Genomic DNA, 57,671 nt, shown 5'->3' on the forward strand with positions numbered 1-57,671 from the left:
TTGCCGCTTTACCTTTACCACCTCGACGTTGCGCTTGGTAATCGGATAATATTTGATATTTTACGTAGCCTTCACTTGAAAGCGTAACGACCACATCTTCTTCACAAATTAAGTCTTCTAAAGATAAATCATGTGACGCATTGGTAATTTCGGTACGGCGTTCATCGCCAAACTCATCTCGAATTAATTCTAATTCTTCGCGGATAACTTCCATTAAACGCTCTGGGCTAGCAAGAATATGCATTAATTCACCAATAAGGTCTAATAACGCTTTGTACTCACTTAGAATTTTTTCGTGTTCCATGCCTGACAATTTATACAATTGTAAATCAACAATTGCTTTTGCTTGTTCAGCCGTTAAATAATACAAACCTTCACGAATGCCATATTGTGGCTCTAACCACTCAGGACGTGCAGCGTCAGTACCGGCACTTTCAAGCATGCCACTAACATTTCCAAGTTCCCAACCTTGAGCAATTAATTTTTCTTCGGCTTCTTTACGGTTACTTGATTCTTTAATCAACTTAATTATAGGGTCGATGTTCGCTAACGCTATCGACAAACCTTCTAAGATATGCGCGCGGTCACGTGCTTTACGTAATTCGAAAATCGTACGACGAGTGACGACTTCACGACGATGAAGCACAAAGGCTTCAAGCATTTCTTTTAAGTTAAATAATTTAGGTTGGCCATTAGTTAACGCCACCATATTTAAGCCAAAAGACACTTGCATTTGAGTCAGTTTGTATAAGTTATTTAAAACCACTTCACCGACATCACCACGTTTTACTTCAATGACCATACGCATGCCGTCTTTATCAGACTCATCACGTAACGCAGAAATACCTTCTAAACGTTTTTCTTTAACAAGCTCAGCCATTTTTTCAATTAAACGAGCTTTGTTCACCTGATAAGGAAGTTCATGTACTACGATGGTTTCTTTGCCTGAGTTTTCATTGACTTCAATTTCAGCACGGGCACGAATTTTTATTTTACCGCGACCGGTTTTATAAGCTTCTTCTATGCCAGCTCGGCCACTGATAATACCCGATGTAGGGAAATCAGGACCTGGAATATGGGTTAACAACTCATCAATAGTAATATCGCTATTTTCAATTAACGCTAAACAGCCATTAATCACTTCGGTTAAATTGTGTGGCGGAATATTAGTCGCCATACCAACCGCGATACCAGAAGAACCATTCACCAATAAAGCAGGAATGCGTGTAGGCATCACCGCAGGAATATGTTCAGTACCATCATAGTTAGGTACAAAGTCTACCGTTTCTTTATCAAGATCAGCCAAAATTGAATGAGATATTTTGTTCATTCTAATTTCGGTGTAACGCATTGCGGCTGCAGAATCACCGTCAACAGAGCCAAAGTTACCTTGACCGTCAACTAACATGTAACGCATGGAGAAATCTTGTGCCATGCGAACAATAGTATCGTATACAGCAGTATCACCATGTGGGTGATATTTACCGATTACATCACCAACCACACGGGCTGATTTTTTGTAAGGTTTGTTATAGTCATTACCTAAAACATTCATCGCAAAAAGAACTCGGCGATGCACTGGTTTTAAACCATCTCGAACGTCAGGTAACGCTCGTCCTACAATTACGCTCATTGCATAATCTAAATAGGAGCTTTTAAGCTCATCTTCAATATTGACTGGTGCAATATTTTTTGCCAGATCGGTCATATAACGACGGTATCCCTAAATGTGAATTTGGAAATTATTATTGTTAAAATCGCAGCGATATTATCATAAAAAACAATGAGACTATACTGCTTTATAACATCACATTCTGCTTTGGTTAGCGATGTAATTCAAGTGATAATTTTAAACAAAGTGATTTAAGATAAAAACCCTGGGATAAACCGAATACTTACCAATTTAGTTCAATTTATTCATAGAGTTAAATAAATGGTCGATAATTAAACAATCCGGATACAATTACGATTTAAGATTTATTAAACTAACTTTTTCATTTACTAGTCGAATTAATCTCTTTGGTTTAGAATGCATTTCATCTTTATTTGAATGTCTCTGCATATGTCTAATCAACAAAACGTAAATCAAGAAGAAATTGCTAAGTTTGAAAAAGTAGCCAGCCAATGGTGGGAATTAGATGGCGATTTTAAACCCTTACATCAAATCAATCCTTTAAGACGACAATTTATCATTCAGCATGCCCAAAACATTTATGGTAAAACGATAATAGATGTTGGTTGTGGTGGCGGTATTCTGGCCGAGAGTTTAGCGAAATTAGGTGCTCAGGTAACTGGTATAGATATGGGAGAAGAGCCTTTAAATGTAGCAAAACTTCACGCCCTTGAAGCCAATGTAAAAGTAAACTATGAAAAAATTACCGCTGAAGAGAAAGCAGAACATCATCCAGAATTTTTCGATGTGGTTACCTGTATGGAAATGCTCGAACATGTTCCTGATCCTGCCTCTATTATTCAAGCTTGCAGTAAGATGGTGAAACCAGGCGGTTACGTATTCTTCTCTACATTAAATAAAACCATCAAGTCTTATTTATTAGCGATAGTTGCTGCAGAAAAAGTGTTTAAATTGGTGCCTGATGGTACGCATGACCATGCACATTTTATTCGCCCCTCACAATTAATAAGTTGGGCCGAAGCAAATGATTTAAAATGTATTGATGCTGCAGGTATCCATTACAATCCGTTAACCGAAAATCATAAATTAATTGAATCATTAGACGTCAACTATATTTTATGTTGTCAAAAGGTTTAACCATGACGATAAAAACACCAAGCGATGTCCTCAACAATACCCAAGCGGTACTCTTTGATCTTGACGGTACTTTATTAGATACCGCCAATGATTTAGGTGAAGCATTAAATTTTGTATTGCGTAAATATCATTTACCCGAGGTCCCACAAGCGATTTATCGACCCGTCGCTTCAGATGGTGCATTAGGCTTATTAACATTAGGCTTTAATTCACAATTGAAAAACTATGATTATGATGTATTAAGAACACAGTTTTTGAATTTTTATCAAGAAAATATTGCTCGACAGACTTGTTTATATCCTGGTGTGACCGAGTTATTAACCCGTTTAAATACCGACAATATCCCTTGGGGAATAGTAACCAATAAGCCCGAGGGTTTAACAAAACAATTACTGCCCTCTTTCATTGAACTTGAGCAATGTGCAGTTATGGTAGGGGGCGATACTTTACCGCAAAGAAAACCAGATCCTGAACCTTTATTTTATGCATGCGAAACCATAAAAGTTGATCCAAAGCACTGTCTTTATGTTGGCGATGCCATAAGAGATATAGAAGCAGGTAATCGAGCAGGTATGAAAACATTCGTTGCACAATGGGGATATATTAAATCCACAGATAATATTCATGAGTGGCAAGCAGATTACATTCTAAAATCCCCACAAGATTTATTATTGATTAGATAATCGACAACTGACTACTTATAAAGCAATTACTGTAAATGATTGAATTAAAAAGATAATTTAAATCATATTACCAAACGTAATATAGATAGTAAAATTATCACTAAAATAAATATACTGATGTTTTCGTGATAAAAAAAAATGTAAAAAGATATTGCGTTTCGCAAAAATCAAATTGAAAAGACCATACTAAGTTAGTTGTCACTAACATAGATTTAAACGGGTTTATCTAGAGCAAAATATCGCCTTTTTTAGTGCTTGCAATAAAGCTTAAACCTCATTATCTTGTGATCAGTTTTATGTTTACACCCAAGATGTAGTGCATTGCTGAATTTTGCCCATCTTCCGTAAATATCCACCTAAATAATTAAAACAATAAAATTAATAAACAGGTTTTTCATGACTAACAATCTTTTTGTAACCAAGCGTAACGGCGAAAAAGAACCCATCGATTTAGAGAAAATTCACCAAGTGATCGCTTGGGCTGCTGAAGACTTAGATAATGTATCTGTCTCGCAGGTAGAACTGAAATCTCATATTCAATTTTATGACGGTATTAAAACCGAAGATATTCATGAAACCATCATCAAAGCAGCAGCTGATTTAATTTCAGAGGAGACCCCTGATTATCAGTTTTTGTCTGCACGTTTAGCGATATTCCATTTACGGAAAAAAGCTTACGGACAATTTGAGCCACCTAAATTATATCCACATGTGGTGAATCTTGTTGAATTAGGAAAATATGATCAACATTTGCTTGCCGATTATACGCAAGAAGAATTCGAACAAATGGAAAGCTTTTTAGATCACCGCCGAGATTTAAATTTTAGCTACGCGGCCGTTAAGCAGCTAGAAGGTAAATATTTAGTTCAAAACCGCGTTACTGGTGAAATTTACGAAAGCGCTCAATTTTTGTATATATTGGTCGCTGCTTGTTTATTTGCAAAATACCCTCAAGAGACGCGTTTAAGCTATATCGAAGGTTTTTATAACGCAATCTCTACATTTAAAATTTCATTACCAACGCCAATAATGGCTGGGGTACGAACACCTACCCGCCAGTTTTCTTCATGTGTTTTAATTGAATGTGGTGATAGTTTAGATTCGATTAATGCCGCCTCAAGCTCAATTGTTAAATATGTATCTCAACGTGCTGGTATTGGTATTAATGCGGGAAGAATTCGCGCATTAGGTAGCTCTATTCGAAATGGTGAAGCGTTTCACACAGGTTGTATCCCTTTTTATAAACACTTTCAAACAGCGGTTAAAAGCTGTTCTCAAGGCGGTGTACGTGGTGGTGCTGCTACCCTATTTTACCCACTTTGGCATTTAGAAGTTGAAAGTTTACTGGTACTAAAAAATAACCGTGGTGTTGAAGAAAACCGTGTTCGTCACTTAGATTACGGTGTTCAGTTTAATAAAGTCATGTATCAACGATTAATCAAAGGTGAATCCATTACGTTATTTAGTCCAAGTGATGTACCTGGTTTATATGATGCCTTTTTCGAAGATCAAGATGAATTTGAACGTTTATATTTACAATATGAAGCTGATGACTCTATTCGTAAAAAGTGCATTAAAGCAATTGAATTATTTACGTTATTTGCTCAAGAGCGTGCAAGTACAGGTCGTATTTATTTACAAAACGTTGATCACTGTAATACTCATAGCCCATTTAATCCAGAAGTTGCGCCAATTAGACAAAGTAACCTTTGTTTAGAGATTGCCTTACCAACGAAACCATTAAATGACATTAATGATCCCGAAGGTGAAATAGCCCTTTGTACGTTATCAGCGTTCAATTTAGGTGCGATTGAAAGCTTAGATGAATTAGAAGGTTTAGCCGATTTAGCTGTGCGAGCATTAGATAATTTATTAGATTATCAAGATTACCCAATGCCAGCCGCTGAAAATGCAACTTTTGGCCGAAGAACCTTAGGTATAGGCGTTATAAATTACGCTTATTACTTAGCAAAAAATGGTGTTTTTTACTCAAACGGGAGTGCGAATAACTTAACGCACAGAACGTTTGAAGCCATTCAGTTCTATTTATTACAAGCATCAAATAAGTTAGCCATTGAACAAGGCGCTTGTCCTAAGTTCAATGAAACTCGTCTATCGCAAGGTATTTTACCTATCGATACTTATAAAAAAGAAATCGATAATATCACTGGCGAGCCTTTACATTTAGATTGGGAAGGATTACGAGAAAGCATTAAAAAACATGGTGTAAGAAATTCAACAGTTTCCGCTTTGATGCCATCAGAAACATCATCGCAAATATCAAATGCCACCAACGGTATCGAGCCTCCTCGTGGTTTGATCAGCGTAAAAGCAAGTAAAGATGGTATTTTAAAACAAGTTGTACCTGAGTATGAAAAACTAAAAGATAACTATGAGTTATTATGGAATATTCCAAATAATGAAGGTTACTTACAACTTGTTGGTATTATGCAAAAATTTGTTGATCAAACGATTTCTGCCAACACCAATTATGATCCTTCTAAATTTGAAGGGGGTAAAGTACCGGTCAAACAAATTCTAAAAGACCTACTTACCGCTTATAAACTTGGTGTGAAAACGATGTATTATCACAATACCCGAGATGGTGCTGATGATCAGGTTGAAGTTGAAAGTGACGACTGTGCCGGCGGCGCTTGTAAAATATAAATGCTATTTAAACGCTTAATTATCAATAATTAAGCGTTATTCTTTCAATGAATAAAACACTAAAATAATAACAATTTATCCTTTAGATATGTTGAAACAATGCAAAAGATTATTGTTTCTAGGAGCACTACATGACCTACAGTACATTTAACCAAACTCCCAACAATGCTTTATTAGAGCCGATGTTTTTGGGAAATAGTGTAAATGTCTCGCGCTACGATCAGCAACGTTATGTTGCTTTTGAAAAGCTGATTGAAAAGCAATTATCATTTTTTTGGCGCCCTGAAGAAATTGATGTATCAAAAGACAGAGCAGATTGGCAAGGATTAACCAGTTCTGAAAAACATATCTTTATTTCAAATTTAAAGTACCAAACCTTATTAGATAGTATGGCAGCACGCTCTGTTAACGCCGTTCTATTGCCGTTAGTATCCTTACCTGAAGTTGAAACTTGGGTAGAAACATGGGCGTTTAGTGAGACCATTCATTCACGTTCTTATACGCACATATTACGTAATTTATTTACCGACCCAAGTGAAGTATTTGACGATATCGTTGTCAATCCAGCTATTTTAAAACGCGCGAGCAGTATCGCTAAATACTTTGATGATGTGATCATCACAACACAACTTCTGCAATCACAAGGCGAAGGGGTTTATGACGTAAACGGGGAAAGTATTGAAGTAACCCAACGTAAATTAAAAGAACGCTTGTTTCTGGCGATTTGCTCAGTAAATGCTTTAGAAGCAATCCGCTTTTATGTTAGCTTTGCCTGTTCTTTTGCTTTTGCTGAACGTGAATTACTCGAAGGTAACGCGAAAATAATTAAACTGATTGCCCGTGATGAAGCCTTGCACTTAACAGGTACTCAACATATTTTAAATAACTGGATTTCGGGCAAAGACGATCCCGAAATGAAAGAAATTGCTGAAACTCTAAAAGATGAAGGCTTACAAATTTTTATCGATGTGGTTGATCAAGAAAAAGAATGGGCACAATATCTTTTCAAAGATGGCTCTATGATTGGCTTAAACGCTGAAATTTTAAATCAGTATATCGAATATATCAGTAATCAACGATTAGCCGCCATCGGCTTTGACGCTCCTTTTGCGATTAAGAGTAATCCATTACCTTGGATGAACGCCTATTTGGTCAGTGATAATGTTCAAGTAGCTCCACAAGAAACTGAAATTTCAAGCTATCTTGTTGGGCAAGTTGACTCTTCAGTATCTAGTAACGATTTTGATGATTTTGACCTTTAAAAATGTCCCCTGCTATTTACTTTAGCATTTTGAATTATGTTACCTCTTTCATGACAAATTACCCTATGTCGAGAAAGCTTAATGACTAATGCTAAAGTACCTAGCGACGATGCGATGAACAATACGTTTATCATCACGGTGGAAGAACAAAACATTAATTTTGATCCTAACGATAAGACATTATTAAATAATTTAGAAAAAAATAATGTCGAAGTTCACTATCACTGCCGTGATGGATTTTGTGGTGCATGTCGTGTGACCTTAGCCGAGGGAAAAATCCACTATCCTAATGGGGAGCCGCTGGCTTTTGTCGGCGAAAATGAAATATTACCTTGCTGTTGCATCCCCGCTTCAAATATTCGTTTGATCATCGAATAAGTATTAACACCGACGTTTAGTTAACATTGGGCGTCTTATACTTTTTCAGATAAATGAACTTTTATACCCGATGTCACTTTGATTAGTTCGTCTTTTAATGGCGCAAAAAGTGCTTGGTATTGTTCAGTTTTATCCTCATTAACAGCAATATCAAACGCTTTACACATATCGAATAAATTCATGGCTCCTATTGAACATGACACACCTTTAATTGTGTGGACCAAATGTTTTAATTTGCGTTGGTCATGCTCTTCAATGGCTTTTTGTATATGAGTATGATCATCGCCATGATCTTGGTAAAACATGACTAAAATATCTTCAAATAAGCCTTCATCACCTAAAACATTATTAAGGCCAATGTGATAATTAATTCCTGCATATTTTTCGTCCATATTACGCATATCTTGTTTCTCTCCTCCAAATTCCGCTTCATCCATACCAAAACTCCCTTCTATCACGGTTTGGTTCCTGCCATTTTTTTTCGCTTTATATAATCCATGATCGGCTAATCGCATTAATTCTTCATAGTCAAAATATAGTACATGAGCCTCTAAAGATTTTCGACAACGTTCACACGCATTGTATACTTCCTCAATATGCGTATTAGGTAAACATACGGCAAATTCTTCGCCACCAACTCGACCAATTATGTCGTAATCACGAAAAGTATCTTTTAATATTCGAGCAAAACTGATCAGTGCTTTATCACCAATTTCATGTCCATAATTATCATTCACTTGCTTAAAGTAATCTAAATCAAACATTGCCATTGAGACTATATATTTATCACGCTTAGCTTGACTGATAATTTTCTGAACTAAACTTTGAAAGTTGCCTCGATTATTAACTTTCGTTAAAAAATCCGTTAAAGCTAAAGATTCAAGTTGACGAGTTTTTTCCATTAAGCGTAAAGAATTTCTCATTCTAGCTAACAAAACATTAGGAATATAAGGTTTAGTTACATAATCATCTGCACCAAACTCTAACGAAGCAACGATTTGTTCCTCATCGCCAGAAGCTGAAAGCATGATCACCGGAATTCTCGCTAAATCTAACTGCGCTTTCATGGCTTGCAGGGTAACTAAACCTGAGATCCCCGGCATATGCATATCCAGTAAAACTAAACTAATGTGATTTTCTTGTAAGATTGACAGTGCTTCATCACCAGATTCACAAGTGATCACTTGATATCCAGCTTCTTGTAAATCATGCTCAAGTAACAGTAGACTATCTTTGGCATCATCAACGGCTAATATGGTATATTTTTTAACTTTTTTCATTGAAGTCTCTTAAATTACAATTATCTTTTTCATATCATTTATAGCTATTTAACGTCATTAATTACCATTAAAGCGTTGTAGTGCTTTCATTAACAAATCAAACTCTTTCGATAATGTCTTTATTTGTAAACTTACCTCTTCTTTATCTTCACATCGAGGATTATTTTCAATTTTTTGACAAATTTGGCCTAATTTAAAAGCACCTAAATTTCTAGCGCTACCTTTAAGTTTATGGGCATATGATACGATTTCATCAACTTTACTATCGGCTAGGGAAACTTTTAATTGATTTAATAACGCTGGGGCATCATCAATAAATAATAAAACAAGCTTTTTGGCCAACTGAATATCGTTGCGAGCTGCCAACATAAACTCAGCTTGGCACCAAAGTTCAGAAGGAGTTTTATTTTCTTGAGTGTCTGTCGAATTAACAATCGTATTGTTCAATGAAGTTACAGTCCTTTTAACTTGTGAGAGAGTCAGTTCGTCCACCTCTAGCCATCGGTATATAATTTTTTCTAATCGTTTAATTTTGATAGGTTTACTAACGAAATCGTTCATGCCAAAGGCTAAGCATTTTTCTTTATCGCTTTGCATTACATTAGCAGTTATCGCGATAATAGGAATTGCTTGATAATGCTGTCCCACTTCTCCTTGACGAATCAATTTCGTAGTTTGAAAACCATCTAATTTAGGTAAGAAGCAATCCATCAAGATAAGTTGATAGCGTGCTTGGCTTTCCTTTAAACGTTGGAGTGCAGCTAAGCCATCTTCTACTATATCCGCAGTTAAATAAAGACTGCCTAGAACACCTAATATAATCGATTGATTTATTCGATTATCTTCAACAAGCAATATTCTTCTATTGAGTAAGGTATTTTTTTCAAGCGCCACTTTATCGCCCGACGATTCATCTATTGATGCACTTTGTTCGGTTTTTACTTTTTCTTTAGCTGTCAGCCTTCCTTTCGAAGATAGCTTTCTAATCGATGTCATGGTTTCATCAATATAAATAAATGACTTGTTGCTTAAATTAACTATGCCTTTTCTTTTTCTTATAAGCAATCTCAGTAGATTAAATATTAGTTATATTTATTTAAAACAAACATCAATGGTTTTACACAATAATGAATGGTGAATTGACCTCTCGCTTTGATGTGTTAACCGGGTTTACACATGCCAAAGGTAAGTGACTTCCGCAAATGTACCATTTTCTTGATATATAAGGCTTTCAGATAATTGCTCAACCAGTTGAATACCTCGACCACTAAGTTGATTGTTTATATCTTTTGACGTCAGAAATTGTGCTCTGACTTTATCAACATCAAAACCATTACCGCTGTCTTTGATGACAATATTTAATCGACCGCCACTTTGTAAAGGGAAATAAGAAAGCAACAAAGATAAATATCCTTCATTTAACGTTTTCAATCGGTGATCTCTTTCTACAAAATACTGGGAAAAACCATCTGGAGAATTTTTTAGTTGTGAGTTTAATTTCAACACACCATGATCTAAAGCATTAATATAAAGCTCGGTTAAAATAGTAAAAACATTTTGCCAATGTTGTGCATGCCCTTCCATTGCTTGAATTTGATTCATCGCCATTGGAATAGGGTTAACTTGTGACAATCGTTCTCCGGTTAATGTTAATTCCCATTGCCAAGCTGCGGTGACTTTAGAGGGAGGTGACACAGACGTTGAAAAAATGTCTACTTTACTTTCTTGCTCATTCAAAGCAAACGTCTGTTGCCCGAAATCGCAAGGAATTTCAATTAACGAGATATCATCTTCTTGGGGCATTTCTTGACAAAAGTCATTGATAGTGACTAACACTTCATCACAAATATTTGACTGGATAATTCCTTGTTTAGCCGCGTTTTCAAAACGACAAGTACCAAACATTTCACCTGTTACATTTCTCGCTTCTATAATGCCATCACTGATAAGTACCAGAGTATCGGTTAAAGAAAGTCTAACAATGGTTGATACATGATCATCTAATAACCGAGGTAAAACCCCCATAGGTGGATGACTAGATGGAATTTGATGCTTAATAACGCCTTGCTCATCAAATAAATAGGTATCCGGTAAGCCGGCATTAAAAATACAGGCTGTTTGGTCATGGTTAGAAATAGAAACAAAACTTGCCGCTAAAAATAAATCACGAGGTAATAAATGATATAGTTGCTGATTAATCTGACTAATAATCTCTGCTAACGAAAAGCCCTTTTTAGTCATAGAACTAAATGTCTCTGCTAATGGAATAGCACCAATTGAGGCGCGTAAACCATGGCCGGTAAAATCGCCTAACATTACATGCACATCCCCATTAGGGCTTAATGATGATAAATGAATATCGCCACTGAACAGGTCCGCAGGTTTTTTAATCATGCCTATTTTATCTAAACCGAAATTACGTGACTCTAATACGTCAGCCATCAGTTGTTCTGCCAGTTCAGCGTCCTTTTGTTGAATTAACTGTAGCTGTTTAATCTGACCATATAAGTCATTAATCCGTTGAATTGATTTAATTTTCGCCTTAAATACATCAGGAGAAAATGGCCGTACAAGAATACCGTCACCACCGGCATCAATACTGTCGATAAAAGCTTGTTCAGTATCTAAACTGGTAATAAAAATTAGGGGACATAAACTATTTTTCTGAGAAAGACTTTTGATCTTTCGGGCGGCCTCATAACCATTCATAATAGGCATATTAATGTCCATCAACACGAGATCGGGTTGATAATTAATATACGCAGAAACGCCTCGTGCACCATCGTTCGCAGTGAAGACTTTATACCCTTCTTCTTGTAATAACTTGCTAAGAATTTCACATTGTACAGGAGAGTCATCAACGACCAAGGCGAGTTTTACTTTAGGCTCAGCCATCAAGAGTAACCTTTATGGCTCAATATTCATTAAACGATGAAATTGGGCAATTTCTAATATTTTTAAAACCGTTGCATTAGGTTTAAAAATAATAAGCTTCCCTGTTAACGCTTCAACATGATCTTTTAGCAATAAAAGCATCCCTAACGCTGAGCTATCCATATAAGTGGTTTTAGATAGATCGACAACAACCTTGCTGCCGACAATATTATATTCACTATACGCATTTCTAAACTGTTGATGCGAAGAAAAGTCGAAACTATCCTCAATAGTTATAATTAATTGGCGATTATCATTTGAAATTACTTTTTTTATCGACATTCTTTATCCCTGAATAACAATGTTAAATGCAAAAAACAATCATTGGATTAATATATCATTTATGACGTTAGCTGAATAATAACTTACCTCATTAGGTTTCTTATTAAATAATACCCTAACAATATTGTCTATTATTTATCCTATTAAGCTAATGAATAAAGCTAATTAATGTTTATTCGAAATTTAACGTTTTACTCATCTTAACTATTTATGAATAAATGGCATTTAATGCTCAATTATTTTGGTATATTGTATAAAATACTTTAATTTGATTGTGATAACATGGCATAATCGCCTCCATAAAAATTCTCTAAGTAAAAGGGGTTAAAATGACAATTGGCGTAGGCGGTTCAACCGCAGAGATAGAGTTAGCAAAACTGACAGATATGACAGCAAATGTTACAGCAATTACTGAGTCAGAATATCAACAAAGAATACAAAAAGCTCAGCAGATAATGAAAGCGCATAATATTGCGGCAACTTATGTGAATGCGGGTACCAATCTATATTATTTTACCGGCACAAAATGGTATGCAAGCGAAAGAATGGTGGGCGCTATTATACCTTCAGAAGGTGAAATTCACTATATTGCTCCGTATTTTGAAGTGAATACATTACGCCAATACATGACAATTGCAGGTACGATTCATGGTTGGCAAGAACATGAGTCACCTTATCAATTATTTAATGATGTTTTAGCAAAACTAGACATTAGCGAAGGTCATATCGCTTTTGACGAGTCAACAGCATTTTTTATTGTTGATGGCGTAACAACACTGAATAAACAACTAACGATTTCTGATGCTAAAATTGTCACCGCAGGTTGTAGAACACAAAAGTCCGATCATGAAATTGCATTATTGCAACAAGCAAAAAATATGACGTTGGCCGTACAGAAATCTGTCGCTCGTATTTTAACACCAGGCATTTCTACTCAAGAAGTTGAAGCCTTTATAAATGCCGCACATAAAAAAGTTGGGGCAACGGCTGGTTCTTATTTTTGTATTGTTTTATTTGGCGAAGATTCCTCTTATCCCCATGGGGTGAAAACGCCTAAAACACTTGAACAAAACGATATCGTATTAATTGATACTGGTTGCCAAGTAGAAGGATATAAATCAGATATAACACGCACATATGTGTATGGTGAAGCCAATCAAAAGCAGCGTGATATGTGGAATATTGAAAAACAAGCACAACTTGCCGCTTTTCATGCAGCACAAATAGGTGTCGCTTGTGGGGACGTTGATGTCGCCGCAAGAGAGTATCTTGCTAGCCAAAACTTGGGGCCTGATTATCAAACCCCTGGTTGCCCTCATAGAACAGGACACGGTGTTGGCTTAGACATCCATGAATGGCCCTATTTAGTACGTAATGATCGCACTCCTTTAGCAAAGGGGATGTGTTTTTCAAATGAACCTATGCTGGTAATTCCGTTTGAATTTGGGGTACGCTTAGAAGATCACTTTTATATGACAGAATCAGGACCAAAGTGGTTCACAGAGCCTTCACATTCCATCGATAACCCTTTTGGTTATTAACAATTTTAATAACTGAAAGTGATAGCAATATCACATTGAGGTTTGATTTAAACGTATTCATTCAGAGTGAGTTTCAATATTTAGCCCCCTCACTTTGAATGATTCGCCTTACTTTGATAAAAAATGACGATAAAGTGTTGGAGAAACATCTGCTATTCGTTAGAATAATTCCACTATTTTATGAGAAAAGTCATTCATGCACGCTATTTTTGAATACCTGCCCTTAGTAATCTTTTTTGTTTTCTACAAATTCGGTGATTTGTATTGGGCAACAGGCTCACTGATCGTTACCTCAGCCTTACAAATATTATATTACGTGATAAAAAAACAACCGATCCCGAAGCGAAATTGGATATTTTTTGCATTAATTGCGGTATTCGGTGGTCTTACGATATTTTTTCAAGACGATGCTTTTATTAAATGGAAAGTCACTATCATCAATGCATTATTTGCCATTGTGCTAGTAGTGAGTCAGAGCTTTTTTAATAAAAACTTAATTAAAGAGCTAATGGGCGAGTCATTACCTTTACCTGAGAATATTTGGACTAAGCTTAACTTAGCTTGGGCAATTTTCTTTATGGTATGTGCTATTTTAAATATTTATATCGCTTATAATTTTCCCTTAGAAACTTGGGTTAACTTTAAAGTATTTGGTTTAATGGGCTTAACCTTTACCTTTGCTATTTTAACCGTTTTTGCGTTGTATAAATATCTTCCTCAAGATAACGATGAAAACAAAGCTAACGAAGAAAATAACTAATAACGGATTACCATGTATTATTTAATTTATAGTGAAGATGTCGAAAACAGTTTGCCCTTACGGATGAAAGTGCGTGATAAACATATCGCTAGACTAACAGACCTTCAACAAGAAGGTCGATTGTTAGTGGCCGGACCATGCCCCGCAATAGATGCTGAAAACCCAGGGGATGCGGGCTTCACCGGCTCATTAATTATTGCAAAATTTGCCAATTTAAACGATGCTCAATCATGGGCCGATCAAGACCCATATATAGATGCTGGTGTGTATAAAAGTGTCACTGTTAAACCTTATAAAAAAGTATTACCGATATAATGAATAAATTGATATATAAACTTTTATTTATTGGGCTACTTTGCTTATCTAGCCATTCGAATGCATATCAAGCGAAAAAATTAACCGATTGTGATAAACAATTTAGTAATAACACTGAGTTATCTCAGTGTTTAGATATAGTAAAAGATTCGATTGATAGAGAATTACAAACATGGATCAATAGCCAAGTTTTTATTTTAGAAGAATTCGCCCTTGAAACAGGCCGACGTTCGGCACTGGAAATGTTTAAACGTTCCCAACGAAATTTTATTACTTATCGTGAAAATAATTGTCGTTGGCAATATCTACATATTTCGCCTGATACGCGTGCGGCAGCAGCTTTTAAAAAATGTTATATCACAACAACTAGAAATAGAATTAACGAATTAAGTCAACTCGAAAAAAATAACTAAGAGTATAAAATAGTTCATTTTAGTCTTTAATTGATAACCTAACCTTTCTAACGAATTAAGGCATTTTCCTTAATTGACTTACTTGCATCACGGTAGTCAACATATCAACTTCTTCATTAATATCTTTTAGCGCTCGACTTAGTCTTAATAAAGAGTCGTCTGAATAATTCTCATCAATTAATACTTCCTGTAAATGATCTAAGGAATCTTTTACTTGCCTGACATTGTGTCCAATTGGAGTAATCCGCTCCATCTTCATACCTTAATAATTAAAAAATAGTTGGCGAAGTAATGACTATAGACCAGCTTTATTATTTTTCCACAAAGATTAAAAAATAGACTTGATCTACTGTACAAAACAATATACTGTTTATATATACAGTATATTGTTTTACATTAATCTAAAAAGGTAAACGCTATGAATATCAATCATTTAACAATCAACAACCCAATTGACTTAAACAATACTAACAGCTGGCTTGATGTTAGAGGCATAGACAATTCACATCAATTATCAGATCAGTATGAAGATATTTGTAGAAAACATGAAATCAATAAAAAATGGATTTTAATGATCAACCCAGAGAATCAATCTTTAGCAACATTATCTAAATCTACAAATGTCGATACGAGTAAAATATTAAAAGTGAACACCAATAAAACTAAAATTGACATCAAGAATATTGAATTTGCTTTAGGTAATGGTAATTGTGCCGCTGTAATTTTATGTAACCCTTCACTAAAAGATGAAGAGCTAGCGCAACTTAATTATTTTGCTGAAAAAGGTCAAACCGCCTGTATTGTATTAAAAAATAAACAGCAATTGCACTAATACCAAGAATTGGATGTACCAAAATGAGGAATTAGTAATATTAATCAATAATATACTTAAGATGAATAAAAGCTTGATATAATCAAAAGCAAATTCAACAAACGACTATTATCGAAATATGAATTGTTATTGTGGCAGCCAACAAACGTACAAACAATGCTGTGAGTTAATCATCAAAGGGATAAATATTGCAGAAACACCAGAACAGTTAATGCGATCTAGATACAGTGCTTATGCGGCTATGATCCCGCAATATATTTATGCGACCTATGCCGAGTCGACAAGAAAGTCCCAATCACTTAATGAAATCACTCAATGGGCACAACAAACCAGCTGGTTAAAATTAACCGTATTATCCAGTGAACACATAACAATCAAGCAATTTACTTCGCAAACAAAGCCAGTTTTGCCATATGTACATTTTCAAGCTTTATATTTTGATTCTCAGCATTTTTGTTTAATGGAAGAAAAGTCACGTTTTCTCATAGAAAATGATCAATGGCGTTACCTTGATGGGGATATCATTAAACACAGTAACTTGCCTACACCAAAACGTAACGCACCTTGTCTGTGTTTAAGTGGCAAAAAATTTAAGCACTGCTGTGCTTTATTTGTTTAATAAATCCGCCTAATCACGGTTTAATCCGAGATTTTTAAACATTAGCCATCCCAGCAATTTTGTGCCAATAACCATTACATTCATTGTTTTTATCTAATGGAATATATTGCGGGGTGACCAATTGCCGCTTAAATTGGCTTAGCTTATTGAAGGCCTGTTCACTATCGGCACTTATTCGGACAATATCAACACCAATCGCTTGCATATTATTAACTTCGTTAACTAAGTTATATTGATCGCCGGACATGGTTTGAATGCCATTTAAAGTAAAAACTTGTTCACCTTCCTGACTCTTCATTTTTCTCCCTTGAGGATAATGAATGCAACAATATTGACAGTCATCTTTAGCTCGATTTTCTGATCGGGCTGTAAAACATCGGGCAGAATAAGCTAAAGGGAGGTAACCCCAAGAAAACACCTCACATTCAAATTGATTGCGAATCGAAGATTGCTCCGCTTTTTCTAATAAAGAACTGAGCCAGTCACTCGATAATTCAACAGGCATAACCCAGCGGAACATCCCTTGCCTAAGCAATACTTTTAACGTTGAAAGGTTGTAACAATTCATGGCTGGCCCTGCAACAAACGGTAGTTTATTTTCATGCAATATTTGTACGGCACTAAGATCATTGGCTTCAATTAAAAAATCACCATTCGTACAATATTTTTTTAGTGTTTGAATTTCAGCCGCGGATTCCAATAAAGTCATTGTTGATATAACTACTTGCTTTCCTGACTTTGCTACTTGTTTAGCTAATTCAAACCAGTCGTTTACGCGCAACTCTCGTCGTTTAGAACAAACGGTTTCACCTAAATAAATAATATCAGCCTCACTATTTATTGCTTGCTGATAGAATGTTTCAACTTGATCTTTAGGCCAAAAGAACAAACTGGCTCCGAGGGAAAACTTCATTATTAACTCTCTTTGTTTAATCGATTATTGCCATTGACGGTGATAAGCACCTAACGTGGTTTGTTTCCCTTCTGATAACTTTGCTAAAGAATCCATCCAACGACTTTCTACCTCAAATTTATCGGGAGATCGTTGATAACTATCTAATGCACTACGCCATGTTTTTGCTATCTGTTCAACATAAGCAGGGCTACGTTGTCGGCCCTCTATTTTGACCGAAACTACGCCCATTTTTGCTAGTTGAGGGATCAAGGCAAGGGTATTTAAACTGGTTGGCTCTTCTAGTGCATGATATACGTTTTCATTTACAGCAAATTTACCTTTACATAACGTAGGATATCCAGCCTTTTCATCCGGTTGATAACGGTCGATCAATACACCATTTAGCCGACTTTCCAAACCTTTATCAGTGTCTTGCCAACGCACATATTTAGCTGGTGAACAAGCTCCAACGGTATTAGGAGATTCTCCTGTCATATAAGAAGATAAATAACACCGCCCTTCCGACATAATACATAAACTACCAAAAGCGAATACTTCTAACGGTACTGGAGTTTTAAGGGCTAATTGTCTGACTTGTTGCACAGATAATACTCGAGGTAACACCACACGACTTACTTCAAAGTTTTCATGATAAAATCGGATAGCTTCTATATTCGTTGTAGATGCTTGCACAGAAACGTGTCGCTCGATATCAGGGTATTTATTTGCTGCATAATCTAACACGCCTAAATCCGCAATGATTAAAGCATCGCACCCAATGGCAACGGCATCATCAACAGCTTTTCGCCAACGCATTTCACCTGCGGGATGTGCAAAAGTATTGATGGCTACATGTAACTTTTTCTCTCGCTGATGAACATAGTCAACAGCTTTTAATAATTTACTTTCTGTGAAGTTTAATCCGGCAAAGTGTCTGGCATTAGTATCACCTTTCATACCAATATAAACCGCATCTGCGCCGTTATTTATTGCTGTTTTTAAGGCAGGAAAATTTCCCGCCGGACATAATAATTCCATACACGTCTTTTTTCAGTAGAATAACCAGCGGCAATTTAACGATTTTTCAATGATGAGGGTTTGACTTAAAACAAACTTTTCGGTTTTTATTTGTAGAACTTTTTCACTAAAAGTTGATCTGTAACAGATAACAATTGAACGCTATTGCTACCATAGCACCTACCAAAACTTTTATTTAAACAAGGGTCCGTTGTGAGGAATCTCATTCCATGTAGTCATTTCACAGCAAATTATGGCGCCAAATTATTAAACAATTTGCCCAGTATTTTAACACCGGTATTAACACGAATTCCTGACTCTGTTCATAAAGCATGTTTATTACCGATTTTACATTCTATTTTTTCTGACGCTATTAACGAGGGTGATTTTGACTTTTTACAAGGGAGCTGGTTAAACATTAACATCAATGATTTGGGGATTTCTTGGCTGTTAAGTTTTCAAAATGATCGCTTGATCATGGCACCAAAAAATAGCAAAAAAGCAGATGTCTGCTTTTTTGCAAATGGCGATGATTTATTATTGATAGCAGGTAGAAAAGAAGATCCTGATACCTTGTTTTTTCAACGACGTTTAAAAATCGAAGGCAACACAGAGTTAGGATTAGCAGTTAAAAACGTTATCGATGCACTAGATTTAGACCAACTACCCAGTATAGCCCATAACGTAGTAAGCCATTGTGCAAATATCATTGCCAAGCATCGAGTTCAGAGTATTGATTAATCAGGCAAACGGTTTCTTATAGACCAAAACTCATCGAAATTATCAATCATAATATCGACGAGTGCTGGCTGAAACTTTTTCCCTTTTTGTTCAATAATATAAGCTTTGATTTCTGACGCTGACCAAGGTTTATCGTAGCTACGTTCTGATCCTAAAGCATCAAACACATCACCAATAGCGACAATACGTGCTTCAATTGGAATTGCTTCCCCTTTTAACCCTTCTGGGTAACCCGTTCCATCCCAATTTTCATGATGATAACGCGCTAATTTCGCCCCTACCATCGCGATACTGGCTTTTGATTTTGTCAATAATTGCGCGCCAGATTCACTATGAGTTTTCATAATATCCCATTCGTTTTCATCGAGCTTTCCTGCTTTATGCAAGATTTGCTCTGGGATGGTGATTTTACCTAGGTCATGTAATGGTGCGGCTAACTTAATAGCTTCAACGAGTTTTTCATCTAAACCAAACTTTTTAGCAATTAATTCACAAATTGATGAGACGCGCTGAACATGTAAACCGGTATCTTTACTTCTTGATTCGATAGCTTCGCCAACAATACAGAGTAATTCTTTTTGTGCTCGCTCAATTTCATGCTGCTTAGTCAAGCTTTCTAAAATATGTGCAACATTTGTCGCAAAAAGTTCAGCAAGATTAGATCTAAAATGCTCGGCATCATCTTCAAATTCTATATATAAAACAGATGATGCTTCTGCGGAGGTTTCATAATACCCCACAAAATAATCACTACTTGAAAAATGACATTTTTCATCAAAAGCTTTGCGAATTAATGCCCTAACCTCTTCGCTGATTTTAGAATCGTCGAGACTATCTGACTCACAAACATACTTACCTGTACAAGCAATAATTAGATTAATACTTTCTTCATCAAACTCACGCTGACTTCTAGCAATATATAAAGCGGAGCTATCAACATCCATTAAGGTTAATAGGTGATTTAAGGCCGCAGAGCCAAAGGGACGAAACTGGCTTATTTTCAATAGATCGTGCGTTGATTTTATCAACTGTTTAAAAGCATCAAGCGAACGCTGAATCGTCATGATATCGCGATATGCCCGAATACTCGCATAAACAGTTGTTGTCATTTTACCGGAAGTGAAATCTGTTTTTTCTTTATAATCATTAATGTCAAACTCTTTAATCACCGTAGCTTCAGGAGCATTCCCCGCTTGTCCAGTTCGTAACACTAAACGAATTGCTTGATTACGTTGTTCTTTGCGGATCCATTCAACCAATTCTAATCCTGCATGGTCTGTTTCCATAACAACATCAACAAAAGCCATACAAAAGCTTGAATCATCTTTAAGAATTTCTTTAGCTTCAATGGAGGAATATACCGAAACTATATCCAAACGCCTATTTTCAATTACCGCATCGGCTAAAACCAAGCGAGTAATTTGATGAACAGATTCATCATCATCAACCACCAAAATTCGCCAAACTTTTTGACTATTTACTTTTTTTGGTGCAATAAAGTCGTCTGTCGACTCTTCCTTAAATATGAACTTAGACATTGATTAGATTAAATTTTTATTTGCCATACTGTTGAGTGTAGAACAATTTTCATAAAATTCATAAAGTTTAATTTATCCGTAAAATGGTCAGTTTTTACATACCATTGATTGATAAATTTAAATAACACTTTCACATCGAAGCAATCTCTGTAATGCCGAGGATATTTTTTGATGTTGCTAGTTATAATCAGATGAAATTTTTAATGAAAATAAAATATAACCGTTTTAAGTCATAATGTAATAAATGGTTGACAGATCCCTCTTTTGGCCTTAAAAATAGAGTCATAAACTTTTATTGGTATTTACTGTAATTATTTACCAAGAAAACAAATAGAATATTTAAATTTTATGCACTTATCATATGTACTCAACGTTGTCCTCAAAGTCGTGGTGGTTTTAAAACCAAAACGCGAGGTTTGTTGTGCATAGAAAAATCAAATAACAACAATTTTATAAAACCCTCGCTCTAAATAAGACCGAGGGTTTTTTTATCATTAAATATTTAGAACAACATAAAAATTTTGAAGTTTTAACAAAGGAAACCTATTGAATAATAGGTTAATAATAAAGGTAATAGTTATGAGTACACCATTATTTACTGGTGCAGAAATGGTTGTAAAAGCCTTATCCGCATTAGATGTTAAATATATCTTTGGTTACCCTGGTGGAAGCGTATTGGATATTTATGACGCCATTTTTCAACAAGATGATTTTGAGCATATTCTCGTACGTCATGAACAAGCCGCAACGCATATGGCAGACGGTTACTCAAGAGCGACTGGCGAAGTTGGTGTAGTGTTAGCGACCTCTGGACCAGGAGCAACCAATTGTGTAACAGGTATAGCCACCGCCTACATGGATTCGATTCCAATGGTGGTTTTATCAGGACAAGTTGCAACGAGTTTAATTGGTGATGATGCTTTCCAAGAAACCGATATTGTTGGTTGTTCTCGCCCTATCGTTAAACACAGTTTTAATTGTCGTAAGGTTGAAGACATCCCAAATGTTATTGCTAAAGCTTTTTATATTGCTAAATCTGGTCGACCGGGACCTGTTGTGGTTGAATTACCGAAAGATATTCTGATCCCAGAAAATAAAGCAGAATTTCATATTCAAACCAATGTTAAAATGCGTTCTTACAACCCAACGAAAAAAGGTCACCCAAAACAAATTAGAAAAGCAGTTCAAGCGATCACAGAAGCAAAAAGGTTAGTTGTTTATTCAGGTGGTGGGATCGTCTTAGCCAATGCATCTGAATTACTCACGCAACTAGTAGAAACATTAAATGCCCCTTGTACTAACACCTTAATGGGTTTAGGGGGATTATCAGGCACGCATAAAAACTTTATTGGCATGTTAGGAATGCATGGTAGTTTGGAAGCGAATAAAGCGATGGCCAATGCTGACGTTATTTTAGCCCTAGGCGCACGCTTTGATGATCGAGTGACCAACAATGTTAAAAAGTTTTGTCCAAATGCGACAATTGTACATGTAGATATTGACCCTACTTCAATTTCTAAAACCATTAATGCTCATATACCGGTAGTAGGTTTAGTCGATATTGTTCTTCAACAAATGATTGATGAACTTTCAGAGACTAACTTTACGCCTAATCAAGCAGTACTCAATGATTGGTGGCAACAAATAGAACAATGGCGTTCAGTTAAAAGTGTAAGTTATCAACAAGATAATGATAAAATCAAACCGCAACGTGTAGTTGAAGCTATGTATGAAATTACCAAAGGTGAAGCATACGTTTGTTCAGACGTTGGTCAACATCAAATGTTCGCAGCGCAGTATTATCCCTTTGCTAAACCTAGACAATGGATAAATTCTGGCGGGCTAGGCACTATGGGGTTTGGCTTACCGGCAGCAATGGGCGTTAAATTAGCGTTTCCAGATAGCCACGTCATTTGTATTACCGGTGATGGTTCTATTCAAATGAACATTCAAGAATTGTCAACGTGTCTGCAATACAATTTACCTGTGGTGATCATTACGTTAAATAACCGTTCTTTAGGTATGGTGAGACAATGGCAAGACATGATTTATGGCGGTCGTCATTCATCTTCTTATATGGAGTCGATTCCTGATTTTGTTAAATTAGCAGAAGCTTATGGTCATGTGGGAATTCAAATTGATACCTTAGATGAACTAGACACTAAACTCACTGAAGCTTTCTCAATTAAAAATCGCTTAGTATTTGTTGATATTTGCGTAGATGAAAATGAACATGTTTATCCTATGCAAATTAAACATGGTGCCGTTGATGATATGTGGGTTACAAAAGGAGTAAAAGCATAATGCGTCGTATCTTAGCTATTTTATTAGAAAACGAACCCGGTTCGTTATCACGTATCGTCGGCTTATTTTCTCAGCGTGCTTTTAATATTGAAAGTTTAACCGTTGCCCCAACAGAAGATGAAAGCTTATCTCGTATCACTATTGCGACAAAAGGCGATGACAAAGTTCTTGAACAAATTGTCAAACAAGTAAATAAATTAATTGATGTCATCAAAATTACAGATTTAACTGAACGCAGTCATGTAGAACGAGAATTACTCTTGATTAAAGTGTTGGCGATGAATGATAAGTCGCGCACAGAAGTCAAACGCGTTACGGATATTTTTAGAGGCTCTATTATCGATATTGGCAAGCAAGTTTACACCATACAATTAACCGGTGATGCCGACAAATTAAATGCTTTTGTAAAAACTTTGGCGCACGAAACTGAAATAATTGAATCAGTTCGCTCTGGTTGTGTAGGCATTGCAAGAGGTGAAAAAGCACTGCGAGTTTAAGAATAAATAAACATTGAAAATTAATTGATTACGAACGTTTTCTATCCCTTTCATCTGCAAGAATGCGAGGTATATTGTTTACTTTATTTCGATAAACCTTAGCCTAAAACAACAAAGCCAAGCGTAGTGCTTGGCTTTTTCGTTAACTCTTCAATCAACATCCCATTTAAACGAGCTCTTTAATTAAACCGTCGCTAGCATCTTCTACAAGATCTAATACGAATTGAAAACCTTTGGCCCCACCATAGTAAGGATCGGGTACTTCGTTTTCTTCAAAGTTGGCGGAAAAGTCTAAAAATAATTTTATTTTGCCGGTTAAATGCGGCGGAGCAACTTTATGCAATTCTTTAACATTATGTTCATCCATCGCTAAAATAAGATCAAATTTTTCAAAGTCATCAACGGTTACTTTACGCGCTTTGATATTATCAAAAGAATAACCTCTAGCAAGTCCAGCTTTCTGAGCACGATGATCCGGTTTTTCTCGCGCATGTGAACCTATGGTTCCCGCAGAATCAATGTGTAAGCTTAAACCATGTTCTTGTGCTTTATGTCTAAAAACAGCTTCAGCACTTGGAGAACGGCATATATTGCCCATACAAACAAAAAGTATGCTATTTATTTCCTTTAAACTCATATATTTAACCTTTATCTCCGTTTGATTTTATTATGCAATATCTATAATTTTTCCCTAAATGATATCAATGTTTTCAGGGATATATAACCACTATTTTGTCGACTTACCTTGTGTTCGTAAAGTTTTATTCAATTTTATTTTTACGTTAATCTCTTAAGCTTACTTACTAGAAAATATAATGTGTGCTAGAAAAAATTAACAAGCTGAGTTAGCCGTTTTCAATAAACTCGATGAAGATAAACACTCGTGATGACAAACGAATGTTCAGTCTTCTGTCAAAGTTATTTAATATTTCTCACTTCAACGCCATGGTTACTTTAGCTGAAAACGGATAAAATGATAAATTCCCAAAATATTGATAATTTTGCTACAGTTAAAGCAACTTATTAACTATCTCAGAGTAAGAGCAATCGCGTGTTTTTAAAAAAAATATTAAGGATGATACAGAATGTAGCGATAGTGATCATTTTACTCTTAATTACATTCATCTTAGTTAATGTCACTTCACGACTCATTGCTATCGACGATAAGCAAATAAGCAATCAAGCATTTTCGGTAACATCAAGCTATTTTATTGATCAATCGAATAACATCAAGCTTGCTGATATAAACAATCAGCAGCAATTATTTACGCCAGTTGCACTGAATGAAATTCCCTTTGAATTAGCAAAGCATACTTATTGGATAAAAATACAAGTTGCGAATAAAACCAACCAATCACTGCCTCTCGTGTTGTATGCCGATAATAGTATGTTGGATGTTTTTGATATTTATCAGCCCAATAAAACTTACGGCATTAAACAAGCACCCATTCATACCGATTTATTAGCAAGTGAAAAAGGCAAATACAGTTTACACAAAGTTTACCCACACTTGGCCTTTGATTTAAGGTCAAAACAAAGCAAAGAATTTTTGTTAAAAATCGAAACACAAGGCCCACCCAACGTACCTTTAATGGTACTAAATAATGATGATTTTTCACAAAGAATGTTATACGCACAGATATTTTATGGGGCATTTATTGGCTTAGCGATTTTAATGGCAATGTATAATTTAGTGCTATTTTTTGCGATAAAAGACAAAGTTTATCTGGTTTATATTGGTTACTTATTATCTGCCTTTTTTGTGTTATCTAGCTTAACGGGTTTTGGTTACTTCATTTTTAGCGCATCAGTTCAAGCATTTATTAATCAATATTTATTGTTTATCGATTATTATCTGGTGATATTTTTACTGGTATTTACCTTACTATTTCTTCGTTATGATCAACAAAATAACAAAACCTATCAAATAGGTTTAGTGTTAACCGCTTTACTAGGTATATGCTCATTTTATTCATTAACACTTGATACCATCGCTCAAACAAAACTGTTTTTCTCAATTCAGCCTATCTTTTATTTTTTTGCTTTGTATATGTTGCTAAGGCGACTTCATCAAGATTTTTCTTGGGCAAAATATTATCTCTTATCTTGGGTTCCTTTATTTATTGGAGCTGCAATACAGCCACTAGTTTTACTTAATTATCTAGAGTATTCATTTATCACTCGAAATGCTTTTCTCTTTGCTATTTTAATTGAATTAACTTTAATGGCATTTGCCCTTGCAGAACGAATGAAGCGCAATGAAAAAGATAGATTGAACGATATTACTTATCACATCAGTAGTGGTTTACCGAGGAAATCAAATATTGAAAGTTTTATTAATCAATTAATTAAACAAAAAAATCAAGATTTCAAGGTCTTAGCAATAAAACCTGAGCATATAGAAAAAGTCAGCTTATACATAGATGATGCAATATTGACCGAGTTATACCAAAAGCTATTTTATAAACTTTCTTCCTTGTTTCAATTTAACGATAAGGTATACGCGCTAACGGAAAAAGGCGAAAAAATCTGTTTAATCAACAACAATGCTTTAATGATCATCATCGATATAAAACAAAAACAACAATCTATCGATGAGCTTATTGATGCAATTCAACAAACGGTGGCAGACAATTATCAGATTAAATCCATTAAACTTCCCCTTTCCGCGGTTGTTGGTATTTCGGTATTTTCAGAACAAACCAAGAAAAGTCATCAACTCATTAATCAAGCTCTCCTTGCCGCGAATAATGCAGAATCGCTCCATCAAAAATGGAGCTATTTCGAAGATAATTCAACAAAGGAAAACACCTACTTTTTACAATTAACCAGCGAATTACAATCTGCAATAGAAAACAATCAATTGGAAGTATTTCATCAAGCTCAAATCGATTTAAGCACTTTAAGAGTGTGTAGCAGTGAGTGTTTGATCCGTTGGAATCACCCCACACAAGGGTATATTCCTCCCACAGTATTCATTCCTATTGCTGAAGATATGGGATTAATTAATCAATTAACCTTATGGGTCGTTAAAACAGCACTACAACAACAGTACCTTATCTCTCATGATTATGGTTTTAACCATATGATATCAATAAACATTAGTGGTAAAGACATTGCTTCACAACACTTTTTTACGCAGGTAATTGATATTATTGAAGACTCTACAATTTCTGCTGATAAATTAATTTTTGAATTAACCGAATCAGCTTCTTTCGCTTATAACGAACAATCACTTTCATTACTTGAGAAGCTTGTCGATTTAGGTATTACTATCAGTATTGATGATTTTGGTACAGGGTATTCATCAATGTCACAAGTAAGTAATTTACCATTTCAAGAATTGAAAGTGGACCGACAATTTGTAGAGAATGTTAATGATGACCGCAAACGCAAAATCATCGCCGAAGCGACAGTAAAAATGGCGAAAGGTTTAGGGTTAGAAGTTGTTGCCGAAGGTATCAATAGTCAAGCTGATGAAGATACTTTAAGAAGCTTTGGCTGTGATATTGGCCAAGGGTATTACTACGCAAAACCTCTTGCCATTGATGATTATATAAGTTGGTTAGAAAATTTAGATAATGGGCGAATCAAACAAGCCGTTCAAGGTGAGTTTATCCCTGCAGAAAAGTAATAATAATCAGGCTAACAGTTAATTTTAATCTCACAAAGGTATAAAAAACGCATCCAAAGGATGCGTTTTGACTAAATTATTGATATTGAGTTCGTTACACGTTTCGTCTTTGTCCAACCGCTTCATTTAATTGTGCTAATAACTTTTCGGTATCACTCCATCCAATACAGGCATCAGTGATAGATTGTCCGTACGTCTTAATTTCACCATTGACCATGTCTTGACGGCCTTCAACTAAATGACTTTCAACCATGACCCCAAAAATATTGTCATTCCCCGAGGCTATTTGTGCGCTAACGTCGTCACAAACCTTCATTTGATTTTCAAACTTTTTACTGGAATTACCATGACTAAAATCTATCATAATTTTGGAATTTAATTTTGAGGCGGATAATTGATCCGTCACTTGCTTAACGCTTTGTGCATCATAATTTGGCGTTTTCCCACCACGTAAAATAATGTGGCAATCTTTATTACCCGTAGTTTGCACGATTGCTGAGTGGCCAAATTTTGTAACCGACAAAAAATGATGCGATGCACTTGCTGAACCAATGGCATCTATCGCTATTTTAATCGTACCATCGGTACCATTTTTAAAACCAACAGGACAAGACAAGCCAGACGCGAGTTCACGATGAACCTGACTTTCAGTCGTACGTGCACCTATTGCGCCCCAACACATTAAATCACCAATATATTGAGGAGTGATCATATCTAAAAACTCACCAGCGGTCGGTAATCCCATATCATTTAAATCGGTTAATAGCTTACGTCCAATGCGTAACCCATCGTTTAAATGAAAACTGTTATCCATATAAGGGTCATTGATCAACCCTTTCCAACCAACGGTAGTTCGTGGTTTTTCAAAATAAACACGCATGACAATTTCTAAATTTTCTTTATATTTTTCACGCAGTTGCACTAACTTTTCGCCGTACTCTATCGCGGCTTTTGTATCATGAATAGAACAAGGACCAATAACGACAAGCACTCGATCATCTTGATGATTAAATATTTTGCTGATCGCATTTCTAGCAGAAAAAATCGTTTTAGAAGCTTTTTCTGATGCAGGAAATCGTTCCAATAAAGCAACTGGTGGTAATAATTCTTTGATTTTTGCGATACGAACATCGTCATTTTGGTAGGACATAGTCATTTCTCTTCTTGCTTACAGCTTACTTTTTTAATTCATTTAATCTTATATTTACGTCTAGACGCCTAGATGATTAACCCACCATTAATTTAGCAGTGTTATAGTACTAATACCAACATAAAATAGTGAAAAGACGATATAATAAAGAATATATTATCCCTTTAAAGAACAAGGGTTCGCTTATCATGAAAAAGGAATGAAAATTATGATAAATCCGACATTACCTCTAATCGATTTACATCGTCACTTAGATGGTAATATTCGAGCAAAAACCATCTGGGAACTTGCTCATAAACACGAAATTGTATTACCTGTTGAGCAGTTTGACGACTTTATTCCCTATGTACAGATCATTGACAGCGAATCAAACTTGTTAGCTTTCTTGCAAAAATTAGATTGGGGAGTTGCTGTATTAAAAACTTTAGACGATTGTAAACGCATTGCCTATGAAAATGTCGAAGATGCCTTTAACGCAGGGATTAATTACGCTGAGCTAAGGTTCTCCCCCTATTACATGGCAAAAAGTCATCAATTAAACACGGCTGATGTCGTTGCTGCAGTGATTGATGGCGTTCGATTAGGCATGAAAGAGTTTGATGTCAAAATTAATTTAATTGGTATTTTAAGCCGAACCTTTGGTGTTGAAAAATGTCAGCATGAATTAAACGCTATCCTCGCTCATAAGCAGGCAATCACCGCCGTAGATTTAGCCGGTGATGAATATAACTTTCCTGGCGAATTATTTGTTGAACATTTCAAGCAAGTTACAAAAGCAGACCTGCAAGTCACGGTTCATGCAGGTGAAGCAGCTGGTAGCGAAAGTATTTGGCAGGCAATACAAGGGTTAAACGCGAATAGAATTGGTCATGGAGTAGCGTGTCAGCACGACAATAAACTAATGGATTATATGCGTGACAACGACATTGCTATTGAATCTTGTATTACTTCAAATTATCAAACGGGAACCGTGACCGATATAGACAATCACCCTATCAAAACATTTTTAGCCAATGAGTTATTGGTCTGCTTAAATACTGATGATCCTGCGGTGCAAAATATCGAGTTAAAACATGAATTTAATCTAGCATCAAGCAAATTAAAGTTAAATGATAGCCAAATTAGTCAATTACAACAAAACGCACTGAACGCGAGTTTTTTATCTGAAAACGAAAAACAAACCTTGCTAAAACAAAAACAAAATTGAAATAATACGTCCCTTAAGCGTTTTCATTTATTGAAGAAATAAGAACGCTTAACATGTAATGAATGATGTACAATCGCACTTCATTAACCATTTACAATAAAAACAGGAGGTTAAATGACAGAAATATTATTAGCATTATTTGCTGGTGCCATCGTCGGCATTTTATTTTCGTTAATTAAATTACCGTTACCTGCACCACCCGTGTTATCTGGTATTGCAGGAATTGTCGGCATTTATTTAGGCGGAATGGCTTATAGCTGGATTATCGAACGCTTTTTTAGTTAAAATAAACAGGTATAAATTCTAAAATCAACTAGAATAACAAAAGTAAAACTAACACCCTTCAGTAAAACACCCTTGATAGCAGCTTGCACATACTAATGCGCTGGCTAGAAACTTACTGAGACATAAAAATATAAGTAATTATAAGGTTATATCTCATGGCAACACCCCATATAGAAGCAAAAGAAAATGAATTCGCAAAAACGGTTTTAATGCCGGGCGACCCACTTAGAGCAAAATTTATTGCCGAAAACTTTTTAGACGACGCAAAGTGTATTACCCGTGTGCGCAATATGTTCGGTTACACCGGCACTTATAAAGGCAAACCAATTTCCGTGATGGGCTCAGGCATGGGTATTCCATCAATCTCAATATACGCAACAGAATTATATAAAGAGTACGGTGTAGAAAATATCATTCGCATTGGCTCATGTGGCGCAGTAAGAGACGATATTAAAGTACGTGATGTTATTGTTGGCATGACAGCAAGTACCGACTCAAATGTTAATCGACAACGATTTAACAACATGGATTTTGCCGCCAGCGCTGATTTTTCACTTTTACAAAAAGTAGTAAATACCGCTGATAAAATTAATAAAAAAGTGCATGTAGGTAATGTATTTACTGCCGATTTATTCTATACCCCACAACCAGAAATGTTTAAAAAAATGGAAGACATGGGAATTTTAGCGGTTGAAATGGAAGCGGCTGGTTTATATGGCGTTGCGGCTGAATTAGGTAAAAAAGCGTTAGCCGTATTTACCGTCAGTGATCATATTAAAACCGGTGAACAAACCTCAGCTGACGAACGTGAAAATACCTTTAAAGATATGATGGAATTAACCTTAGAAAGTATTCTTTAATCATTTACATGATATCAAGACATAAAAAAGGTTGGCGACTAAGCCAACCTTTTTATTTTGTACTGCATTAATTAAGTACATCTATACAAACTAATTAGTAAAAATCAGCTTTGAATTCAAGTCCCCAAAATACTGGCTCATTAACATAGCCAGTTAAGTTGTTGAAATCGATAGCACCTGTTAACTGCTCTTCATCGGTAATATTTCGACCAAAAGCTGCTACTTCGTAATCAGCCGACTCACCTGACCATTGATAGCCAACACGAATACCGCCTTCTAATAATGCATCACCGGTAAATTCTGTAGATTCATATAAAAAGAAGTTTACTTTGCTTCGATATGACCAATCTGAATAAACATAAAGCTCACCATTTTGTACTTCCTTCGACCAACGAAGCGCTATATTACTGATCCATTCAGGCGATTGCGGTAATGGATTTCCGTCAATTATTGCTTGGCCATCTCCACGAATCGTATCAGTGACCGTACAACCACCACCACAAGGAGCAACACCAATTGAACCATCTTGAAGCTCAGTATTGTTATAACTTACACTGCCGGATAATACTAAATCAGCATTGATAAACCACTCGCCGTCTAGCTCAAAACCATAACCAACCGCTTTATCCGCATTTAATAAACGCGCTAAGTTACCTTCACCACCAACAGCCGTTAATTGTTGATCACTGACTTGATAATAAAAAATTGCACCATCTAAACGTGCCATATTATCTGCGCTAACGGTTTTAAAACCCGTTTCACCTGAAAGTACCGTTTCTGAATCTGCAGTCGTTGCATTTCCTGAAAACAATAAGTTACGACCTTGAATACTTGGCGCACGATAACCTCGGGCAATACGAGCATAAACATTGGTCTCATCTGTCCATTTATAACTTAAGCTTAAATCACCGCTGACTTGTGAATCATCAACTGATGATTTTTCGCTAAAGCTTGGCGCGCCAAAAGGCGACTGAACTAACGTACCATCCCAATCTCGTTCGTCATTTGAATAACGTAAACCACCATTTAAACTTAATTTATCAGAAAGTTCGTAATCCCATGAACCAAATACCGCCCATGCAGTTGTTTGCATATTCTGTACTGCGATACCGTTCTGAGCACCGTTGGCCAATGTGTCAAAGCTTAGGTTATTGATCGTTAAGTCTTCATCAAAATAGAAAAACCCAAATTGATAATCTAATTGACCTAATTCATTGCTCGCAACGCGTATTTCTTGTGTTATTTGCTTATGATCAGGCATTGCCGCGCCCGTTTCAGAAGGGAATGGGATAAAACCTGGTCCCATGTAAGGTAAGAATGAGGCTCCGTAACCACCATCAATATCACCTACCGAGAACATTTCCGCTGATTCATAGCCACTAACAGACGTTAACGTGTGATTCCCCATATCATAAGATAACTTTAAACTTGCGCCTGACATTTCGATTGTTTGGTTATTACGACTAGCGGCATCGTGGTAAACCACTTCGCGATCAAAGTCAGAAACTAAATCGTTGGTACCCGGCTTAATAATATTGGCGCGAAAAACACGAGCATCGGCTTCAGCGTCTCTGAAATGATAATTAAAAAGTGCGTTAAACTTATCACTTGGCTCCCAAAGTAGTTGAATACGTCCGGCTGTTTCGCTGTAACCACCTAACTCATCTTTTGCTTCAAAGCCAGGTGCTTCGTTGTCAATCCAATCATCACGATCTTGCTGTAATAATGATACACGTGCAGATAAATCATCGGTTAAACCACCGCCAACCGCTAATCTAAAGTCAGTTGAACCGTAACTTCCGACACTAGCAGAAACAGAAGCATCAAAATCTTGTGTAGGCTTTTTCGACTGAACTTTAATAATACCTGCGGTAGTATTTCGACCAAATAAAGTCCCTTGAGGACCACGTAATACTTCTACGCGCTCAAGATCAAACATTGGCATACCTTTGGTTAATGAGTTTTCTAATACCACATCATCATAAACTAAAGAAACAGGTTGAGAGGCTAATAAATCAAAATCTGTATTACCTAAACCACGTATATAAAAACGTGGGAAAGTACGACCAAATGAAGACTCAATTAATAAACTAGGTACTTTGCCTGATAACGCACGAACATCCATACCTGATGAACCTAAGATTTCCATTTTCTTAGTCGATAAAGCCGACACAGCAATTGGAACATCTTGAACATTTTCAGTTCTTTTACGCGCAGTAACTTGAATAACTTCAATTCCTACTACTTCTTCTTGAGCTTCTTCGGCTATTGAAGTGGCTGAATAGCCTAACGTGGTAGAAAGTATTGCAGCTTGCACACTAGTGGCAAGCGTAGTTCGTCCGAACAGTTTCATGTAGTTCTCTCCCAAGGACTCATTAGTGTTATATAGTTAAAAAGAATTTCTTATAATCTAAGACATTATAGCGAGTGTTTTGAATTAATTGTGTTTTTTAAATAAGTTTTTATAAAAACTTTGACCATATTCAAGCTTTTCAAGATTAAACATTTCAGCGATGGTTTGCCCTAAATCGGCAAAAGTTGAACGTTCACCGAGATCAACCGACGCAATATCATGATGATAAGCCAACATTGGTACGTACTCACGTGTGTGATCATTACCGTGCCACGTAGGGTCACAGCCGTGATCTGCGGTTAAAAATAATACATCGTCATTATTCATCGCCGCGTAAATTTCAGGAAGTCGTTTATCAAACGCTTCAAGTGCTTTTGCGTAGCCAACTGCATCTCGTCGATGACCAAAATCTTGATCAAAGTTCACTAAATTAGTAAAGATTAAACTGTTATCTTGTGCACTAGTTAAATGTGAAATGGTAGCATCAACTAAAGCATCAATACCGGTTGCTTTTGTTTTTTCACTGATCCCTTGGTGAGCAAAAATATCGGCTATTTTACCCACACTGATCACATGTCCGCCGGCCTGACAAAATTTGTCTAAAACGGTCGGCGCAGGTGGTAAAACAGAATAATCTCGTCGATTTCCCGTTCGGAGAAAATCATCAGAATTTTCGCCAACAAACGGTCTAGCGATGACGCGACCAATATTATAGCCATCCAGTAATTCACGGACGGTTTCACAATAGCTATATAGGTTATCTAAACCAAAATGTTCTTCATGAGCTGCTACCTGAAAAACACTATCTGCAGAGGTGTAACATATAGGTAAACCCGTTTTGATATGTTCATTGCCTAACTTAGCAATAATATCCGTGCCTGAAGCATGACAATCACCTAAAATTCCAGTAAAACCCGTCGCATTATTGATCGACTCAATCAACTCTTTTGGAAAACTAGGCACCGTTTTAGGAAAGTAGCCCCAATCAAATAATACAGGCACGCCTGCCATTTCCCAATGACCACTTGGTGTATCTTTACCGCTACTAATTTCAGCAGCATAACCATACGCTCCTTGGGTTAAACCGTAATTTTCGATAGGAAAAGTTTCTTTACCCGCCGCTAAACACGCATCTACCAACCCCATAGAAGCAAGGTTTGGCAGTGAAATTTTTTGCTGAGTTTGTTCAAAGTAATATTGTGCAAGATGAGCGAAAGTATTTGCAGGAACATCGCCAAATTTGTCAGCATCGGGCGCATGTCCTATGCCAAAACTGTCCATTACTAAAATTATTGCTCTAGCCACATTTCACTCCAAAAATTGATTTTATTTAATTTACTTCATGACCAACTAGTCAAGTTATGCTAATTTAGCACTAATCAATAAATAGTTATAGCGTATCGAGTCATTTGCTACGTTAATATTGAGTATAGATTGGTAATTAAATTATACTTAGCCAACAAAAATGTATTTTATTTCATTACTTTTATTTAATTTTAGTTCTTTTAAGGCAACTAGCATTGCAAACGATTAAACCAACAATTATTGCTATCACCGGCGCTTCAGCTTCAGGAAAAACCCTCTTTGCCCAAACGATTTATGATGAACTATTAGGTGAATTCGGCGAAAATAGTATCTCAATCATCAAGGAAGATGCTTATTACCGCGCACAAGATCATTTACCTATGGCTGAAAGAGAGCAAACTAACTATGATCACCCCGATGCTTTCGAACATGAATTACTCTCTGAACACTTAACCCAACTATTGAATAATCAATCGATTGAAACACCTATTTATTGCTATCAAACGCATACAAGGACAGATCAAACAACACCTTTGAACCCAACGTCTATTATATTAGTCGAAGGGATATTGCTTTTTTCTAATCATACGTTACGCGACTGCTTTGATATTAAAGTGTATATGGATACGCCTTTAGATATTTGTTTGATCAGAAGAATTCAACGTGACACTGTTGAGCGTGGCCGCAGTATCGAATCAATCACTAATCAATATATTAAAACGGTTCGACCAATGTATTATCAACATATTGAACCAGAAAAATCTTGGGCTGATTTAGTGATCACCAAAGGCGGTAAAAATAGAATGGCAATAGAAGTATTAAAGGCGAAAATTCGTCAATTAATTAATCAGTACCAAAAATAACCTTATTCCACTAACCACAATAATAAAATATACAAAGAGGTTTTTATGAATTTAGCGGCACTGCATGGCGTAATTGGCATCATAGCTTTATTACTCGTCGCGTATTTTTTTTCCAAAGATCGTAAAGCTATCAACTTTAGAACCGTTGGCTTAGCCTTTCTTTTACAACTAATATTAGGCGCATTTGTACTTTATGTACCTTTTGGCAAGGATCTGCTTGGCTCATTCACCAATGGGGTGCAAGGTGTTATTGATAGCGCTAAAGCTGGAATAAACTTTCTCTTTGGCGGCTTAGGCACAGATGCGATGTTTGAAAATGGCGTTGGATTTGTCTTTGCGGTTCGTGTTCTTCCTGTGATTATATTCTTTTCTTCACTTATTGCCGTGTTATATCACCTGAATATTATGCAATGGGTGATCCGGATCATAGGTGGTGGATTACAAAAACTCCTTAAAACCAGTCAGCCAGAATCATTATCTGCTACGGCGAATATTTTTGTTGGCCAAACCGAAGCGCCATTAGTGGTACGCCCTTATATTGCAAAAATGACACAATCTGAGCTGTTTGCCGTGATGGTAGGTGGATTAGCATCTGTAGCAGGTTCAATATTAGCGGGTTACGCTGGCTTAGGCGTAGAACTTAAATATCTCATTGCTGCCTCATTTATGGCGGCTCCTGGTGGATTATTGATGGCAAAAATAATCCTACCAGAAACTGAACATGACAAAATTAACACAACCAATATCGACATTCCTGAAGATGAAGATAAACCCGTGAATGTCATTGACGCTGCTGCATCAGGCGCAGCTTCAGGATTAAAACTTGCCGTAAATGTTGGCGCTATGCTATTAGCCTTTATCGCTATCATCGCTTTACTAAACTCCTTAGTTACTGGAGTCACTGGGGCAATGGGATTTGAAGGTATCACTATAGAATGGATTTTAGGTTACTTATTTGCACCATTTGCTTTTTTAATTGGTGTACCTTGGGATGAAATGCTACAAGCGGGTAGTTTTATCGGACAAAAAATTGTCGTCAATGAGTTCTTTGCCTATGTCAATTTTGTTGAAATAAAAGACACACTTAGTCCTGTTACTCAAGCTATCATCACGTTCGCGTTATGTGGTTTTGCTAACTTATCGTCAATTGCCATATTACTAGGCGGTATTGGTTCAATGGCACCTAATCGACGTCCTGACATTGCCAAGTTAGGCATGAAGGCCATGCTTGCTGCAACACTTGCCAATTTAATGAGTGCCGCTATCGCTGGTGTATTTATCAGTTTATAAGAGAATTGAATATGTCTTCACAAAAAGAGATTGCCAAACTTGCCTTATCGTTAATGGATTTAACCAGCTTAACGGACCAAGAAACTGAGCAAGATATCATAAACTTATGTAAACAAGCGAAGTCGACAGCGGGTGATACGGCTGCAATTTGTATATATCCTCGCTTTATTCCTATTGCGAAAAAACAACTTGCATCACAAGGTAGTAATGACATTAAAATTGCTACAGTGACCAATTTTCCACATGGCAGTACCGACATCATTCAAGCGGTAAAAGAAACCGCTGAAGCAATCGCCTTAGGCGCTGATGAAATTGATGTCGTCTTTCCTTATCAGGCCTTAATACAAGGTAATGAGCAAATAGGGTTTGATTTAGTACATGCTTGTAAACGTGCTTGTGGTAGTCATATTTTACTGAAGGTTATTATTGAATCGGGTGAATTAAAAACCGAAGAACTGATCACCAAAGCGAGCGAAATAGCTATTAAAGCGGGTGCTGATTTTATAAAAACCTCAACCGGTAAGGTGGCAATAAATGCGACACTTCCTGCGGCAAAAACCATGTTAACAGTTATTCAACAGCTAAACCCCAATATCGGTTTTAAAGCCGCTGGTGGAGTAAAAAATGTTGAAGACGCCGCGCAATATCTCACCTTAGGTATGGATATTTTAGGTTCTTCATGGCTTAGCCCTACTCATTTTCGTTTCGGTGCCAGTGGTTTACTTAATAATTTATTATTAACGCTTAGTGCTGATGAAACATCAGCAAATAACGTTAACCAAGACCAATCAATTTATTAAGAATCGATTGATTATTTCATTATTTACAACTTCATTTAACAGATAAACCATGGCCCAATTATATTTTTACTATTCAACGATGAATGCGGGTAAATCTACGCATTTATTACAATCTTCTTATAATTATCGTGAACGCGGTCTAAATACTGTTTTATATACAGCGCTAATTGATGACCGCTTTGCCCAAGGCAAAGTATCCTCACGATTGGGGATCAATGCCGAAGCAAAATTGTTTGATCAACAAAGCAATATTTTAAATGAAGTGACCCAACTCAAACAACAAAATCACATTGATTGTGTCTTAATCGATGAAGCACAGTTTTTAACCACTGAGCAAGTAAAACAGTTAACTGATATTGTTGACCATTTAAAAATTCCGGTTTTAGCCTACGGCATTAGAACTGATTTTTTAGGGCAAACTTTCAATGGCAGCGCTGCCCTACTTGCTTGGGCGGATAAACTTATTGAACTGAAAACTATCTGCCATTGTGGTAAAAAAGCTAATTTTGTTATTCGTCGAGATGTCAACGGAAAGCCTGTGACTAACGGACAACAAATTGAAGTAGGCGGAAATGAAAAATACGAATCTTTATGTCGTAGTCACTTCAAAGCACTAGTTTGGTAAAAATAGTTAAGTATTCTACAGTTAAATAAGTTTCACATTATAGGATAACTCATGGCGGTATATGCTAGTAATCACCCCTTAGTAAAACATAAAGTAAGTTTACTTCGTGACGATAAAATATCAGTTAAGTCGTTTAGAGAACTCACTAAAGAGCTTTCAGTGTTACTGACAATAGAAGCAACGACACAATTAACATTAGCAAACAAACCTTTAACCTGTTGGTCAGGCGTAATTTCTGCCCCTTTATTAGCGGAGAAACAACCGACCTTAGTACCAATTCTTCGCGCTGGTTTAGGTATGCTTGATGGTGCATTATCAATTTTACCTTGTGCTAAGGTGAGTGTGGTCGGTCTTAAACGAGATGAAGAGACCTTACAACCTATCAGTTATTATCAAAATATTGTTAATGATGTGAGCGAGCGACAAGCCATAATCATCGACCCTATGTTAGCGACGGGCGGTACGGCTTTAGCGACTCTTAATTTATTAAAACAATCTGGTTGTAAGCACATTAAAGCAATATTTTTAGTTGCTGCGCCCGAAGGCATAAAAATTTTACAAGAAGCTCACCCTGATGTAGATTTATTTATAGGCATGATAGATAAAGAATTAAATGAACAAGGCTACATTTTACCAGGTTTAGGTGATGCGGGAGATAAAATTTTTGGTACTTTATAAGTTAGAGCATAAGTTAAGCAACTGTAAATTAACGTTTAATCGTGGCTTTTTGTTCAATGTTTATAAAGTCATTATCTCGTTTTTTTTCTGCTTAATTAGCTTGCAACTAAATGCCAATGAACAAGCTGCACAACCAGAAATCACGTTTTATACTGAAGTTTACCCGCCAGCAAATTATTTTGAAAATGGCGAATTAAAAGGCATAACGGTTGATACGCTAAAAGCCATTTGGCAAGAACTTAAACAACCTGAACAATTTATCAACATAGTGCCTTGGGCAAGAGGTTATCGTAATACTTTAGATAAACCAAACAGCGCCTTATTCACTATGTCTAGAACACCACCACGTGAAAAGTTATTTAAATGGGTAGGGCCTATTTTTAATTCCACTCATGTCATAATGACGAAAAAATCAAATCAGTTTAACTTTACAGAATTAACTCAATTATTTGAATACAAAGTTGCTGCAGTCAGAGGCGATATTTCTGAGATATCACTGATAAAATTAGGCTTTCCAAATCAAAATATTGCAAAAGTCACTGAACTCAAACTTGCATATAAAATGATGGAAACGGGTCGCGTAGACATGTTAGTTGCAACAATTCATGGCTTCCAACATTTAGCGCAACAACTTAATTTTGATCATACCAAATATGAAAATGTATGGCAGGTAAACAAGTTCGCCAATTATATTGCTTTTAATATTGAAACACCTGATAGCATTATTAAACAATACCAAACTGCCCTCAATAATATCAGCGAAGAACATTTGCAAATTAAACAGAAATATAAATTAGCCCTTGAAGAGTATTAATCGAAGTGTTTTTTCGTAGTATTCGTGTTATTTTCTTCCTCACAAGTTATCATTGTTATAATTGCTTCATTTGAAATGGTTAACCCAAAGTAACATTTATATTTTTCAATTTAATTGTGATAAGGATTGAAAATGCATAAAGTTTTAATACCTTTACTGGTTTTTGTTAGTTTCGCCTGTCAAACACAAAGTATCCGTGTCGGCGTACCAAATATTGACCATAGTAGTTACTCAAAGGGAAATATCTCCGCTAACGTTTTTGAGCATAAGCCGCTGTTTAAATGCATGGAAGACAGTTTGCAAACAGCTATAGATTGGCAAGGCTACCCCCTTTTAAGACTGATGAAAATGGTCGAAAATAATAAATTGGATGCAAGTTTCCCCTTAATTTTTAATCAAGAGCGTGATAAAAAAGCTCACCGCAGTGAATATGTCAATGATGGGGTTTACTCTTGGGTAGCCATAGACGAATCCGTTGATATGGCCGACCGAGAATTAGACGTTGGTGCCATGCGCGGCTCAGCACAACATAGCAAATTATCCGCTTTAAATTATAAATATATATATCTCTCTGATGAACACAGCAAGTTATTTACATTATTATTGGCTAGGAAACTAAAAGTGATCGTGATCTCAAAGTTTATTTTAGATAAATTTAGGCTAGAACACCCCGACACTAAGCTAACAATAAAAAAACAATTTGGTTTTCAAGTAGGTTTTTATATGTCGCCACAGTATCATGCCAATAACGCCAATAGTTTTAATAAAGCAATAGCAGAATGTCGTCATTTATTTATCATTTAAAAGAAAACAGATACGAATGCTAAAGCGACGTTTAGCCTGCTGCTTCAGACCCCTTCTCAGCTACATTGCTGACTTAAGTAAAATATCAAGATTAACATTCATTAGCATTCAACAAAATACCTTCTACTGTTAACTAAACTGAGCCGTTTGAGTGGTCTCGTTGGTTATCTCGATAATCCACCCACTTCGTCTCAATTTCAATTGAACAATCAAAGTCTCTATCATAGCTAACTGCCTATGGAAAAATACAATGAGATGAAATAAAAGACACTTATTCGAATACTTACCCTATTAACATGCACTTAAAACGTGCAAAAGTTCTCTAGAAGTGCAAATCACATTGCACCTTAAACGAAGCATCATGTATAAACCCTTGTTTTTAAAGGGTTAAATTTATTTCACTGCCGTGGCACTCACTTTGCTTTACTGATATTAATTAAGATGAATCAATATTTGGGAGAATATAATGAGTGGACAAGCAGGTTTTAAACTCTGGTCATTCACAGGAAAAATAAAAATTTTACACCTAAGCTGGATGGCATTTTTTATTACGTTTGTCGTTTGGTTTAACCATGCTCCGTTATTAGCGGTTATTGGAGACAGCTTAGGATTAAGCAGTAGTGAAATTAAAACATTACTAATTTTAAACGTTGCTTTGACAATCCCCGCGCGGGTGATTATCGGTATGTTAACGGATAAGTACGGCCCAAGACTCACTTACTCGTTTATTCTCTTTTTCTGTAGTATTCCTTGTTTTATGTTCGCTACAGCAAACAACTTTGAACAAGCCGCTATATCTAGATTTTTACTAGGTTTTATCGGGGCAGGTTTTGTCATCGGTATTCGAATGGTCAGCGAATGGTTCCCTGTTAATGAATTAGGTACTGCTGAAGGTATTTATGGTGGCTGGGGCAATTTTGGCTCAGCTGCGGGCGCTATGTCTTTACCTGCCATTGCATTAATTTTTGGCGGAGAAGACGGCTGGCGATACGCTATTGGCCTGTCAGGTTTGATGAGTTTAGTCTTTAGCTTTGTTTGGTATTACAATGTAACGGATACACCTAAAGGCTCGACCTATTTTAAACCAAAACAAACAGGTGCGATGGAAGTAACCAGTGTCGGAGACTTTTGGTTATTATTAATCATGAAACTTCCTATGTATGGTGCGCTTACCCTTCTTGCTTGGAAACTTTCACCAAGTGGTGTGAGTTTACTAACCGAAACTACCACATTAATCGCATATGTATCACTAGTGGCTTTATATCTTTTTGAAGTAAAACAAACCTATAAAGTCAATGGTCATATATTTAAAAAACCAGTCGATAAGATTCATCAATATAAATTTAAACAAGTAGCAGTCCTGAACGTGTTGTATTTCGCAACATTCGGCTCAGAGCTTGCTGTTATTTCAATGTTACCGTTATTTTTCGCCGAAGTGTTTGAATTAGATATGGTTTACGCTGGTTTACTTGCATCCATGTATGCTTTTATGAATTTAATGTCTCGCCCAGGCGGCGGTTGGCTCAGCGACAAATTTGGCCGTAAGAAAACGTTATTGATTTTAACAGCAGGTTTAGCATTAGGTTATTTCACTATGTCGACTATAGATAGCAGTTGGCCTCTTGCCTTAGCCGTTGTTGCAGTAATGGCGTGTTCGTTTTTTGTTCAAGCTGGTGAAGGTGCGGTATTTGCGGCTGTGCCTCTAATTAAACGTCGTTTAACAGGGCAAATAGCAGGCATGACCGGGGCATACGGTAATGTTGGAGCCGTAGTATATTTAACGGTATTGTCTATGGTAAGTTATCAAACATTCTTCTTAGTCATAGCTGCCACCGCTGTAGTTGGCTTTATCACACTACTCTTTATGGAAGAGCCAAATGGCACTATCACAGAAGTAAAAGAAGATGGTTCAATAGAGTTAATTAATGTAACTTAACGAGATGACAACACAGCAAAACACCTCAACACTTAACAAAGCCAATATAACTGCATTACAGTTAAGTTTTGGGGGCGATTCACGCAAAGGGATCAAAGATGAAAATCAAGATGCCTTTGCGGTTTCTTATCCTACTCATTCAGTGTTATCAGCTAAAGGTGCAATTGCAACTTTAGCTGACGGAGTAAGCAGCGCAAGTCATGCCGCCAAAGCAGCCCAGCTTGCGGTAACTCAACTTATTCAAGATTATTATGCAACGCCTGAAACTTGGTCTACCGAAAAATCGGTGTCAAAAGTACTCACCAGTTTAAATCAATGGTTATTTTCACAATCTGATAATATCGACTTGCATGATAACTCGATGCGTAACCAACAATGGTTTACTACCCTTTCCTCGCTTATTATCAAATCAACAACCGGTTATATTTTTCATATTGGTGATACTCGAATTAGTCGATTAAGAGCAAACCAGTTTGAAATAATCACGCAAGATCACAATAGAAAACAAGGCAACCAAAGTAATATTTTAACGCGGGCACTAGGAGCAGATAGTCGCCTAAGAGTTGATTATCATAAAATTGATGTGCAAAACGACGATATTTTCATTATCAGTTGTGACGGTGTTCATGATTTTGTCGACAAAAAAACAATCACTCAAATGTTAACTACACTAACTGAAAAACCGACGAATCAGGAGTTAGAAGCGGCAAGTAGAGCCATCACAGACACTGCAATAAATAATGGCAGTGATGATAACGTCAGTTGTTTATTAGTACATGTAGCGCAAACACCTAATCGTCAGTTAAGTGAAATAGAAAGGGATATTAGAGAAAGAGCCATTCCTCCTGTGATGGAACCTGGAATGAAAATTGATAATTACATTATTGGAAAGGCGATACATTCCAGCACGCGTTCACATTTATATTTGGTTGAAAATATTCTCGATAAACAAACTTCGGTGCTTAAAGTACCGTCTTTAAATTTTAGTGACGACAGCCTTTACCTACAAGGATTCATGCGAGAATCCTGGGTAGGCGAACGAATTAATCACCCTAACATAATGAAGGTCACCTCAGATTGTCATGACAGTCGATTTTTATACCATATTTGTGAATATATCGATGGTCAAACGTTATCTGAATGGATGCACGATAACCCTTCTCCTAGTATCGCACAGGTTAGAGATATCATAACGCAAGTTATTTCAGCATTGCGTGCATTCCAACGACTTGAACTTGTTCACCGTGATATTAAACCCGACAATATTATGATCGATAAATACGGACAAATTAAGCTGATAGATTACGGTACAGTTTCTATCGCTTCGTTAGACGAAGACATTAACTCGATTAAAGATGACGTACCACAAGGCACGTTAAATTATATAGCGCCAGAAACCTTGCTATCCATGCAGTCTAGCAATATGAGTGACTTATTTTCATTAGGGGTTATTTGCTATGAAATGTTAACCGGCGAATTACCATTTAAACCAATGAACAGAGCAGAAGTCACGCAAACAGGTTTTCAAGATTGGCAATATCGCAGTATCAAACAGTTTCGTCACGATATCCCTTTTTGGTTAGACCTTTGTTTAAAACAATGCACTGAGCCAGATCCCAGTTTACGTTATCAGGCGTTTTCAGAGTTTCAAAAAGACCTTACTAAACCAAATTTATCTGCCATTGAAGAATATAAAAAACAGCCGATACTACAACGAGATCCGATAAAATTCTGGCAAGGCATGTCTGTGATCCTTTTTGTCTTACTGATAATTTCGCTAACCAATTAATATTCATCGTTTTGTTCAAAATGAACAAGCTAACATCGGTTAATAATCTACCCGCACCATCATAGCGCAAAAGCCCTGTTATAGTTCAACACACCTAGCTCAGAAACACATTAATCATTGATATTTAAAGAATTTATTTTCGGTGCGATTATTGCAAATCACAGACACACGCACTTTAAATTTATAAATTGGAATACGCTATGTTGTTTGGGCGAAAGAAAAGAAAACCTATTTCTATTCCTGCTAAAAAAGTAAAAGAGTGGAAATATACCACTTGTAATTATTGTTCTACCGGTTGTTCAATAGAGATCGGATTAGACGAAAACAAAAAGCTTGTTACGTCAAGAGGTCATGCGGGCGCAGATGTAAATCGCGGCAAATTATGCATTAAAGGTTTACTTGAACATGAATTGTTTGAAAGTCCTGGTCGTGGTACAACACCATTAATCAGAAATAAACATTATGATAAATTTGAGAACACCTCATGGGACCACGCTTTAGATACCACCGCAGAACAAATAAAAAAGATACAAAACAAATACGGACGCGACGCATTCGCTATTATCTCAACCGGACAGCTTCTAACTGAAGAATTCTATACGCTGGGTAAACTTGCCCGCGGCTGTATTGGTACAAATAATTATGACGGTAACACCACACTATGTATGGCGTCAGCGGTAAGCGGCTATAAAAGAAGCTTTGGCTCTGACGGTCCTCCTGGCTGTTATGATGATTTTGAACATACTCATTGTTTTATGGCGTTTGGTTCCAACCTACCTGAACAACACCCTATTATTTACTGGCGATTAAAAGAAGCATTAGAAAAAAGAAAATTTCCCCTTATTGTTGTTGACCCTCGCGTAACAATGTTAGCGCAATTTGCTGATATTCATTTACCCATCACCCCCGGTACAGACTGTGTTTTAATTAATGCCATGATGTATGTGATCATTAATGAAGGATTGCAAGATCAAGCTTATATCGACGCACATACTCAAGGTTTCGAAGAAGTTAAAGCCTTAGTTCAAGATTATGACCCTAAATCTGCACAGCATATTTGTGGCATTGACGAAGATAAAATTCGTACTGTAGCAAGGTTATACGCCAAAGCGCCTGCAGCAATGAGCATTTGGACAATGGGGATTAACCAATCAACCCATGGCTCTGACGGTGTTGCCAATATCAATAACTTAAACTTAATTACCGGCAACATAGGTAAACCAGGTGGCACAAGTTTATCAATTACCGGCCAGTGTAATGCGATGGGCACACGCGAATGGTCGTCATGTTCTGGTTTACCCGGTTATAGGTATTTGGAAAACGCCGATGACCGACAAGAAATTGCAGACTTTTGGGGCATTGATCCTGAGTTCTTCCCTAAAAAACGTGGCTTAGCTGAAACTGATATTTTCCCTGCGATTGAAACAGGCGAAATTAAAGGCTTATGGATAGTCGCAACAAACCCAATGACGTCAATGCCAGACACAAGTCGAATTCGTAAAGCACTAGAAAAGCTAGATTTCTTAGTTGTGCAAGATGTCTATGAAGATGTTGAAATGAATGAATATTCTCATGTCTATTTTCCTGCTGCTGTTTGGGCTGAAAAGCAAGGCTGTCACACCAATACAGAACGTCGCGTCAACTTAATTGACAACGCACTTGAACCTTTCGCTGAATCAAAGCCAGACTTTTGGATATTTAACCAAATGGCAAAACGTTTTGATAATGGCAATATTATTCATTTTCCTGACGAACCAGAACAAGCGTTTAATGAAATGAAACACCTTTCTAAAGGCACAAATGCCTACGGTAATGAAAGAACGTTAGATATATCAGGTATGAGCTATGAAAAAATCATCAAAGCACGCGGTATACAATGGCCTTATAGCGAAGAGACTGATGCTGAATCCAACAGTTTAAAAGGTGATCCGCGCTTATACACTGACGGTAAATTTCAAACAAAATCAGGTAAAGCGAATTTATTACCGATCAAGTTTTTTAATAACAATGAACAGCCCTGTAAAGACTACCCTTTCTGGCTAAACAGTGGCCGTGTTGTTGAGCATTTTCACACACGAACGCGTACCGGAAAAATAGGTAACTGTAATAAATTCAGCCCAACTCCGTACATGGAAATGAACCCTGATGCGGCAATTGAATTAGGTATTGAGCATCAAAGTTACGTGCGATTAACTTCACGCCGTGGTGACGCCGTGGTTATGGTGCAATTAACTCAGCGTGTTCCGCGCAATATGGTGTTTATCCCGTTTCATTTTCACGACTGTGTTAACCGCCTAACACTGGGTTTATTAGATCCTCATTCAAGACAGCCGGCGTTTAAACAAGCTTCTGTGAGAATTGAAAAAGTCGATCAAAAAGAAGCTGGCCAATTAAACGTTGAACGTCGCGCATTTTAAAAAGAATTAAATCAATAAGCGTTTAGTCAGAGCTTATAAGGCATTAAGATGAATAATGTAACTATTACTAAAGAAATAGATAAAAAAATAGAATCTCAAAGCGACGCTGATTTAAGTGTTGGCAGCTTTGATCCTTCAACCATGACAGTGAGCTCTCCTGAACAAGAAGGTCGTTCTAATCATTGGGAAGTGAGAACGCAAGAACAAGGTTATGCTTTTCTTCCAACGCATGAAGACAAAAGTGAAATAAAAGAAAAAAATAGATACGGGCAATTAATTGATTGTGTAGACCTTTCTGGCTTACCGAAAGAACGCTCAATGTTTATTAATGAAAACCCCGAAGTAGGCACAAACCCAAATCGTAATAAACAACATGGTTTTTTCTTCACTGCCGATAACTGTATTGGTTGCCACGCTTGTGAAGCGGCCTGTTCAGAGAAAAATGAAAACCCCGCTCATTTAGCGTTTCGTTCAGTAGGTTATGTTGAAGGGGGTTCTTACCCTGATTACAAGCGTATGAACATATCTATGGCATGTAACCATTGTGATGACCCTGTTTGTTTAAAAGGTTGCCCAACAAAAGCGTATACCAAACATGCAGAATATGGCGCAGTTTTACAAGATCCTGAAACCTGTTTTGGTTGTGGTTACTGTACATGGGTTTGCCCATACAATGCCCCACAACTTGACCCGGTAAAAGGACAAGTATCAAAATGTAATATGTGTGTTGACCGTTTAGAAGTAGGGTTAAAACCAGCGTGTGTTTCAGCTTGTGTTGGTAACGCATTAGATTTTGGCGTAATCGAAAATACCCCAGAAAACCGAGAACAATGTAAAACCAGTATTCCGGGTTTTCCTGATCCAGAAATTACTCATCCAAATATCCGTTTTCAACAAACAAAAACTTTACCGGATGAAATGAACCGTACCGATTCTATGCCGGTAAAATATCATAAAGATAAAGAAGGTAACTATAAGCCTGTTATCGATCAAAAAGCAGGAAAAGCTAAACATTGGAATTTAGGAAAACTTAACAGTAGAGAAAATCCATTAGTACTATTTACCTTATTTGCTCAAGCAGCATTTGGTACGTTTTTAATTCCATTTTTAGCGGCATTATTTGGCGTTGAAGCGTTTACTGTTTTCGTAAAATCAGAGATGTTTTTACCGCTAACGATTATTTCGTTACTAATGACAGCGTTTGCGTTATTAATGAGTGTTACTCATTTAGGTAAACCTATGCGCTTTTACCGCGGATTTAATAACTTAAGATATTCACCAATGGCACGCGAAGGTTTTGGCTTAGCCATGTTCTCTGTGGGTTGTGGTTTAACTGCATTATTTAGCTTACCAATGAACGAGTGGGTAAATGAGTTAAGCGTCGATTTATTCGCAGTAAACTTAGTTGAATTAACGAATGGTCTGCCATTAATTAATCTACAAGTGTCGGCTGGTATATTTGCCTTACTCGCTGGTACTGGCGGTATTTACTATATGAATAAGTGTTACCAAATTAAAGCTCGTCCTTTTTGGCATCACATTCAAACGGCAACGTCATTTTTAGGGAATAGTTTATCGTTAGGTGCATTAGTGAGTGGCGTTATTGTACTAGCAACACTTATCGTTTCTGGCCGTTCTGCTGAATTAACGAACCAAGCATTATTAGTATTTACCAGCGTATTTACCTTAGGGTTATTACTAGAAGGTATCGGCTTAATTAAACATAACAAAGACTTAAATAGTAGTGATAACGAAGGTGGCGCTGCACATTACATTCAATGCACCACTTTTGGTAAAACGTACGTATTTAGAAATACCCTACTCGCTTTAAACACGTTAGCAGCAGTTGGGCTTTTAACGGCTAATATTTTAGGCTTTAATGATATTAATTCATTATTAGTATTATGGAGTGTTTTAGCGCTAGTGAATTGTGCAACCGCCGTTATTGGTAGAGCTTTGTTTTATATTCTTGTTATTCCAACGACGATGCCGGGTGCATTTTTCTGGAAAAACAAAGGATTCGAGCAACATGCTAGAGATATTGGTTTAGCTGACAACCCTGCTACAGGTGTTGCGCCGTTAGCCCATTAATATAAAGCTTACGCAATTAACAAGCAGTAATAAGTAAATACCACAAATTTCAATGAAACTAAGTTGAGAGAAATTTCTAATAACATTAGTATTTCTCTCAACCACTTATTCAAATCCCCTGAGAATAATCATGTTAAAAAACCTTGAAGACACCATCAACAAACGGTGCTTAATTGCACTGAGTTACTTTAGTGTCGATAATAAACCGCTCAAGCAAACCTTATTAGCAGGCACTGTTAAATCTGTTGATAAGGAAATGGGCATTACTCTGTCATTATTTGTAGAAGAAAAAGCACAACCTAATGATGTTAAAAAAGCGCTACCAGAATTTATTTTACCTGCTAATTTATCTTGTTGGTTTAATGCACCCAAAGGTACCTTTACTACCAGTAATGCAGAGATAAAAATCGAAAACCCTGATTTTTTAATTACATGGGATATTTACCAAACCAAAAAACCTAAAGACGCTAAAGAAGAAGGTGAGCAACAATGGTGGGAATGGCACCCAAGAACAGCGCCACCACAAGTAAATTAAACCTAAGTTAGCTTTCATGCTAAAGGCTGAAAGCTTATTTACCTTTTATTCTTCCTTTTATTCTTCCTTTAATCACACCATCATAACGAAACACCTTAAGTAAGTGCTTTTATAAGTTATTGATAAACATTAACTGTTCACGTATTGTATTTTTATATCAATAATAAAAATGGAAAGTTTTCTGCGATGATAGAGGGAATTTTCCCTATGATTAAGCTGTTAGCTTTACAAGGATTACAGATGCTTTATCACTATACGAGTCTTGATGGACTAATTGGAATTATTAATGGCAATAGTGTTTGGGCTAGTCACTGTAAATACTTGAATGACTCTACTGAATATATTCATGCTCTAAATGCTCCAATTTCACTATCTAATAACATCTATATGGATGATGATTATTTGTCGACATTTGGATTTTCTATTCGTAAAGCTTTAGATGACATGAAACATAATGATGTTTTTGTTTCATCGTTCAGCGAAAAACCTGATTTATTAAGTCAGTGGAGAGGTTATTGCTCACCAGGAAAAGGGGTTTGTATTGGCTTTAAACGTGAAGTTTTAGAAGCATTTTGTAAAGATAATGGCTTAAATTTGAATAAGTGTATCTACAATGAGGATGAACAGTTTCAAAAGATGAGCGCGTTGATACAACAATGCCAAGCTGAATTTCCTAAGCCTGCCGTTAGTAGAGAAGATTACGATGCTTTTGATAGCAAAGGCAGAGTAGATTATGAATTAAATTATCAGAAATATGTCACAAAAGGTGATGGAAAAAATCAAGCAGATGCCGCTTTAAATAATTTATGTAATTCAATAACTAAGTTAGCTCCTTTATTTAAAGACGTTGGTTTTCATGAAGAATCTGAATGGAGAATCACCGCTGAAAACCCTACTTGTTCAATCAATTTTCGAGCAGGAATTAGTCATTTGATTCCATATATTACATTATCCATTTTAAGTTTCTCTAAAGATGCTATTGGTGAAGTTATTATTGGCCCTAACGCAAGTTCACATAATTGCTCTAATTCAGTGTCTATGCTGCTTAATTCAGCTGGTTTCAATGGTGTTAATGTTAGAACATCAAAAATCCCATTCAAGAGTTGGTAAAGCTAACAAGGGTTTTCAAGTCGGACAAATTACAGTTGGCTGTTGTTCGTATCTCACACATTTTAGCCAACTATAATTTGCCGCTTAAAACGGCGTTAGGAGTACTTGCAGAATGGAGTCATAGCAAAAATTATTGCACCCTAAAATATTGAAGCGAAATTTAATAACCGCCTCTCTGTATTTATCTGCCTACGAAGTTTGTAAAAAAAGCATTATTGAAAAACCAAAAACTTTCTTCTCTGATGGCATTATGGAAAAAAAAATCAATGAAGATGAATATAAAAAAGAAGTGAGATCTTTAGCTAAATCACCTTTAGACGCTACATTGCTGTGGTTTAAGTCTAACGGGGCTATTGATGATAAAGACATAGAGGGATTTAAAAAAGCACGTAAGCTAAGAAATGATATAGCCCATGAATTACCGTTATATATTTCAGAGTCTGATCGTAATATTGATCAAAGTGCTTATGAATCACTATTAGAAGTAACACATAAAATTGGTGTTTGGTGGGTAATAAACTTTGAATTACCAATAAACCCAGATTACGACGGTCAGGAGATCGACGAGAGTGAAATTAAAACAGGTACTATTTTAATGTTACAAATGATCATGGATATCGCATATGATAATGAACCTGAAGAGGGATATTATTATAAAAACGCAGTTGAGCGCATGAACTTATAACAATTAAGCGGGACTGCTATCAGCCCTTTATTTGGGCATTATGCACTAATGGAGAAACTCTAGCTAATGGATTATCAACTAAACTTTTCTGAATTTACTTACGATGAATTACTAGATGCTGAAAAGCACATCGATAAGGATGCATACCCTGAAAGATATGAAACAGTAATAAAACTTTTAAATGATCCTAATCATTTGCCTGTAAGTAAAAATCAGGAAGTGGAAAAAATTGAAGTGAGTAAATATTCTACTTTCTGGCCGAGGTTTTGGGCCGCTTTCGTTGATGGCTTAATTTTTATGGTCATTTTGTATGTTGAGAGTTTATTATTTGGATTTGAATATAACCAACAAGATAAACTATTGCAGGCTTTTAACGGTCTACAATTAGCACTTTATTCAATGTTTATGCATGGCCTTTGTGGTGGTCAAACTTTCGGTAAAATGGCATTAGGCGTAAAAGTACTAAATCACTCTGATGAACTAGATATAGATCTCAAACAAGCTCTGAGAAGAGAGTCAGTTAACCTTGTTATCAATATATTATCTATATTTTTTATTGTTGCTATTGCGTCATCCCTGGAAGTTTCAGGTACTTTATCTTCGTTTATTACTTATGGAGTAATAGTCTTTGGTGTTCTTGCAATGGTTTGGGCTATCTCAGAGTTTGTCACAATGTTGTTTAACGATAAACGCAGAGCACTTCATGACTTTATTGGCAGGACAGTTGTAGTTCGTACACAACAAGAGACGATGTACCAGAACTAGCAGAGTCTAAGCAAAGGGGGACAACTTTGCCCCCCATATCTGTCGGTTTACTAAACCATCCGCACATTATTTTCGTAACGACTGTTCTAAATAACGCCTTTCTTGGATAACATGTGCCAGTACAGAGATAGCAATTTCAAACGGCGTTTTACTGCCAATATCAATGCCTACAGGTGAATGCATTTTGTTGAGTAACTCAGGTTCTTCAACATAATTAACCAATCTTTCTCGGCGTTTTGTACAGGTATTTTTTGAACCGATTGCACCAATATAAAATGCTTTCGTCGATAAAGCGTCTACCAGCGCAAAGTCATCTACACGAGGGTCGTGAGCAAGCGCAATAATGGCATTGTTTTCATCGCTAAACTTCTCATTAATAAGTTTCTCTGGAGAGTCATTATATACTGCAACATTTTGAACTTGCCAGTTACGAATAAACTCTTCACGGTGGTCCCACACTGACACGCTAAAATCTAATGATTGTGCTAACTCAGCCACACAACGAGCAACTTCACTCGCGCCAATCAGCAACATTTGGTATGCAGGACCCATTACATGTTCTACATAAACGCCCTCTTTATTCTCTGGATCAAAGCGATTAATACCTCTTTGAATATTGCTCTCTAAAAGCGTCATTTCTCCCGAATAAACATTGACCTTTCTACCAATAATTTCACGCTTATTCAAAAAGTAATCAAGTTTTGAAAAATGTTCAAGCGTTACTGAACTGGCGTGCAAATGTTCAACCAACACATGAAGTTGGCCACCACAAGGCAATACAAACCTTGCCTGTTCTTCTTGAGAGCCGCCATAGATCATTTCAATAGGATATTGCTGATGATTTTTATCTGTAAGCAAAGTACCTTGTTGCATTTTCTCCAGTAAATCTTCTTCAATACAACCGCCAGATAACGTGCCAGCAACACCATATTTTTTACAATACGCCATTAACGTACCAGCAGGTGTCGGCGAAGAGCCCCAAGTACTGGTAATGGTACATAACCAAACGGGTTCATCTTCTTTCAACCATTTCAAAACACTTGAAACAACATGGCTATGACTTTGTATTTGCAAACTTTTATCCCTCAATTTTTATTTTAATCGTCGATTTTTTACTAGTTACTTTCTTTTTATGACATAAGGAGTTTAATCATATCTCACGTTCTCATACTTGCACATCAATAGTGCGAATTGCGTTCAAGCTAGTGCAATAATGCACTAAAACTCACGCCTAAAATTCATAACCCTTTATATAATAAGGTTTTTATTAACTGGCATTGCCTTTGCTCTGTTAAATAAAAACATAAAGTTAATGTGTAATACATCTCTCTTGTTTTGCATATAACGTTAATAAAAGCCGTAGGAAGTATATTATGAGTTCAAACGCACAGACTCAATCGAAAACATTTTCTAAAAAGAAACAAAATGTTGTTGTCGTCGGTAATGGTATGGTTGGCCATCATTTTGTCGAACAACTATCCCAAGACGACAGCTATCATATAACGGTGCTTTCCGCAGAGTCTAGACTCGCTTACGACCGCGTACATTTATCTGAATACTTCTCAGGAAAAACAGCTGACGATTTAGCGTTAACAACACCTGAAAATTATCAAGAATTAGGCGTTGAGTTTCATTTAGATGCAAAAGTAACTGATATCAATAAAATAGATAAAACCGTTACTACTGAACAAGGTCATAGCTTTTCATATGACAAGCTTATTTTAGCAACTGGCTCATTCCCATTTGTTCCTCCTATTCCTGGTAAAGAGCGCGAACACTGTTTAGTTTATCGTACTATTGACGATTTAGATGACATTCAAGCTTCAGCGAATCAAGGTAAAATAGGTGTTGTAGTTGGTGGTGGTTTATTAGGCTTAGAGGCGGCTAACGCGCTTAAAGAATTAGGCTTAGAAACACACGTTGTTGAATTTGCCCCTCAATTGATGGGCATTCAGCTTGACCAGTCTGGAAGTGCCCTGCTTAAAAAGAAAATTGAAGATCTTGGCGTAACTGTTCACACCGAAAAAGCGACAAAACAAATTGTAGATGGCGAATCTGCTGTACACCGCATGGAGTTTGCGGACGGCAGCCATTTAGAAACCGATTTAATTTTATTCTCTGCAGGGATTCGTCCATACGATAACTTAGCGCGTGAATTTGATATAGAGATTGGCGAACGCGGCGGTATTGTTGTTAACAATCAATGTCAAACATCAGACCAAGACATTTATGCCATTGGCGAATGTGCTTTATGGAATAACTTTATTTTTGGTCTTGTTGCACCTGGTTACACCATGGCTAAGGTGGCCGCTAGTCATATTCAAGGCGGTGAAGAAAGCTTTACTGGCGCTGACATGAGTACCAAATTAAAATTGATGGGCGTAGAAGTTGGCTCTATCGGTGATGCTCACGCAAAAACACAAGGCGCACAATGCTTTACTTATCAAAATGATCGCGACGGTGTTTACAAAAAGATGGTGGTTAGCCAAGACGGTAAAACATTATTAGGAGCTGTTTTAGTTGGTGACACGAGTGAATACGATGCTTTATTGCAATACGCGTTAAATGGCATTGAATTACCTGACAATCCAGATGCTTTAATTTTACCAAGTAGTGGTGGTGAAAAGCCAACCCTAGGTGTTGACTCCCTCCCCGACTCTGCAACTATTTGTTCATGTTTAAACGTAACGAAAGGCGACATTATCGCAGCAATTGATTGCGGCGCGGTTGATGTTGGCGATGTAAAATCATCAACGAAAGCCAGTACTGGCTGTGGTGGTTGTACCGCCTTACTAAAAAATGTTACTGACAGCGAACTCGCCAAACGTGGTGTTGAAGTCAGCACTGATATTTGTAATCACTTTGCTTATAGCCGTACTGAGCTGTTTCATATCATCAAAGCGGAAAAAATTAGAAACTTTGATACCTTAATTGAAAAACACGGCTGTGGCGTCGGTTGTGAAATATGTAAACCGGCCGTCGGCTCAATATTAGCGTCAATCTGGAATGATTATATTTTGCAAGACGATCATTTACCGCTTCAAGACACTAACGATACTTACTTAGGCAACATGCAAAAAGACGGTACTTATTCAGTTGTACCGCGTATGCCAGGCGGTGAAGTAACACCAGATAAACTTATTGTTATTGGTGAAGTTGCCAAAGAATATAACCTATATACCAAAGTAACCGGTGGTCAACGTATCGATTTATTCGGTGCTCGCATTGATCAATTACCTGCTATTTGGGAGCGCTTGATTGCGGCGGGAATGGAAACAGGCCATGCCTATGGTAAATCGCTACGGACAGTAAAATCATGTGTTGGAAGCACATGGTGTCGTTATGGCGTACAAGACAGTATGTCAATGGCGATACGATTAGAAAACCGTTACAAAGGTTTACGTTCACCTCATAAAATAAAATTTGCTGTATCAGGTTGTACTCGTGAGTGTGCTGAAGCCCAAAGTAAAGATATTGGTGTTATTGCAACAGAAAATGGTTGGAATTTATACGTCAGTGGTAACGGTGGTATGAAGCCAAGACATGGTGATTTATTTGCTACAGATTTAGACGATGAAACCTTAGTTAAATATATTGACCGTTACTTAATGTTTTATGTTCGCATGGCGGATCGCTTACAACGTACTTCTGTTTGGTTAGAAAGCCTTGAAGGTGGTCTTGAGTATATGCAAAAAGTCGTGATTGATGATCATTTAGGCGTTAACGATGAACTAGAAAAACAAATGGAAGCCGTTGTTGCTACTTATCAATGTGAATGGAAAACCACCATTGAAAGCCCTGAGCAATTAAAACGTTTCCGCCAATTTGTTAACTCAGATAAAACCGATTCAAGTATCCAATTTATCACCGAACGTGAACAAATTCGTCCAGCTACTTTGGAAGAAAAAGCCGCATCAGGCTTATTAATTGACACCGTAACGTTAGAAAGCGTTTCAACTCAACAAACAGAACCCGCTTAACTTTACTATTAGGATTGGAGGAGTAATCATGACAGCGAATAAAAACTGGCAAACCATTTGCCATAAAAATGACTTAGTTAAACATTCAGGTATTTGTGCCCTACTTGAGAATGACCAGCAAATTGCTATTTTTCAAACAGCTGATGATCAAGTTCAAACAATCAATAACTGGGATCCAGCGGGTAAAGCAAATGTTTTATACCGTGGTATAGTTGGCGATTATAATGGCGAGTTATTTGTCGCCTCACCACTTTATAAAGAACGCTTTTCTTTACAGACAGGTAAATGTTTAGATAATGAAAACCTCGCCGTTACTCCTTATCAAACGCGAATCATAGATGATAGCGTGCAAGTATTTGCTTAGTTTGAACAGATCATATCAATAATCAATAGTGAGTTTTGGCTCACTATTTTTTGTTTACAATTTGTTGTTTTTTTATTTCTACATTCACGCACGTTAATTCATCTTGAACACTTTTATGGTACTCTTACGAAAAATAACGACAGAAAACGTTTGCAATGGAAAAATATGAAGAATTGCTGATCTCAATCCGTAAGGTTATTCGCGCGATTGACTTGCATTCAAAACAATTAAATAAATTATCAGGACTCACAGGTCCGCAGTTGCTGATCATGCAAGAAATTGCACGAGTTAAAGGCGTAACAGCAAGTCAAATAGCCAAACAAATTAACTTAAGTGCTGCAACCGTAACCAATATATTAGATCGCTTGGAAAACAGAGGTTTAATTGAAAGAGTACGTAGTTCTGAAGATAAACGCCGTGTGAGTTTATTTTTAACGGATGATGGTCGAAACTCATTAATTGATGCTCCGCAGCCCTTACAAGAACATTTTATTCAAAAATTCTGTAGCTTAGAAAATTGGGAGCAATCGCTTTTACTTTCTTCCATGCAAAGAATCGCTTCTATGATGGATGCTAGCGAGCTTGATGCTTCTCCAGTGCTAGAAATAGAACCTATGCACATGAGCTCTGAAAAGAAAGATTAAACTCTTTCTTTTCATTCTTTTATTCTTTTCATTCTTTTTTATTCAAGTCAATTTACTCACTTGTTGGCACAGTCCGAAAATTCTCAATCGGTTAAAGCACTTGTTATTCATCACAAGTGTTATTCATAGAAAATATTTATCACTATATAAATTCACTAGAACTCTAAACAATTTTTAAATGGCCGTTTAGCTGTTATATTTATTCTTTTGTTAGAATTCGTGTAATCGTGGTAATTAAAAAAGTATATATTAAGCCGTGAAAAACTGTTGCTTTTAATACAAGACAGTCTGAGCATCGCAAAAATCCCCTTGAGTTATTCTCTGCTTAACTACCATATAATCAATCTCTATTGAGAAAAATGCTTAGAGTTGATACTATTGAGTTGTTTTTATAGATAAATATCTGCATCGAGCATCAATTCGCAATTTATTTCATCAGCTTAATTTCACGCATGAATAGCTGTGTTACGAGGAATTAGATGTTGAGTTGATTTATCCAATAGATTAAACAATATTTAAATAAAAAAGTATTAAATACATTTATGAACTCACTTGTTAATATCGACCTTTCTTGTTCAACGGCAATGAAAGCTTACTTGTCAGAGCAACAACAAGTATTTGAAGAGCGTTTCTTTGATACCTCCATAGAAACCTTACAAAATCAGCGGGCCATTTTATTTGATGATTTATTGATTGGACTATGGAAACATTATCAACTTGATACCATTGAAAACCTTTCGTTAAACGCCGTCGGTGGCTATGGCCGACAAACCCTCCACCCCAAATCAGACATAGATATCTGCATCTTATTCGACAAAGCCATCGCTAAAACTCAAGAAGCAAACTTATCCGCTTTTTTAACTCGTTTATGGGATTTAGGGGTTGATATTGGGCATGCGGTGCGTTCGCTGAAAGAAAATATTCACGCAGCAAAAAATGATATCACTATTGCCACTAAT

51 protein-coding genes and 1 pseudogene (2 of these 52 running past the window's edge) are annotated in these 57,671 nt (G+C 36.5%); 38 read left to right on the forward strand and 14 right to left on the reverse strand.

The window, feature by feature from the left end; genetic code table 11:
• Positions 1 to 1,708, reverse strand: the 5' portion of a protein-coding gene (gyrA, locus tag ABXH06_RS06030) for a DNA topoisomerase (ATP-hydrolyzing) subunit A (protein ID WP_353517610.1). The gene continues 1,013 nt to the left of window position 1, outside the view; the window shows 1,708 of its 2,721 coding nt (coding positions 1-1,708); it begins with the start codon at positions 1,706 to 1,708; the stop codon falls past the left edge of the window.
• Between the two features lie 354 nt (positions 1,709 to 2,062).
• Here gyrA and ubiG point away from each other — a divergent pair, with 354 nt between their 5' ends.
• From ubiG to yfaE, 5 genes are all read left to right on the forward strand, one after another.
• A complete protein-coding gene (gene ubiG, locus ABXH06_RS06035) occupies positions 2,063 to 2,770 on the forward strand; it encodes a bifunctional 2-polyprenyl-6-hydroxyphenol methylase/3-demethylubiquinol 3-O-methyltransferase UbiG (RefSeq protein WP_311575839.1) in 708 nt (235 codons plus the stop codon).
• A gap of 2 nt (positions 2,771 to 2,772) precedes the next feature.
• A complete protein-coding gene (locus ABXH06_RS06040) occupies positions 2,773 to 3,453 on the forward strand; it encodes an HAD family hydrolase (RefSeq protein ID WP_353517611.1) in 681 nt (226 codons plus the stop codon).
• A 396-nt stretch (positions 3,454 to 3,849) separates the two neighbouring features.
• Positions 3,850 to 6,120, forward strand: a complete 2,271-nt coding sequence (gene nrdA, locus ABXH06_RS06045; RefSeq protein ID WP_353517612.1) for a class 1a ribonucleoside-diphosphate reductase subunit alpha — start codon at positions 3,850 to 3,852, stop codon at positions 6,118 to 6,120.
• A gap of 131 nt (positions 6,121 to 6,251) precedes the next feature.
• On the forward strand, positions 6,252 to 7,382 hold the full coding sequence (gene nrdB / locus ABXH06_RS06050) for a class Ia ribonucleoside-diphosphate reductase subunit beta (protein ID WP_311575846.1): 1,131 nt from the start codon (positions 6,252 to 6,254) through the stop codon (positions 7,380 to 7,382).
• A gap of 81 nt (positions 7,383 to 7,463) precedes the next feature.
• Entirely contained in the window at positions 7,464 to 7,760 is a 297-nt protein-coding gene (gene yfaE, locus ABXH06_RS06055; protein WP_503012486.1) for a class I ribonucleotide reductase maintenance protein YfaE, read from the forward strand.
• 35 nt (positions 7,761 to 7,795) lie between these two features.
• Here the strand turns inward: yfaE and ABXH06_RS06060 are convergent, their stop codons facing one another.
• The 4 genes from ABXH06_RS06060 to ABXH06_RS06075 form a co-directional block, all read right to left on the reverse strand.
• Positions 7,796 to 9,040, reverse strand: coding sequence for a diguanylate cyclase (locus ABXH06_RS06060; protein WP_353517613.1), 1,245 nt, complete (start codon positions 9,038 to 9,040; stop codon positions 7,796 to 7,798).
• Positions 9,041 to 9,097: 57 nt separating this feature from the next.
• Complete coding sequence (locus tag ABXH06_RS06065) at positions 9,098 to 10,036, reverse strand: response regulator (RefSeq protein ID WP_353517614.1); 939 nt, start codon at positions 10,034 to 10,036, stop codon at positions 9,098 to 9,100.
• A 174-nt stretch (positions 10,037 to 10,210) separates the two neighbouring features.
• Positions 10,211 to 11,935, reverse strand: coding sequence for a SpoIIE family protein phosphatase (locus ABXH06_RS06070; protein ID WP_353517615.1), 1,725 nt, complete (start codon positions 11,933 to 11,935; stop codon positions 10,211 to 10,213).
• A gap of 12 nt (positions 11,936 to 11,947) precedes the next feature.
• Positions 11,948 to 12,256, reverse strand: a complete 309-nt coding sequence (locus ABXH06_RS06075) for an STAS domain-containing protein (RefSeq protein ID WP_353517616.1) — start codon at positions 12,254 to 12,256, stop codon at positions 11,948 to 11,950.
• A gap of 329 nt (positions 12,257 to 12,585) precedes the next feature.
• Here ABXH06_RS06075 and ABXH06_RS06080 point away from each other — a divergent pair, with 329 nt between their 5' ends.
• The 4 genes from ABXH06_RS06080 (at position 12,586) to ABXH06_RS06095 (ending at position 15,285) form a co-directional block, all read left to right on the forward strand.
• Positions 12,586 to 13,797: a M24 family metallopeptidase gene (locus tag ABXH06_RS06080; protein WP_353517617.1), complete on the forward strand. Its 1,212-nt coding sequence runs from the start codon at positions 12,586 to 12,588 to the stop codon at positions 13,795 to 13,797.
• Between the two features lie 196 nt (positions 13,798 to 13,993).
• A complete protein-coding gene (locus ABXH06_RS06085; RefSeq protein ID WP_353517618.1) occupies positions 13,994 to 14,557 on the forward strand; it encodes a septation protein A in 564 nt (187 codons plus the stop codon).
• Positions 14,558 to 14,569: 12 nt separating this feature from the next.
• Positions 14,570 to 14,872, forward strand: a complete 303-nt coding sequence (locus tag ABXH06_RS06090) for a YciI family protein (RefSeq protein ID WP_353517619.1) — start codon at positions 14,570 to 14,572, stop codon at positions 14,870 to 14,872.
• Positions 14,872 to 15,285 carry a lysozyme inhibitor LprI family protein gene (locus ABXH06_RS06095; RefSeq protein WP_353517620.1) on the forward strand — a complete coding sequence of 138 codons (414 nt, stop codon included), beginning with the start codon at positions 14,872 to 14,874 and terminating at the stop codon, positions 15,283 to 15,285. Before ABXH06_RS06090 ends, ABXH06_RS06095 begins: the two co-directional genes overlap by 1 nt.
• A gap of 55 nt (positions 15,286 to 15,340) precedes the next feature.
• Here the strand turns inward: ABXH06_RS06095 and ABXH06_RS06100 are convergent, their stop codons facing one another.
• The gene (locus ABXH06_RS06100; RefSeq protein WP_311575864.1) at positions 15,341 to 15,538 is read right to left on the reverse strand and encodes a hypothetical protein; all 198 of its coding nucleotides are present in this window, start codon (positions 15,536 to 15,538) and stop codon (positions 15,341 to 15,343) included.
• A gap of 165 nt (positions 15,539 to 15,703) precedes the next feature.
• Here ABXH06_RS06100 and ABXH06_RS06105 point away from each other — a divergent pair, with 165 nt between their 5' ends.
• From ABXH06_RS06105 to ABXH06_RS06115, 3 genes and pseudogenes are all read left to right on the forward strand, one after another.
• Entirely contained in the window at positions 15,704 to 16,117 is a 414-nt protein-coding gene (locus tag ABXH06_RS06105; RefSeq protein ID WP_353517621.1) for a hypothetical protein, read from the forward strand.
• A 112-nt stretch (positions 16,118 to 16,229) separates the two neighbouring features.
• Positions 16,230 to 16,283 (forward strand): annotated as a pseudogene (locus tag ABXH06_RS06110) (SEC-C metal-binding domain-containing protein); the annotation flags it as partial.
• A gap of 21 nt (positions 16,284 to 16,304) precedes the next feature.
• On the forward strand, positions 16,305 to 16,736 hold the full coding sequence (locus tag ABXH06_RS06115) for a YchJ family protein (RefSeq protein ID WP_353517763.1): 432 nt from the start codon (positions 16,305 to 16,307) through the stop codon (positions 16,734 to 16,736).
• A 34-nt stretch (positions 16,737 to 16,770) separates the two neighbouring features.
• On the opposite strand, the gene ABXH06_RS06120 is transcribed toward ABXH06_RS06115, so the two are convergent.
• A complete protein-coding gene (locus ABXH06_RS06120; protein ID WP_353517622.1) occupies positions 16,771 to 17,649 on the reverse strand; it encodes a U32 family peptidase in 879 nt (292 codons plus the stop codon).
• 24 nt (positions 17,650 to 17,673) lie between these two features.
• Positions 17,674 to 18,669 (reverse strand): ubiquinone anaerobic biosynthesis protein UbiU, encoded by a 996-nt coding sequence (ubiU, locus tag ABXH06_RS06125; RefSeq protein ID WP_353517623.1) that lies wholly within the window; start codon positions 18,667 to 18,669, stop codon positions 17,674 to 17,676.
• Between the two features lie 192 nt (positions 18,670 to 18,861).
• Here ubiU and ubiT point away from each other — a divergent pair, with 192 nt between their 5' ends.
• Complete coding sequence (gene ubiT / locus ABXH06_RS06130; protein ID WP_311575873.1) at positions 18,862 to 19,389, forward strand: ubiquinone anaerobic biosynthesis accessory factor UbiT; 528 nt, start codon at positions 18,862 to 18,864, stop codon at positions 19,387 to 19,389.
• Here ubiT and ABXH06_RS06135 read toward each other — a convergent pair.
• Positions 19,386 to 20,927 carry an HD domain-containing phosphohydrolase gene (locus tag ABXH06_RS06135; RefSeq protein ID WP_353517624.1) on the reverse strand — a complete coding sequence of 514 codons (1,542 nt, stop codon included), beginning with the start codon at positions 20,925 to 20,927 and terminating at the stop codon, positions 19,386 to 19,388. The two genes, ubiT and ABXH06_RS06135, sit on opposite strands and share 4 nt — an antisense overlap.
• 579 nt (positions 20,928 to 21,506) lie before the next feature.
• Here ABXH06_RS06135 and ABXH06_RS06140 point away from each other — a divergent pair.
• Positions 21,507 to 23,231, forward strand: coding sequence for an acetolactate synthase 3 large subunit (locus ABXH06_RS06140; protein ID WP_353517625.1), 1,725 nt, complete (start codon positions 21,507 to 21,509; stop codon positions 23,229 to 23,231).
• Positions 23,231 to 23,728, forward strand: a complete 498-nt coding sequence (gene ilvN, locus ABXH06_RS06145) for an acetolactate synthase small subunit (RefSeq protein ID WP_303452118.1) — start codon at positions 23,231 to 23,233, stop codon at positions 23,726 to 23,728. The genes ABXH06_RS06140 and ilvN overlap by 1 nt, the downstream gene beginning before the upstream one ends.
• A 166-nt stretch (positions 23,729 to 23,894) precedes the next feature.
• On the opposite strand, the gene ABXH06_RS06150 is transcribed toward ilvN, so the two are convergent.
• Complete coding sequence (locus ABXH06_RS06150) at positions 23,895 to 24,365, reverse strand: low molecular weight protein-tyrosine-phosphatase (RefSeq protein ID WP_353517626.1); 471 nt, start codon at positions 24,363 to 24,365, stop codon at positions 23,895 to 23,897.
• A 459-nt stretch (positions 24,366 to 24,824) separates the two neighbouring features.
• On the opposite strand from ABXH06_RS06150, the gene ABXH06_RS06155 reads away from it, so the two are divergent.
• The gene (locus tag ABXH06_RS06155) at positions 24,825 to 27,362 is read left to right on the forward strand and encodes an EAL domain-containing protein (RefSeq protein WP_353517627.1); all 2,538 of its coding nucleotides are present in this window, start codon (positions 24,825 to 24,827) and stop codon (positions 27,360 to 27,362) included.
• Between the two features lie 94 nt (positions 27,363 to 27,456).
• On the opposite strand, the gene aroG is transcribed toward ABXH06_RS06155, so the two are convergent.
• Positions 27,457 to 28,512, reverse strand: coding sequence for a 3-deoxy-7-phosphoheptulonate synthase AroG (aroG, locus tag ABXH06_RS06160; RefSeq protein ID WP_353517628.1), 1,056 nt, complete (start codon positions 28,510 to 28,512; stop codon positions 27,457 to 27,459).
• A gap of 208 nt (positions 28,513 to 28,720) precedes the next feature.
• Here aroG and add point away from each other — a divergent pair, with 208 nt between their 5' ends.
• The 3 genes from add to deoD all read left to right on the forward strand — a co-directional run bounded on the left by add (position 28,721) and on the right by deoD (position 30,864).
• Positions 28,721 to 29,719, forward strand: coding sequence for an adenosine deaminase (gene add / locus ABXH06_RS06165; RefSeq protein WP_353517629.1), 999 nt, complete (start codon positions 28,721 to 28,723; stop codon positions 29,717 to 29,719).
• Positions 29,720 to 29,833: 114 nt separating this feature from the next.
• Positions 29,834 to 30,004, forward strand: coding sequence for a XapX domain-containing protein (locus tag ABXH06_RS06170; protein ID WP_311575896.1), 171 nt, complete (start codon positions 29,834 to 29,836; stop codon positions 30,002 to 30,004).
• A gap of 155 nt (positions 30,005 to 30,159) precedes the next feature.
• Positions 30,160 to 30,864, forward strand: coding sequence for a purine-nucleoside phosphorylase (deoD, locus tag ABXH06_RS06175; RefSeq protein ID WP_311575899.1), 705 nt, complete (start codon positions 30,160 to 30,162; stop codon positions 30,862 to 30,864).
• 94 nt (positions 30,865 to 30,958) lie between these two features.
• Here deoD and ABXH06_RS06180 read toward each other — a convergent pair whose 3' ends face one another.
• Both ABXH06_RS06180 and ABXH06_RS06185 read right to left on the reverse strand, forming a co-directional pair.
• Positions 30,959 to 33,217, reverse strand: coding sequence for a TonB-dependent receptor (locus ABXH06_RS06180; protein ID WP_353517630.1), 2,259 nt, complete (start codon positions 33,215 to 33,217; stop codon positions 30,959 to 30,961).
• A gap of 84 nt (positions 33,218 to 33,301) precedes the next feature.
• Positions 33,302 to 34,522, reverse strand: coding sequence for a phosphopentomutase (locus ABXH06_RS06185; protein ID WP_353517631.1), 1,221 nt, complete (start codon positions 34,520 to 34,522; stop codon positions 33,302 to 33,304).
• Between the two features lie 224 nt (positions 34,523 to 34,746).
• Between ABXH06_RS06185 and udk the strand changes: the two genes are divergently transcribed.
• The 15 genes from udk (at position 34,747) to ABXH06_RS06260 (ending at position 51,724) form a co-directional block, all read left to right on the forward strand.
• Entirely contained in the window at positions 34,747 to 35,385 is a 639-nt protein-coding gene (gene udk, locus ABXH06_RS06190; RefSeq protein ID WP_311577397.1) for a uridine kinase, read from the forward strand.
• A 45-nt stretch (positions 35,386 to 35,430) separates the two neighbouring features.
• Entirely contained in the window at positions 35,431 to 36,675 is a 1,245-nt protein-coding gene (locus ABXH06_RS06195; protein WP_353517632.1) for a NupC/NupG family nucleoside CNT transporter, read from the forward strand.
• A gap of 11 nt (positions 36,676 to 36,686) precedes the next feature.
• On the forward strand, positions 36,687 to 37,475 hold the full coding sequence (gene deoC / locus ABXH06_RS06200) for a deoxyribose-phosphate aldolase (protein ID WP_353517633.1): 789 nt from the start codon (positions 36,687 to 36,689) through the stop codon (positions 37,473 to 37,475).
• Between the two features lie 49 nt (positions 37,476 to 37,524).
• Positions 37,525 to 38,100, forward strand: coding sequence for a thymidine kinase (locus ABXH06_RS06205; RefSeq protein WP_353517634.1), 576 nt, complete (start codon positions 37,525 to 37,527; stop codon positions 38,098 to 38,100).
• 51 nt (positions 38,101 to 38,151) lie between these two features.
• Positions 38,152 to 38,778 carry a uracil phosphoribosyltransferase gene (upp, locus tag ABXH06_RS06210; RefSeq protein ID WP_311575926.1) on the forward strand — a complete coding sequence of 209 codons (627 nt, stop codon included), beginning with the start codon at positions 38,152 to 38,154 and terminating at the stop codon, positions 38,776 to 38,778.
• Positions 38,765 to 39,592 (forward strand): substrate-binding periplasmic protein, encoded by an 828-nt coding sequence (locus ABXH06_RS06215; protein ID WP_311575930.1) that lies wholly within the window; start codon positions 38,765 to 38,767, stop codon positions 39,590 to 39,592. The genes upp and ABXH06_RS06215 overlap by 14 nt, the downstream gene beginning before the upstream one ends.
• Positions 39,593 to 39,724: 132 nt before the next feature.
• Positions 39,725 to 40,396 carry a transporter substrate-binding domain-containing protein gene (locus ABXH06_RS06220; protein ID WP_311575933.1) on the forward strand — a complete coding sequence of 224 codons (672 nt, stop codon included), beginning with the start codon at positions 39,725 to 39,727 and terminating at the stop codon, positions 40,394 to 40,396.
• 466 nt (positions 40,397 to 40,862) lie between these two features.
• Entirely contained in the window at positions 40,863 to 42,332 is a 1,470-nt protein-coding gene (locus ABXH06_RS06225; protein ID WP_311575938.1) for a NarK family nitrate/nitrite MFS transporter, read from the forward strand.
• Positions 42,333 to 42,336: 4 nt separating this feature from the next.
• Positions 42,337 to 44,121, forward strand: coding sequence for a bifunctional protein-serine/threonine kinase/phosphatase (locus ABXH06_RS06230; RefSeq protein ID WP_353517635.1), 1,785 nt, complete (start codon positions 42,337 to 42,339; stop codon positions 44,119 to 44,121).
• A gap of 200 nt (positions 44,122 to 44,321) precedes the next feature.
• Positions 44,322 to 46,538: a molybdopterin oxidoreductase family protein gene (locus ABXH06_RS06235; protein ID WP_353517636.1), complete on the forward strand. Its 2,217-nt coding sequence runs from the start codon at positions 44,322 to 44,324 to the stop codon at positions 46,536 to 46,538.
• A gap of 141 nt (positions 46,539 to 46,679) precedes the next feature.
• Entirely contained in the window at positions 46,680 to 48,629 is a 1,950-nt protein-coding gene (locus tag ABXH06_RS06240; protein ID WP_503012487.1) for a DmsC/YnfH family molybdoenzyme membrane anchor subunit, read from the forward strand.
• Between the two features lie 130 nt (positions 48,630 to 48,759).
• Positions 48,760 to 49,164: a hypothetical protein gene (locus ABXH06_RS06245; RefSeq protein WP_353517638.1), complete on the forward strand. Its 405-nt coding sequence runs from the start codon at positions 48,760 to 48,762 to the stop codon at positions 49,162 to 49,164.
• Positions 49,165 to 49,371: 207 nt separating this feature from the next.
• Entirely contained in the window at positions 49,372 to 50,274 is a 903-nt protein-coding gene (locus ABXH06_RS06250; RefSeq protein WP_353517639.1) for a DUF2971 domain-containing protein, read from the forward strand.
• Positions 50,275 to 50,407: 133 nt separating this feature from the next.
• Positions 50,408 to 50,959 carry a hypothetical protein gene (locus ABXH06_RS06255; RefSeq protein WP_353517640.1) on the forward strand — a complete coding sequence of 184 codons (552 nt, stop codon included), beginning with the start codon at positions 50,408 to 50,410 and terminating at the stop codon, positions 50,957 to 50,959.
• 66 nt (positions 50,960 to 51,025) lie between these two features.
• A complete protein-coding gene (locus ABXH06_RS06260) occupies positions 51,026 to 51,724 on the forward strand; it encodes an RDD family protein (RefSeq protein WP_353517641.1) in 699 nt (232 codons plus the stop codon).
• 66 nt (positions 51,725 to 51,790) lie between these two features.
• On the opposite strand, the gene ABXH06_RS06265 is transcribed toward ABXH06_RS06260, so the two are convergent.
• Positions 51,791 to 52,798, reverse strand: a complete 1,008-nt coding sequence (locus ABXH06_RS06265; RefSeq protein ID WP_353517642.1) for an XdhC family protein — start codon at positions 52,796 to 52,798, stop codon at positions 51,791 to 51,793.
• 299 nt (positions 52,799 to 53,097) lie between these two features.
• On the opposite strand from ABXH06_RS06265, the gene nirB reads away from it, so the two are divergent.
• From nirB to glnD, 4 genes are all read left to right on the forward strand, one after another.
• A complete protein-coding gene (gene nirB, locus ABXH06_RS06270) occupies positions 53,098 to 55,704 on the forward strand; it encodes a nitrite reductase large subunit NirB (protein WP_353517643.1) in 2,607 nt (868 codons plus the stop codon).
• A gap of 28 nt (positions 55,705 to 55,732) precedes the next feature.
• Complete coding sequence (nirD, locus tag ABXH06_RS06275; RefSeq protein WP_311575975.1) at positions 55,733 to 56,068, forward strand: nitrite reductase small subunit NirD; 336 nt, start codon at positions 55,733 to 55,735, stop codon at positions 56,066 to 56,068.
• Positions 56,069 to 56,223: 155 nt separating this feature from the next.
• A complete protein-coding gene (locus tag ABXH06_RS06280) occupies positions 56,224 to 56,712 on the forward strand; it encodes a MarR family winged helix-turn-helix transcriptional regulator (protein ID WP_311575978.1) in 489 nt (162 codons plus the stop codon).
• Between the two features lie 542 nt (positions 56,713 to 57,254).
• Positions 57,255 to 57,671: the start of a [protein-PII] uridylyltransferase gene (glnD, locus tag ABXH06_RS06285; RefSeq protein ID WP_353517644.1), read on the forward strand. 2,172 nt of this gene lie beyond the right edge of the window; 417 of the gene's 2,589 nt are visible here — the first part of the coding sequence; it begins with the start codon at positions 57,255 to 57,257; its stop codon lies beyond the right edge, outside the window.

Source organism: Thalassotalea sp. SU-HH00458 (assembly GCF_040362795.1).
In the GTDB taxonomy this organism is placed as follows: domain Bacteria; phylum Pseudomonadota; class Gammaproteobacteria; order Enterobacterales; family Alteromonadaceae; genus Thalassotalea_H; species Thalassotalea_H castellviae.

Bases quoted from the DNA above. Each gene is read 5' to 3' on its own strand.
- ubiG (WP_311575839.1), top strand. From the start codon at position 2,063: ATGTCTAATCAACAAAACGTAAATCAAGAAGAAATTGCTAAGTTTGAA.
- ABXH06_RS06040 (WP_353517611.1), top strand. From the start codon at position 2,773: ATGACGATAAAAACACCAAGCGATGTCCTCAACAATACCCAAGCGGTA.
- nrdA (WP_353517612.1), top strand. From the start codon at position 3,850: ATGACTAACAATCTTTTTGTAACCAAGCGTAACGGCGAAAAAGAACCC.
- nrdB (WP_311575846.1), top strand. From the start codon at position 6,252: ATGACCTACAGTACATTTAACCAAACTCCCAACAATGCTTTATTAGAG.
- yfaE (WP_503012486.1), top strand. From the start codon at position 7,464: ATGACTAATGCTAAAGTACCTAGCGACGATGCGATGAACAATACGTTT.
- ABXH06_RS06060 (WP_353517613.1), bottom strand. From the start codon at position 9,040: ATGAAAAAAGTTAAAAAATATACCATATTAGCCGTTGATGATGCCAAA.
- ABXH06_RS06065 (WP_353517614.1), bottom strand. From the start codon at position 10,036: ATGACATCGATTAGAAAGCTATCTTCGAAAGGAAGGCTGACAGCTAAA.
- ABXH06_RS06070 (WP_353517615.1), bottom strand. From the start codon at position 11,935: ATGGCTGAGCCTAAAGTAAAACTCGCCTTGGTCGTTGATGACTCTCCT.
- ABXH06_RS06075 (WP_353517616.1), bottom strand. From the start codon at position 12,256: ATGTCGATAAAAAAAGTAATTTCAAATGATAATCGCCAATTAATTATA.
- ABXH06_RS06080 (WP_353517617.1), top strand. From the start codon at position 12,586: ATGACAATTGGCGTAGGCGGTTCAACCGCAGAGATAGAGTTAGCAAAA.
- ABXH06_RS06085 (WP_353517618.1), top strand. From the start codon at position 13,994: ATGCACGCTATTTTTGAATACCTGCCCTTAGTAATCTTTTTTGTTTTC.
- ABXH06_RS06090 (WP_353517619.1), top strand. From the start codon at position 14,570: ATGTATTATTTAATTTATAGTGAAGATGTCGAAAACAGTTTGCCCTTA.
- ABXH06_RS06095 (WP_353517620.1), top strand. From the start codon at position 14,872: ATGAATAAATTGATATATAAACTTTTATTTATTGGGCTACTTTGCTTA.
- ABXH06_RS06100 (WP_311575864.1), bottom strand. From the start codon at position 15,538: ATGGAGCGGATTACTCCAATTGGACACAATGTCAGGCAAGTAAAAGAT.
- ABXH06_RS06105 (WP_353517621.1), top strand. From the start codon at position 15,704: ATGAATATCAATCATTTAACAATCAACAACCCAATTGACTTAAACAAT.
- ABXH06_RS06120 (WP_353517622.1), bottom strand. From the start codon at position 17,649: ATGAAGTTTTCCCTCGGAGCCAGTTTGTTCTTTTGGCCTAAAGATCAA.
- ubiU (WP_353517623.1), bottom strand. From the start codon at position 18,669: ATGGAATTATTATGTCCGGCGGGAAATTTTCCTGCCTTAAAAACAGCA.
- ABXH06_RS06135 (WP_353517624.1), bottom strand. From the start codon at position 20,927: ATGTCTAAGTTCATATTTAAGGAAGAGTCGACAGACGACTTTATTGCA.
- ABXH06_RS06140 (WP_353517625.1), top strand. From the start codon at position 21,507: ATGAGTACACCATTATTTACTGGTGCAGAAATGGTTGTAAAAGCCTTA.
- ilvN (WP_303452118.1), top strand. From the start codon at position 23,231: ATGCGTCGTATCTTAGCTATTTTATTAGAAAACGAACCCGGTTCGTTA.
- ABXH06_RS06150 (WP_353517626.1), bottom strand. From the start codon at position 24,365: ATGAGTTTAAAGGAAATAAATAGCATACTTTTTGTTTGTATGGGCAAT.
- aroG (WP_353517628.1), bottom strand. From the start codon at position 28,512: ATGTCCTACCAAAATGACGATGTTCGTATCGCAAAAATCAAAGAATTA.
- add (WP_353517629.1), top strand. From the start codon at position 28,721: ATGATAAATCCGACATTACCTCTAATCGATTTACATCGTCACTTAGAT.
- ABXH06_RS06170 (WP_311575896.1), top strand. From the start codon at position 29,834: ATGACAGAAATATTATTAGCATTATTTGCTGGTGCCATCGTCGGCATT.
- deoD (WP_311575899.1), top strand. From the start codon at position 30,160: ATGGCAACACCCCATATAGAAGCAAAAGAAAATGAATTCGCAAAAACG.
- ABXH06_RS06180 (WP_353517630.1), bottom strand. From the start codon at position 33,217: ATGAAACTGTTCGGACGAACTACGCTTGCCACTAGTGTGCAAGCTGCA.
- ABXH06_RS06195 (WP_353517632.1), top strand. From the start codon at position 35,431: ATGAATTTAGCGGCACTGCATGGCGTAATTGGCATCATAGCTTTATTA.
- deoC (WP_353517633.1), top strand. From the start codon at position 36,687: ATGTCTTCACAAAAAGAGATTGCCAAACTTGCCTTATCGTTAATGGAT.
- ABXH06_RS06205 (WP_353517634.1), top strand. From the start codon at position 37,525: ATGGCCCAATTATATTTTTACTATTCAACGATGAATGCGGGTAAATCT.
- upp (WP_311575926.1), top strand. From the start codon at position 38,152: ATGGCGGTATATGCTAGTAATCACCCCTTAGTAAAACATAAAGTAAGT.
- ABXH06_RS06220 (WP_311575933.1), top strand. From the start codon at position 39,725: ATGCATAAAGTTTTAATACCTTTACTGGTTTTTGTTAGTTTCGCCTGT.
- ABXH06_RS06225 (WP_311575938.1), top strand. From the start codon at position 40,863: ATGAGTGGACAAGCAGGTTTTAAACTCTGGTCATTCACAGGAAAAATA.
- ABXH06_RS06230 (WP_353517635.1), top strand. From the start codon at position 42,337: ATGACAACACAGCAAAACACCTCAACACTTAACAAAGCCAATATAACT.
- ABXH06_RS06235 (WP_353517636.1), top strand. From the start codon at position 44,322: ATGTTGTTTGGGCGAAAGAAAAGAAAACCTATTTCTATTCCTGCTAAA.
- ABXH06_RS06240 (WP_503012487.1), top strand. From the start codon at position 46,680: ATGACAGTGAGCTCTCCTGAACAAGAAGGTCGTTCTAATCATTGGGAA.
- ABXH06_RS06245 (WP_353517638.1), top strand. From the start codon at position 48,760: ATGTTAAAAAACCTTGAAGACACCATCAACAAACGGTGCTTAATTGCA.
- ABXH06_RS06250 (WP_353517639.1), top strand. From the start codon at position 49,372: ATGATTAAGCTGTTAGCTTTACAAGGATTACAGATGCTTTATCACTAT.
- ABXH06_RS06260 (WP_353517641.1), top strand. From the start codon at position 51,026: ATGGATTATCAACTAAACTTTTCTGAATTTACTTACGATGAATTACTA.
- nirB (WP_353517643.1), top strand. From the start codon at position 53,098: ATGAGTTCAAACGCACAGACTCAATCGAAAACATTTTCTAAAAAGAAA.
- nirD (WP_311575975.1), top strand. From the start codon at position 55,733: ATGACAGCGAATAAAAACTGGCAAACCATTTGCCATAAAAATGACTTA.
- ABXH06_RS06280 (WP_311575978.1), top strand. From the start codon at position 56,224: ATGGAAAAATATGAAGAATTGCTGATCTCAATCCGTAAGGTTATTCGC.